53 protein-coding genes and 1 riboswitch (2 of these 54 cut by a window edge) are annotated in these 56262 nt (G+C 73.1%); of the genes, 20 read left to right on the forward strand and 33 right to left on the reverse strand.

Translation table 11 applies throughout. The features are described 5' to 3' along the window. Together alc and ACFO3J_RS05665 are read right to left on the reverse strand one after the other, a co-directional pair. On the reverse strand, window positions 1-473 hold the 5' portion of the coding sequence (gene alc / locus ACFO3J_RS05660; protein ID WP_386426694.1) for an allantoicase. It extends 751 nt beyond the left edge of the window; only the first 473 of its 1224 coding nucleotides appear in the window; its start codon is at window positions 471-473; the stop codon falls past the left edge of the window. A gap of 5 nt (window positions 474-478) precedes the next feature. Then, window positions 479-724 carry a hypothetical protein gene (locus ACFO3J_RS05665; RefSeq protein WP_386426696.1) on the reverse strand — a complete coding sequence of 82 codons (246 nt, stop codon included), beginning with the start codon at window positions 722-724 and terminating at the stop codon, window positions 479-481. Window positions 725-771: 47 nt separating this feature from the next. Further along, window positions 772-857, forward strand: a riboswitch (ZMP/ZTP riboswitch). Here ACFO3J_RS05665 and ACFO3J_RS05670 point away from each other — a divergent pair. Further along, window positions 830-2059 (forward strand): phosphoribosylaminoimidazolecarboxamide formyltransferase, encoded by a 1230-nt coding sequence (locus ACFO3J_RS05670; RefSeq protein ID WP_386426698.1) that lies wholly within the window; start codon window positions 830-832, stop codon window positions 2057-2059. (Overlaps the previous riboswitch by 28 nt.) A 44-nt stretch (window positions 2060-2103) precedes the next feature. On the opposite strand, the gene ACFO3J_RS05675 is transcribed toward ACFO3J_RS05670, so the two are convergent. Beyond that, window positions 2104-2901 (reverse strand): crotonase/enoyl-CoA hydratase family protein, encoded by a 798-nt coding sequence (locus ACFO3J_RS05675; protein WP_386426700.1) that lies wholly within the window; start codon window positions 2899-2901, stop codon window positions 2104-2106. Window positions 2902-3000: 99 nt separating this feature from the next. Continuing rightward, window positions 3001-3633: a helix-turn-helix domain-containing protein gene (locus ACFO3J_RS05680; protein WP_386426702.1), complete on the reverse strand. Its 633-nt coding sequence runs from the start codon at window positions 3631-3633 to the stop codon at window positions 3001-3003. 125 nt (window positions 3634-3758) lie between these two features. On the opposite strand from ACFO3J_RS05680, the gene ACFO3J_RS05685 reads away from it, so the two are divergent. From ACFO3J_RS05685 to ACFO3J_RS05695, 3 genes are all read left to right on the forward strand, one after another. After that, window positions 3759-4541 (forward strand): AzlC family ABC transporter permease, encoded by a 783-nt coding sequence (locus ACFO3J_RS05685; RefSeq protein ID WP_386426704.1) that lies wholly within the window; start codon window positions 3759-3761, stop codon window positions 4539-4541. Continuing rightward, complete coding sequence (locus ACFO3J_RS05690) at window positions 4538-4861, forward strand: AzlD domain-containing protein (RefSeq protein WP_386426706.1); 324 nt, start codon at window positions 4538-4540, stop codon at window positions 4859-4861. Before ACFO3J_RS05685 ends, ACFO3J_RS05690 begins: the two co-directional genes overlap by 4 nt. A 182-nt stretch (window positions 4862-5043) precedes the next feature. Further along, entirely contained in the window at window positions 5044-6132 is a 1089-nt protein-coding gene (locus ACFO3J_RS05695) for a phosphatidylinositol-specific phospholipase C domain-containing protein (RefSeq protein WP_386426708.1), read from the forward strand. A 167-nt stretch (window positions 6133-6299) separates the two neighbouring features. Here the strand turns inward: ACFO3J_RS05695 and ACFO3J_RS05700 are convergent, their stop codons facing one another. The 6 genes from ACFO3J_RS05700 to ACFO3J_RS05725 form a co-directional block, all read right to left on the reverse strand. Continuing rightward, entirely contained in the window at window positions 6300-7196 is an 897-nt protein-coding gene (locus ACFO3J_RS05700) for a L,D-transpeptidase family protein (protein WP_386426710.1), read from the reverse strand. Between the two features lie 165 nt (window positions 7197-7361). Next, on the reverse strand, window positions 7362-7943 hold the full coding sequence (locus ACFO3J_RS05705) for a TetR/AcrR family transcriptional regulator (protein WP_386426712.1): 582 nt from the start codon (window positions 7941-7943) through the stop codon (window positions 7362-7364). 74 nt (window positions 7944-8017) lie between these two features. Further along, window positions 8018-8380, reverse strand: coding sequence for a DUF1304 domain-containing protein (locus tag ACFO3J_RS05710; RefSeq protein WP_386426714.1), 363 nt, complete (start codon window positions 8378-8380; stop codon window positions 8018-8020). Between the two features lie 84 nt (window positions 8381-8464). Continuing rightward, window positions 8465-9211 carry an alpha/beta fold hydrolase gene (locus tag ACFO3J_RS05715; RefSeq protein WP_386426716.1) on the reverse strand — a complete coding sequence of 249 codons (747 nt, stop codon included), beginning with the start codon at window positions 9209-9211 and terminating at the stop codon, window positions 8465-8467. A gap of 695 nt (window positions 9212-9906) precedes the next feature. Next, window positions 9907-10671, reverse strand: a complete 765-nt coding sequence (locus ACFO3J_RS05720; protein WP_386426718.1) for an SRPBCC family protein — start codon at window positions 10669-10671, stop codon at window positions 9907-9909. A gap of 35 nt (window positions 10672-10706) precedes the next feature. Next, on the reverse strand, window positions 10707-11381 hold the full coding sequence (locus tag ACFO3J_RS05725; protein WP_386426720.1) for an ArsR/SmtB family transcription factor: 675 nt from the start codon (window positions 11379-11381) through the stop codon (window positions 10707-10709). Window positions 11382-11587: 206 nt separating this feature from the next. On the opposite strand from ACFO3J_RS05725, the gene ACFO3J_RS05730 reads away from it, so the two are divergent. Next, the gene (locus ACFO3J_RS05730; RefSeq protein WP_386426722.1) at window positions 11588-12325 is read left to right on the forward strand and encodes a class I SAM-dependent methyltransferase; all 738 of its coding nucleotides are present in this window, start codon (window positions 11588-11590) and stop codon (window positions 12323-12325) included. Here the strand turns inward: ACFO3J_RS05730 and ACFO3J_RS05735 are convergent. The 5 genes from ACFO3J_RS05735 to ACFO3J_RS05755 all read right to left on the reverse strand — a co-directional run bounded on the left by ACFO3J_RS05735 (window position 12288) and on the right by ACFO3J_RS05755 (window position 16282). Next, on the reverse strand, window positions 12288-12554 hold the full coding sequence (locus tag ACFO3J_RS05735) for a hypothetical protein (RefSeq protein ID WP_386426724.1): 267 nt from the start codon (window positions 12552-12554) through the stop codon (window positions 12288-12290). The two genes, ACFO3J_RS05730 and ACFO3J_RS05735, sit on opposite strands and share 38 nt — an antisense overlap. Window positions 12555-12586: 32 nt before the next feature. Continuing rightward, entirely contained in the window at window positions 12587-14071 is a 1485-nt protein-coding gene (locus tag ACFO3J_RS05740) for an MFS transporter (protein ID WP_386426726.1), read from the reverse strand. Continuing rightward, window positions 14064-14510 (reverse strand): MarR family winged helix-turn-helix transcriptional regulator, encoded by a 447-nt coding sequence (locus tag ACFO3J_RS05745; RefSeq protein ID WP_386426728.1) that lies wholly within the window; start codon window positions 14508-14510, stop codon window positions 14064-14066. Before ACFO3J_RS05745 ends, ACFO3J_RS05740 begins: the two co-directional genes overlap by 8 nt. A gap of 140 nt (window positions 14511-14650) precedes the next feature. After that, complete coding sequence (locus ACFO3J_RS05750) at window positions 14651-15397, reverse strand: Mut7-C RNAse domain-containing protein (protein ID WP_386426730.1); 747 nt, start codon at window positions 15395-15397, stop codon at window positions 14651-14653. 78 nt (window positions 15398-15475) lie between these two features. Next, window positions 15476-16282 (reverse strand): exodeoxyribonuclease III, encoded by an 807-nt coding sequence (locus ACFO3J_RS05755; RefSeq protein ID WP_386426732.1) that lies wholly within the window; start codon window positions 16280-16282, stop codon window positions 15476-15478. A gap of 76 nt (window positions 16283-16358) precedes the next feature. Here ACFO3J_RS05755 and ACFO3J_RS05760 point away from each other — a divergent pair, with 76 nt between their 5' ends. Next, on the forward strand, window positions 16359-16850 hold the full coding sequence (locus ACFO3J_RS05760) for a GNAT family N-acetyltransferase (RefSeq protein ID WP_386426734.1): 492 nt from the start codon (window positions 16359-16361) through the stop codon (window positions 16848-16850). Window positions 16851-16897: 47 nt separating this feature from the next. On the opposite strand, the gene ACFO3J_RS05765 is transcribed toward ACFO3J_RS05760, so the two are convergent. Both ACFO3J_RS05765 and ACFO3J_RS05770 read right to left on the reverse strand, forming a co-directional pair. Beyond that, window positions 16898-17143 (reverse strand): LapA family protein, encoded by a 246-nt coding sequence (locus ACFO3J_RS05765; RefSeq protein WP_386426736.1) that lies wholly within the window; start codon window positions 17141-17143, stop codon window positions 16898-16900. Window positions 17144-17340: 197 nt separating this feature from the next. Beyond that, complete coding sequence (locus ACFO3J_RS05770) at window positions 17341-18579, reverse strand: M14 family zinc carboxypeptidase (RefSeq protein ID WP_386426738.1); 1239 nt, start codon at window positions 18577-18579, stop codon at window positions 17341-17343. A 477-nt stretch (window positions 18580-19056) separates the two neighbouring features. Between ACFO3J_RS05770 and ACFO3J_RS05775 the strand changes: the two genes are divergently transcribed. Both ACFO3J_RS05775 and ACFO3J_RS05780 read left to right on the forward strand, forming a co-directional pair. Then, window positions 19057-19923: a response regulator transcription factor gene (locus tag ACFO3J_RS05775; RefSeq protein WP_386426740.1), complete on the forward strand. Its 867-nt coding sequence runs from the start codon at window positions 19057-19059 to the stop codon at window positions 19921-19923. Further along, the gene (locus ACFO3J_RS05780; RefSeq protein WP_386426928.1) at window positions 19913-21034 is read left to right on the forward strand and encodes a sensor histidine kinase; all 1122 of its coding nucleotides are present in this window, start codon (window positions 19913-19915) and stop codon (window positions 21032-21034) included. The genes ACFO3J_RS05775 and ACFO3J_RS05780 overlap by 11 nt, the downstream gene beginning before the upstream one ends. A 102-nt stretch (window positions 21035-21136) precedes the next feature. Here ACFO3J_RS05780 and ACFO3J_RS05785 read toward each other — a convergent pair whose 3' ends face one another. The 4 genes from ACFO3J_RS05785 to ACFO3J_RS05800 all read right to left on the reverse strand — a co-directional run bounded on the left by ACFO3J_RS05785 (window position 21137) and on the right by ACFO3J_RS05800 (window position 26418). Then, the gene (locus ACFO3J_RS05785) at window positions 21137-22060 is read right to left on the reverse strand and encodes a S66 peptidase family protein (RefSeq protein WP_386426742.1); all 924 of its coding nucleotides are present in this window, start codon (window positions 22058-22060) and stop codon (window positions 21137-21139) included. An 86-nt stretch (window positions 22061-22146) separates the two neighbouring features. After that, on the reverse strand, window positions 22147-24144 hold the full coding sequence (locus ACFO3J_RS05790) for a prolyl oligopeptidase family serine peptidase (RefSeq protein WP_386426744.1): 1998 nt from the start codon (window positions 24142-24144) through the stop codon (window positions 22147-22149). Next, complete coding sequence (locus tag ACFO3J_RS05795) at window positions 24141-25592, reverse strand: M20/M25/M40 family metallo-hydrolase (RefSeq protein ID WP_386426746.1); 1452 nt, start codon at window positions 25590-25592, stop codon at window positions 24141-24143. Before ACFO3J_RS05795 ends, ACFO3J_RS05790 begins: the two co-directional genes overlap by 4 nt. Continuing rightward, window positions 25585-26418 carry a M55 family metallopeptidase gene (locus tag ACFO3J_RS05800; RefSeq protein ID WP_386426748.1) on the reverse strand — a complete coding sequence of 278 codons (834 nt, stop codon included), beginning with the start codon at window positions 26416-26418 and terminating at the stop codon, window positions 25585-25587. Before ACFO3J_RS05800 ends, ACFO3J_RS05795 begins: the two co-directional genes overlap by 8 nt. Before the next feature lie 458 nt (window positions 26419-26876). Between ACFO3J_RS05800 and ACFO3J_RS05805 the strand changes: the two genes are divergently transcribed. After that, the gene (locus ACFO3J_RS05805; RefSeq protein WP_386426750.1) at window positions 26877-28580 is read left to right on the forward strand and encodes an MFS transporter; all 1704 of its coding nucleotides are present in this window, start codon (window positions 26877-26879) and stop codon (window positions 28578-28580) included. 18 nt (window positions 28581-28598) lie between these two features. Here ACFO3J_RS05805 and ACFO3J_RS05810 read toward each other — a convergent pair whose 3' ends face one another. Then, window positions 28599-31226, reverse strand: coding sequence for an MFS transporter (locus ACFO3J_RS05810; RefSeq protein WP_449343638.1), 2628 nt, complete (start codon window positions 31224-31226; stop codon window positions 28599-28601). A gap of 207 nt (window positions 31227-31433) precedes the next feature. Further along, window positions 31434-31886: an SRPBCC family protein gene (locus ACFO3J_RS05815; protein ID WP_386426754.1), complete on the reverse strand. Its 453-nt coding sequence runs from the start codon at window positions 31884-31886 to the stop codon at window positions 31434-31436. Between the two features lie 135 nt (window positions 31887-32021). Here ACFO3J_RS05815 and ACFO3J_RS05820 point away from each other — a divergent pair, with 135 nt between their 5' ends. Together ACFO3J_RS05820 and ACFO3J_RS05825 are read left to right on the forward strand one after the other, a co-directional pair. Then, a complete protein-coding gene (locus ACFO3J_RS05820; RefSeq protein ID WP_386426756.1) occupies window positions 32022-33107 on the forward strand; it encodes an Rv2578c family radical SAM protein in 1086 nt (361 codons plus the stop codon). Window positions 33108-33126: 19 nt separating this feature from the next. Further along, complete coding sequence (locus tag ACFO3J_RS05825) at window positions 33127-33678, forward strand: GNAT family N-acetyltransferase (RefSeq protein ID WP_386426758.1); 552 nt, start codon at window positions 33127-33129, stop codon at window positions 33676-33678. A 17-nt stretch (window positions 33679-33695) separates the two neighbouring features. Here ACFO3J_RS05825 and ACFO3J_RS05830 read toward each other — a convergent pair whose 3' ends face one another. Beyond that, entirely contained in the window at window positions 33696-34157 is a 462-nt protein-coding gene (locus ACFO3J_RS05830) for an adenylosuccinate lyase (protein WP_386426760.1), read from the reverse strand. A gap of 438 nt (window positions 34158-34595) precedes the next feature. Between ACFO3J_RS05830 and ACFO3J_RS05835 the strand changes: the two genes are divergently transcribed. The 8 genes from ACFO3J_RS05835 to pssA all read left to right on the forward strand — a co-directional run bounded on the left by ACFO3J_RS05835 (window position 34596) and on the right by pssA (window position 44450). Next, window positions 34596-36338: a 3-hydroxyacyl-CoA dehydrogenase family protein gene (locus ACFO3J_RS05835; protein WP_386426929.1), complete on the forward strand. Its 1743-nt coding sequence runs from the start codon at window positions 34596-34598 to the stop codon at window positions 36336-36338. A 106-nt stretch (window positions 36339-36444) separates the two neighbouring features. Then, a complete protein-coding gene (locus ACFO3J_RS05840) occupies window positions 36445-37236 on the forward strand; it encodes a TetR family transcriptional regulator (protein ID WP_386426762.1) in 792 nt (263 codons plus the stop codon). Window positions 37237-37633: 397 nt separating this feature from the next. Further along, a complete protein-coding gene (gene ccrA / locus ACFO3J_RS05845) occupies window positions 37634-38977 on the forward strand; it encodes a crotonyl-CoA carboxylase/reductase (protein WP_386426764.1) in 1344 nt (447 codons plus the stop codon). Continuing rightward, window positions 38974-40980 carry a protein meaA gene (locus ACFO3J_RS05850; protein WP_386426766.1) on the forward strand — a complete coding sequence of 669 codons (2007 nt, stop codon included), beginning with the start codon at window positions 38974-38976 and terminating at the stop codon, window positions 40978-40980. Before ccrA ends, ACFO3J_RS05850 begins: the two co-directional genes overlap by 4 nt. Window positions 40981-40982: 2 nt before the next feature. Continuing rightward, entirely contained in the window at window positions 40983-41513 is a 531-nt protein-coding gene (locus tag ACFO3J_RS05855) for a MaoC family dehydratase (RefSeq protein ID WP_386426930.1), read from the forward strand. A gap of 1 nt (window position 41514) precedes the next feature. Continuing rightward, complete coding sequence (locus ACFO3J_RS05860) at window positions 41515-42729, forward strand: acyl-CoA dehydrogenase family protein (protein WP_386426768.1); 1215 nt, start codon at window positions 41515-41517, stop codon at window positions 42727-42729. Window positions 42730-42931: 202 nt separating this feature from the next. Continuing rightward, window positions 42932-43579 carry a phosphatidylserine decarboxylase gene (locus tag ACFO3J_RS05865; RefSeq protein WP_386426770.1) on the forward strand — a complete coding sequence of 216 codons (648 nt, stop codon included), beginning with the start codon at window positions 42932-42934 and terminating at the stop codon, window positions 43577-43579. Continuing rightward, the gene (gene pssA / locus ACFO3J_RS05870) at window positions 43566-44450 is read left to right on the forward strand and encodes a CDP-diacylglycerol--serine O-phosphatidyltransferase (protein WP_386426772.1); all 885 of its coding nucleotides are present in this window, start codon (window positions 43566-43568) and stop codon (window positions 44448-44450) included. Before ACFO3J_RS05865 ends, pssA begins: the two co-directional genes overlap by 14 nt. Window positions 44451-44733: 283 nt before the next feature. Here pssA and ACFO3J_RS05875 read toward each other — a convergent pair whose 3' ends face one another. Then, complete coding sequence (locus ACFO3J_RS05875; RefSeq protein ID WP_386426774.1) at window positions 44734-45894, reverse strand: glycerate kinase; 1161 nt, start codon at window positions 45892-45894, stop codon at window positions 44734-44736. A 142-nt stretch (window positions 45895-46036) separates the two neighbouring features. On the opposite strand from ACFO3J_RS05875, the gene ACFO3J_RS05880 reads away from it, so the two are divergent. Further along, entirely contained in the window at window positions 46037-46576 is a 540-nt protein-coding gene (locus ACFO3J_RS05880) for an NUDIX domain-containing protein (protein ID WP_386426776.1), read from the forward strand. Between the two features lie 81 nt (window positions 46577-46657). Here the strand turns inward: ACFO3J_RS05880 and ACFO3J_RS05885 are convergent, their stop codons facing one another. From ACFO3J_RS05885 to ggt, 8 genes are all read right to left on the reverse strand, one after another. Then, complete coding sequence (locus tag ACFO3J_RS05885; protein WP_386426932.1) at window positions 46658-48112, reverse strand: phytoene desaturase family protein; 1455 nt, start codon at window positions 48110-48112, stop codon at window positions 46658-46660. An 11-nt stretch (window positions 48113-48123) separates the two neighbouring features. After that, entirely contained in the window at window positions 48124-49002 is an 879-nt protein-coding gene (locus ACFO3J_RS05890) for an inositol monophosphatase family protein (RefSeq protein ID WP_386426778.1), read from the reverse strand. Window positions 49003-49086: 84 nt separating this feature from the next. Further along, the gene (locus ACFO3J_RS05895; protein ID WP_386426780.1) at window positions 49087-50100 is read right to left on the reverse strand and encodes a TIGR03842 family LLM class F420-dependent oxidoreductase; all 1014 of its coding nucleotides are present in this window, start codon (window positions 50098-50100) and stop codon (window positions 49087-49089) included. 135 nt (window positions 50101-50235) lie between these two features. Next, window positions 50236-51642 carry a dihydropyrimidinase gene (gene hydA / locus ACFO3J_RS05900; protein WP_386426782.1) on the reverse strand — a complete coding sequence of 469 codons (1407 nt, stop codon included), beginning with the start codon at window positions 51640-51642 and terminating at the stop codon, window positions 50236-50238. Beyond that, the gene (locus tag ACFO3J_RS05905; RefSeq protein WP_386426784.1) at window positions 51639-52991 is read right to left on the reverse strand and encodes an aspartate aminotransferase family protein; all 1353 of its coding nucleotides are present in this window, start codon (window positions 52989-52991) and stop codon (window positions 51639-51641) included. Before ACFO3J_RS05905 ends, hydA begins: the two co-directional genes overlap by 4 nt. Before the next feature lie 5 nt (window positions 52992-52996). Then, window positions 52997-53839, reverse strand: a complete 843-nt coding sequence (locus tag ACFO3J_RS05910; RefSeq protein ID WP_386426786.1) for a nitrilase-related carbon-nitrogen hydrolase — start codon at window positions 53837-53839, stop codon at window positions 52997-52999. A 164-nt stretch (window positions 53840-54003) separates the two neighbouring features. Then, complete coding sequence (locus tag ACFO3J_RS05915; RefSeq protein WP_386426788.1) at window positions 54004-55731, reverse strand: hypothetical protein; 1728 nt, start codon at window positions 55729-55731, stop codon at window positions 54004-54006. A 529-nt stretch (window positions 55732-56260) separates the two neighbouring features. Beyond that, window positions 56261-56262: a 2-nt sliver of a gamma-glutamyltransferase gene (gene ggt / locus ACFO3J_RS05920; RefSeq protein ID WP_386426790.1), read on the reverse strand. Its footprint extends 1909 nt past the window's final position; only 2 of the gene's 1911 nt are visible here; its start codon lies off the right edge, out of view; the stop codon is cut by the window's right edge — 2 of its three bases fall inside, at window positions 56261-56262.

Here is a 56262-nt window from a genome sequence, read left to right on the forward strand (position 1 = left end):
ACGACGATCCCGCGCACGATCCCCGGCGCCCCGAGCCGTACCAGCGCCCAGTCGTGGTCGTCCGGATCGGGGTGCGGCGCCCGCTCGGACCGGCCGCGGCGGCGCCTGGTCTCCCAGCCGTCCATCACCTTGCCCTTGTGGCCGAAACGCTCGGGGTCGAACCCCGCGGGCCCGGGCAGCAGCAGATTCTCCCGCTCGGCGAAGAACTCGTCGTTGGCGGCGATCACCCCGGCGCCCAGCCGCCGGTCGGCCAGGTCCGCCAGCCCGGCGAAGGGCAAGGCGGCCTTGCGGTAGTCCGCGTAGGGATCGCCGCCAGCATAGGGCCGCGCGTCCCCGGTGAAACCGGTCAGCGCCGTGAAGGCGGTGGAGGTGGTGGCACCGGTGTCCGCCCTGCCGTCCGCGCCGGCAGCGCCGGCCGTTCCCTCCCGGACCGTGTCCCGCTCCTGCGGCGTCATCGCGTTGTCTCCCGTCACATTCCTCACCGTCTCCTTCTGTCGGCCGCCCCCACTCTCTCAGGAGGCCGCCGCGCCCGACCGGTGCTGGCGCGGGCTGACCCCGCGGGATGATCCTGGAAGTCCCGCGCCGGGATGCCGGTGAACACCGGCTGGAGCATGTAGCCGACCGACTCGGAGTCGAAGACCAGCGCGTCCGGCAGCAGCGCGGCCGGCTTCTCGGACGTGGTGGTCTTCCCGACACCGGAGGTCCCGTTGATCCGGACGATCATGGCGGCCGGCCTACCCGCGGGGCCGCGCGGGCGCGGCGGGTAGAGTCGCCGTTGGGCGCGACTGGCGAGGGTGGAGGACCACCGGGGAGCGGCCCAGCAGTCCGGATGAGCGTCGACCGCCTGGGCGCCTCACATCAGCGAGGCGGTACGGCTGTGGAGGCCCCGGTGGAACTGCGGTACGGACTCAATCCCCAGCAGGGCCGGGCGAGCGCCGAGCCCGTGACAGCGGGCGCGTGGCCGCTGCGGGCGCTGAACGGCGACCCGTCGTACATCAACCTGCTGGACGCGCTGAGCGGCTGGCGGCTGGTACGGGAGGCGTCGGCGGCGCTGGGGCGGCCGGTGGCGGCGTCCTTCAAGCATGTCTCCCCGGCCGGCGCGGCGCTGGCCGGACCCGTCGACGGCCCGACCGCGGCGTTCTACGGCTTCGACCCGGTGGAAGGCATCGCGAGCCCGCTGGCCAGCGCCTATGTCCGGGCCCGCGACGCCGATCCGAAGTCGTCGTACGGCGACTTCGCCGCCGTCTCGCACCCGGTCGACGCCGAACTCGCCGCGCTGCTGGCCCGCGTGGTGTGCGACGGCATCGTCGCCCCCGGTTACGAGCCCGGCACGATGGCCGCGCTGAGCGCCAAGAAGCGGGGCCGCTTCCTCGTCCTTGAGGCCGATCCGACCTATGTGCCGCCGGAGTTGGAGCGGCGGGAGATCTACGGCCTGCGGCTGACGCAGGCCCGCGACGAGGTGCCGCTGACCACGGAGCTGCTCGGCAATGTGGTGTGCGGGCAGGCGCCGGTGCCCGCCGCCGCTGCCGAGGATCTGCTGCTCGGGCTCGCCGTGGTGCGCGACACCCAGTCCAACGCGGTCTGTTACGTGCGGGACGGGGTCACGCTCGGCATCGGCGCGGGCCAGCAGTCGCGGGTCGACTGTACGCGGCTGGCGGGCGCGAAGGCGGCCGGATGGTGGTTGCGCCGCCATCCGGCGCTGCAGGCGATGGAGTTCGGCGCGGCGGTACGACGCCAGGAGCGCGTCAACTGGCAAGTCCGGATCGCCGAGGGCGACTTGACGCCCAACGAACGCCTCCGGCTCGCGGCGGCCCTCGACGTGCCCGCCCCCGAGCCGACCGACGAGGACCGGCGGGACTGGGCCGCGCGCCTCACAGGTGTCGCCTTCGCCTCGGACGGCGCGCTGCCCTTCCGCGACAACGTCGATCACGCGGCCCGCTACGGCGTGCGGTGGATCGCCGAGCCGGGCGGCTCCCTGCGCTCCGCCGAGGTCGCCGAGGCCTGCGAGGAGCACGGGATCACCCTGGTGCGAACCGGGCTGCGGCTCTTCCAGCACTGACCGGCGGCCGGGCCGAGCACCGGTGATCCGGCCCGGCCCCGGCGTCAGGTGCCGAAGGCGCCGTGCCGGCCCTCCCCGGCGGCGAACCGGGCCGCACCGGCTCCGGCCTCCCGCAGCGAGATCCGGCCATGGGCCAACTCGCCCGCCAGCGCCTCCTGTTCGGACCGGCCGTCCTGTTCCAGCAGGGAGAGCCGGTCCTGGCGCAGGCAGGTCTGCGGGAAGGCGGCCAGTTCGGCGGCGAGTGCCTCGGCGGCGGCGCGGGCGGTACCCCGGGGCACCACCCGGTTGACGAGACCGATGGCGAGCGCCTCGGCGGCGTCCACCGGCCGGCCGGTGAGCACCAGGTCCATCGCCCGGCCGGCGCCGATCAGCCGGGGAAGCCGTACAGTTCCGCCGTCGATCAGGGGCACACCCCAGCGGCGGCAGAAGACCCCCAGCACCGCGTCCTCCTCGGCCACCCGCAGATCGCACCACAGCGCCAGTTCCAGACCGCCCGCGACCGCGTGGCCGGAGATCGCGGCGATCACCGGCTTGCCCAGCCGCAGCCGGGTGGGCCCCATCGGGCCGTCGCCGTCCTCGGCCACCCGGTTGCCGCGGCCGGTCCCGATCGCCTTGAGGTCGGCGCCCGCGCAGAAGGTGCCGCCGTCGCCCCACAGCACCGCCGCGGCCGCTTCCCCGTCGGCGTCGAACTCCCGGAAGGCGTCGGCGAGCCGGACCGCCGTCGGACCGTCCACGGCGTTGCGCGCGGCGGGCCGGGACAGCACGACGGTGGTCACCGGTCCGGCGCGCTCGATCCGTACGGCGGACCGGTCGTCGGGCTCTCCGGTCGCGGTGCGTCCCATCATCGGTCTCCTGCCGTCGGAAGTCGGGAGTCGGGGCGGGGGCGGGGGCGGGGGCGGATCATCAGGCCTGGTATCGGGCGGGGCGCAGGTGGCGGCGCCTCAGCGGTGCTCCTGGATCAGCACCGCGGCCGTATCCGGCTCCAACGCCCGGAAGACGTGCGCGACATCGCCCGGGTAGGCCACGTAGTCCCCCGGGTTCAGCTCGACCGGTTCGTCGGCGACGCCGACCAGGGCCCGTCCGGCGCTCAGCACCACATGCTCGGTCACTCCCGGCATGTGCGGGTCCGAGTCGCGCGAGGTGCCCGGCTGGGCGGTGATCACGTAGAGGTCGCGGCGGGCGTTCGGCGGGCAGGAGGCGAGCAGCGTGGCGACGTAATCGGCGTGTTCGGCGGTGAAGGCCAGGCCCTCCCCGGCCCGGATGATCCGCACCTGGGGCCGGGGCGGGTCGACGAGCTGGGCGAACGGCACATCGAGGGTGACGCTCAGCGCCCACAGCGTCTCCACGCTCGGGTTGCCGGTGCCGGACTCCAGCTGGGAGAGCGTCGATTTGGCGATACCCGCACGGCGGGCGACCTCGGTGAGGGAGAGCCCCACCCGGCGCCGCTCGCGCCGCAGGGACGCGGCGATGGTCGCGAGCGGCGCGCCGGACTCGGCCGCTGCAGTACCGCCCGCTCCGGCGTCCGTTCCCGTGCCCGTGCCGCCTTCGCCGTGAGGACCCCCACTGTCCGCCATGGCCGTCGTCCCTTCGCCGTGTCCGCGCCGTGTGCCCGCCGTGTCCATGGTCGCAGCTGCGTTCGCTGAAGAAATCCTATCGTTCGACTTGACGAACCATCAGACCGTGCCGTTCAGTAGATCGGGTGAATCGTTCGATAAAGCGAACCCTGGACCAAGGCCTGGCGCGGGACATCGGGCTGGTGTGCGCCGCCGACGGGCTGGTCGGTGTGTCGTTCGGCGCCATCGCGGTGGGCCTCGGGCTGCCGCTGTGGCTGCCCGTGCTGCTGTCGGTGGTGGTGTTCGCCGGCGCCTCGCAGTTCATCTTCGTCGGGATCGTGGGCGCGGGCGGCAATCCGGTGGCGGCGGTGGCCGCCGGGCTGCTGGTCAACGCGCGCCATCTGCCGTTCGGTTTCGTGGTCGGCGACGTGGTCGGCGCCGGTCTGCCGCGCCGACTGGCCGGGAGCCATCTGATGGTGGACGAGACGGTGGCCTTCACACTGGCGCAGGACGGGCCGGGGCGTCGGCGGGCCGCCTACTGGGCGTGCGGGCTCGGGCTGTTCGCCTGCTGGAACCTCGGCGTGGTGGCGGGCGCGTTCGGCGGCCGGGCGATGGGCGACCCCGACACCTTCGGGCTGGACGCGGCCTTCCCCGCGGTCCTGCTCGCCCTCCTGCTGCCCTCCCTCGACAACACGGCCACCCGCAGGGCGGCTTCGGCCGGCGCCGCGATCGCGCTGGCCGCGACCCCCTTCCTCCCCGCTGGCCTTCCGGTCCTGCTCGCCCTGGCCGGCGTCGCCGTCGGCCTCCCCCGCCGCCGGCCGGCGGCAGCGGCCACCGGCGTCCCGGACCCGTCCGCCGCGGACCCCGGCGTCGCCGACCCCCCGACCGCGGCCCCCGCCGGCCACCCGACCGATCGGACCTCACCGTGACCTCCGCCACCGGCCTCGTTCTCGCCACCGCCGTCCTCGGCGCGGGCACCTTCGCCTTCCGCCTCGCCGGACCGGTGCTGCGCGCCCGCGTCACCCTCTCCCCCCGGGTGGAACGCCTCACGGCCGTCGCCGTGGTCGTCCTGCTCGGCGCCCTGGTCGCCACCTCCGCGCTCACCGAGGGGCACGGCTTCGCCGGCGTCGCCCGACCGGTGGGGGTGGCCGTCGGCGGTCTGTGCGCCTGGCGCCGGGCGCCCTTCGTCGCGGTGGTCGTCGCCGCCGCCGTCACCACCGCAGCTTTGCGCCTGCTCGGCGTCGACTGACCCAGCTTTTTATCGGAAAAGACGAGTTCAGCCCGGTCCCGCACCCCGGGAGTTCGGCGTGAATCGGAGCTGACAGCGGGATTCCAGATCGTGTTACGTGTCATGTCTCCGTCGATTCACACATGGCCGTCACCGTCCTGGACGGAGAGCCACCCCCCACTGGAGGAGACGTGACCGGTCCTATGACCCGTCGTCGAGTTACCCTTCGTCCGCGTACGGCCCTGCGTACCGCGCTGCTCGGTACCCTCACCGCGTGCCTGGCGTTCACCGCCGCCGGGCCCGGCGGCGCCGCTTCCGCCGCCGACACGAATTCCCTGCCGCTGTCCGGCGCCACCGTGTCCGGCCTGCACAACACCTATGACCCCGCCACCTTCCCGTACCTGGCGCAGGCGCTGGACACCGGCACCTCGATGATCGAACTGGACGTCTGGGACGACTTCATCACCTCGGAGTGGAAGGTCAGCCACTCCAATCCGCTCGGCAACAGCAACAACTGCGTCAACGCGTCCTCGGCCTCGCAGCTCTACAGCGGCGGTGCCAACAAGGACCTGGAGTCCTGCCTCGACGACGTGCGGGTCTGGCTCGGCGCGCACCCGGGACACGGCCCGCTGGTCATCAAGCTGGAGCTGAAGGCGGGCTTCCAGTCCACCTTCGGGATGAGCCCCGCCAAGCTCGACAGCTCGATCAGCGCCCACCTGGGCAGCCTGGTCTTCAAACCGAACGACCTGCTGAACAAGCCGGGCGGCGGCCAGTACGCCACCCTGGACGACGCCGCCAAGGCGGGCAACTGGCCGACCCGGCAGCAGCTGGCCGGCAAGGTGCTGCTCGAAGTCATCCCGGGCACGGTCGAGGAGGCCAACCCGACCGACACCCTGTGGACGGACAAGGAGTACGCGACCTACCTGCGCGACCTGCACACCCAGGGCAAGACCGCCCAGGCGAACATCTTCCCCTCGGTGCACAACGCCCAGGCCGGCGACCCGCGCACGCGCTACTCGGACGCCACGCTGCGCCCCTGGTTCGTCGCCTTCGACGGTGACGCCGCCACCTACCTCAACGGTTCGATCGACACCAGCTGGTACGACACCAATCACTACCTGCTGTTCATGACCGACTCGCAGAACGTGGCACCGGCCCTGGACGACGTCAACCCGGCGCCGGCCGACGCGGCGGCGCGGGTGGCCCTGCTGGCGAAGGCGCACGCCACGGTCGCCTCGAACGACTGGAAGGGCCTGCCGGACGTGCAGTCCCTGGTCGTCCCGCGCGGCTGACCGCACGCGGACGGACGAAGGAACGGCTGAGCGCCGGGTGTTCACGGTCGTCGTACGGGGCGACGACCGCGACCGCCCGGCGCTCGCGCGTCGGCGTCAGGCAGCCGGCGGCGGCGGCAGGTCGGACGGCGGTGGCGGCAGGTCGGACGGTCGGGCCGAGGCGGACCTCAGGTGGCGAGCGAGGTGTGGTCGCCCATGACGATCACCGGATGGTCGGCCGGCAGCAGGGTGCGCAGCAGTTCGACCATGCGGCTGGCGGGCACGCTCACACAGCCGTGGGTGGGGCCGCCGTGGTCCACATGCACCCAGATCCCGCCGCCGCGGGCCGCGCCGAGCGGCTGCGTGCCGTCGAGCGGCGACGTACCGGGGACGCGGTTGTAGTCGATGGCGATCACATAGTCGAACGCGTCGTCCAGGGTCTCGCCGTCGAAACCGACACCGCCGGCCTGGAACTCGGACGAGTGGTGGTACGGCAGCTTGGAGCCCGGGTCGGCGTCGAAACCGCCGGCGTCGTGCAGCGTGAACACCCCGATGGGGCTGTGCAGATCGCCGGCGTGGTGCGAACTGGTCCAGCCGTCCAGCGCGTTGTGCGCCGGCCAGGTGGCGCCGGGCCGCCAGCGGCCGTCGGTGGTGCGGGACCACAGGGTGACCTCGGCGTCGGGGGAGTTCTTCGCCTTCCCCGAGGCGACCAGCACTTGGTGGCTGGCGGCGGGGATCTCGGCCCGCGTCTTCGGGCCGAGCCCGGGTATGACGGTGGGCAACTGCTCGACCAGGGCCGGCGTGTCGGCCGGCGCGGCCTTCGCGGCGACGCCGGTCGGTACCGTGGCCGACGAAGAAGACGTAGAAGACGAAGAAGCCACCGCGCCGTGCCGTCCGTCGTCCGCGACCGCGGTCCCGCCGTGCCGGCCGACCACCAGATAGCTGGCGCCGACCACCACCAGGCCGACCGCTCCGGCAGTCGCCATCACCACCGGTCGCTTACGGCCACGACGAGGCCGCCGGTGCCGGTGCCGGCCTCGGGTGTCGTTTCCGCGCTCGAACGCGTCGGGGAAATGTTCGGTCATCGCGCCAATCGTCGCAAACCTTCGGCCCGGCGCCACCACCCAGCCCCCACATCCGTCCGTTTCGTCCCAGAGATCACTTTCGTACGGTGGTTCGAAAGACCCGGCCGCTGATCGGTGTTCGGGAGGACCGCCGATCGCCGCGTGGCGGACGCCGGACATGAGCCGTCAGCGCACCGTGCGGTGGACAGCGAGCAGCAGCCGCCAGACCTGCTCGGCGAAGTCCTCCGGAGCCAGGGGGACTTGGCCGTGAATCCAGTCGGCGAGCAGACCGGTGAAGGCGGCGGCGACGGCGGAGGCGGCGAGTTCGGGGCGGGGCGCGCCGGCCCTGACCCGCTCCGCGTACGAGCGTTCGCGCAACTCGCGGTGCAGCAGGGTGCCGAGCGGACCGCCGCCGCCATCGGGCAGCAGGGCGCGGTACAGCCCGGCCCGCCGGTGGACCGCGGTCAGGAAGTCGACGAGCGGCGCCGGCGGCATGTCGGGCGACGGCGAGCCGGTCCAGGCGTGCAGGGCGTCCACCCCGTCCCGTACGACATCGGCGCACGCGTCCACCGCCAGCGCCCGGAGCCCGTCGTAGTGGAGGTAGAAGGTCGCGCGGCCGACTCCGGCGCGGCGGGCCAGCGCCGAGAGGCTGACCTCGTCCAGCGGGCGCAGTTCGCACTCGGCGAGAAGCGCGGCCCGCAGCCGGGCCCGGGTCCGCCGGGTCCGGGGGTCGACCGCCGCCGGGGGATCGCCCGGCTCCCCGGTCACCGGGTCATCCGGTCTCGCCGCCCACGCCGCTCACGCCGCTCACGCCGCTCACGCCGCTCACGCACTCTCGCCGCTCACGCCGCGACGAGGACGGCGATCAGCGCCACAACCGCGGGCGCGCACTGCACATACAGGATCTTGCGCGACGCGGTCGCCGCGCCGTACGCGCCCGCCAGCACCACACAGCACAGGAAGAACACCTTCGCCTGGAAGCCCACCGAGTGGGCTGCGACCAGCCCCCATATCAGCCCGGCGGCCAGGAATCCGTTGTAGAGCCCCTGGTTGGCGGCGAGCGGCGCGGTGGTGCGGGCGCCGGCCGCGTCCAGGCCGTGCAGCGCGCGGCCGCGCGGGCCCTGCCAGAGGAACATCTCCAGGACCAGCACATAGAGATGGAAGGCGGCGACCGCCGCCACCAGGACGTTCGCCACGACGTTCACGTATCCCCCAGGAATCGGCCGGCTCCCCCGCTACTTCCTGGACAACTGTACAGGAAGTAGCAGGGGCGGCTCCCGTTCCTCCCCTCAGTCCTCCCGCAGCAGCGCGGCCAGCAGTTCCTCCGGCCGGCTGAGCGCCACCAGATGGCCGCCGGGCAGCTCCTCGACCTCGACGCCGGGCCCCAACCGGTCGCGTACCACCCGGCGTTGGAAGTCGAGCGGGAAGAAGCGGTCGTCCCGGCCCTGGAGGAAGCGGGTCGGTACGTCGGGCCACCGCGCCAGCGGCCAGGGCTGGGCGAAGATCCCGGCCGGCGGTCCGCCGGGCTCGGCCGCGAAGGCCTCGTCGGTGATCCCGGGCGGCACATCGTGGAAGAAGTCGGTCCGTACGTCGAACTCGGCGTCCGCGCCGCGACGCCCGATGGAGGCGGCGTGGGCGGCCCGCGCCTCGGCCTGCCCGGTGTTGCCCCACCACTCCCCGGCCGTCTCGCCGGGCCGCGGCACCATCGCGTTGACGAGTACCAGCCGGTCCACGGTCCGCCGGGCGCAGACCAGGGGCGCGGAGAAGCCGCCGAGCGACTGGGCGACGACGATCAGCGGGCCGGCGTCATCACCGCTGCCGGGAGCGGGACTTGTGCTCCCCGCGGCGTCGGCGTCCGGGACGGCCTCCCCGATGGCGTCCGTGATGGCGTCGGCGAACGCGTCCAGGTCCGCGGTCGGTTCACCGGGCAGGTCGAGGGTCACCACCTGGTGTCCGCGCGCCCGCAGGCCCGGCACGATCCGGTGCCAGTACCAGGCGGAGCCGTCCGCGCCGGGGACGAGTGCGTAGGTGGCCATGGTCATCACTCCCGTTGCTGCGTGTGCTCGGCGGCGCGGCGGCCCGCCTCGCCCATGCCGGTGAACGTACCGGTCGTGTCGTCGTCCGCCGGGGAGTACGCGGAGGGGAGTACGCGCAGGGGCCGGGCCTTTTGTGCGGCGCCACGCGATTCAGCGGCCCCGGGTCGGGCAGGGCCTCGGCGCGCGCCGCCCGCTCGCGGCAGCGGGAGTACTGCTCGCCGGGGAGGGCTTCGCACGGTGGTCCGGCGCAGTCCTGCCGCCCGGCCGCCCCGACCGGGAGCCGGGCCGGGCGGACGACGGTGCGGGGGCGGGGGCGGGGGCGGCCGGCAAGGGAGCGGCCGCCGACGCCGATCGGGTCCCCGGTCGTAGCGCCGGCGGGGCTGGCATACATCCGGTGGCGGGCGGCCTCACCGCGGCGGTCCGGGTCACGGGGACCGGCCCGCCGTGCGCGGCGAGTTCCGTCCCGGCGTGCCCGACCGCCACACACAGCGCCGCACTCATCGAGGCCAGCGCGAGCGCCCCCGCCACCAGCATTCCTCCGCGCTTCCGCCCGCGCCGCCGACTCCTGCGTCCCACTGCCCCGACCTCCGCAACGCCCGCTCCCGACCCACAGGAGACGGGCGCGGGCCCGCGCGATAACAGAAATTTCCGCCGAGGGGGGAGGGGAGAGGGGGCGGCGAAGGCGGCGGCGCGGCTCAGGCGGAGGCGGGAGCGGCGGGAGCCGCGGGCACCCCGTACACGCCGTCGAGCCAGTGCTTGATGTCGGCTTCGAGGCCGGCCGGGTCCGCGGCCGGGTCGAAGTCGTGCACGGTGACGCCGACGGTGGCGCCGAAGCGGTTGCGGCCGAAGAAGCGGTACATCGCGTGGTCGGTGCGCAGACCGATGAAGTACGGGTCGCGGTAGTCCAGTACGACATCCGTCGCGTGGGCGGCGCCGGGGAGCTGGACATGGACGGTGTGGCCCGCGGCGGCGCGGTCCGGCAGTCCGAGAGCGCGGGCGGCGGCGACCAGCGCGTCCGGGTCGCCCGCCGCGCCCGATCCGTCGGCGCCGGCGAAGACGGCGGGGCGGCCGGTGAAGTGCCGCAGATACTCGCGCAGGGTATGGAGGTAGAAGTCGGTGTGCTTGTCGGCGCCGTCGTACTGGTTGTCCCAGTCGTCGACGAAGATGCCGCTGTGCACGTACCGCACCCATGAACCGCCGCCCTCGCGGGGCTCGATGAGGTGGTCGAGCTGATTGAAGACCTGCCGCGGCCCCTCCTCCGGGCCCTCGCTGCGTCCGGTGAGGCGGTGCGGCGGGTCCCAGGCGGTGACGGTGCCGCCGAAGGGGGCGGCGCCGCCTTCGCGGGGCTCGTACTCCATGGGCCACAGCCAGCCCGCGGTCCCGCTGCTGACCGCTTCCCAGACCTGCTCGGGACTGGCCTCGACCTCGAATTCCCGGACGATCTCGAATGGCTTCGACATGGTGGTTCAGTGACTCCTCACGGGGATGACGCGGGTTACGGGAGTGGCGTGGGGCGGGACGGAACGGAGTCCGGCTCCTCGGCGTGCCGGTGGTCGGGCGCGCCCGCCTCGACCGCCGCGCTCGTCTCGGGTCTCACGGTGGGATGCAGGGCCACGACGATGCGGTGCGGCCGGCCGCCGGTGGCCTCCGGCTGGTGGTACTTGGCCACCAGTGCGGCGACCCCTCGGGTCAACTCCTCGACGAACGCGGCCCGTTCGCCCGCATTGGCGAAGCGCACCTCGCCGTCCAGCGCATAGGTGGCCACCCGCTGCCGGGCGCGGTCCGCGCCGGTGATCAGCATGCCGACGTCCCGGACCAGCCGGGCCGAGACCGCCAGCAGCCAGCGCGCCGAGAGCTGGTCCCGGAAGCGGGCCGGGTCGGGCTGCACCGCGGCCAGCGCGATCGGCGAGATCACATAGGAGGCCGCCGTCGCCCGCATCAGCCGCTCGGTGACATTGCCCTTCCGCCGCTCCCCGGACAGCTCGACCAGGCCGTGCTTCTCCAGCGCCCGCAGGTGGTAGTTCACCTTCTGCCGGGGCAGTCCGACCCGCGCGGCCAGCATCGTCGCCGAGGCCGGCCCGGCGGCCAGTTCGGCCAGCAGCCGGGCCCGTATCGGATCCAGGGAGACCGCGGCGGCCTCCGCGTCCTCGATCACGCTCACGTCCAACATGGCTCCAGCCTTCCACCGAACACTTTTCTTGTCCAGAGCGAATCTCTTGTCGGTCCGCTGTCGGTTCGTGTCGGTTCGCGAGCCGCGCGGCAGCGGTGCCACAGGGGCCGGGGGGAAACAGCGGTAGTGCGAAAAGCCCGGGCGCCGGGGGCGCGGCGCGTGCCAGGATGCTCGGCATGCCCGGTCGCGCGTTGAGCTTCGGAATGATGGCGGAAGCGTACGAAAGGTTCCGGCCGGGGTATCCCGCGGAGCTGTACGACAAGGTGACGGAGTACGCGGGCCGTCCGGTGCGGACCGCGCTGGAGATCGGCGCCGGGACAGGCAAGGCGACCCGCCTGTTCGCCCGGCCGGGGATCACGGTCACGGCGACCGAGCCCGACGTCGCCATGCTCGCCGAGCTGCGCAAGCATGTGCCGGCGGGCGTCAGGACGGTGCGGGCCGCGTTCGAGGAGATACGACCGGGCCGGACATACGGGCTGGTCTACGCGGCGGCGGCGCTGCACTGGACGGAGCCGGAGGGTCGGTGGTCACGTATGGCCGCGCTGCTGGAGCCGGACGGCGTGTTCGCCTCGTGCGGCGGGCCGGTCCGGCTGGCCGACCCGGCCGTGGCGGAAGCCGTACGCGCGGCGCGGGCACCGTTCCTGGACAGCGACGAGATACCGTCCCCGGACGGAACGCCTCCGGGGTACGCCATGCAGTGGCCGGGTACGGAGCTCCAGCGATCCGAGTGGTTCACCGACGTGCAGCAGTCCGTGATCGAGCGGCGCTTGACGATGAGCGCCGGCGACTACATCGGCCATCTCTCCACGATCTCGGCCTATCTCGTACTGCCCGCCGCGCGGCGGGAGCAGATCCTCGACCGGATCGCGCGGATTCTGCCCGGGACGGTCGGGATCGCCGCCGACATCATCGTCCATCTCGCGCGTCGGCGCGGCGGGTCCTGAGGGTGTGCGCCGACTCCACAGCCGTGGTGACCTCGCCGCGCCGGGCGAGGAGGTCGTTCAGCAGCGTGTGGTGCGGCGCCGCGTCGGTGTCGCCGGGCCGCAGCCGCAGTGCCACGTGGCTGACGGGGACGCCCGCGCCGCGAGCCGCGCCGATCGCGCGGACGGCGTGTGCATCCTGCCCCGCACCGCCCTCCTGGCGATGGACCTCCGGCCCAGCCGCCTCGCCCATATGCCCGCCGGCTACCTGCCGCAGCCTTTCGTTCAGCTGCGGTGGTCCGGGGATGCCGAGGTGCTCGCGCCGCTCCCGCCGCTCCCCCGGCCGAGCGTGCGGTCGAAGACGGTCAGGAGGAGGTAGAGCGCGCCGGCGCCGAGCATGATCCAGGCGAGCTGGTGCATGCCGCCGGTGTCCGCGCGCTGCCCGAAGGAGGCGGCCGCCGTGGAGGAGGCGACCATCGAGCCGAGGTAGGCGAAGGTGCGCAGCAGGCCGGCCGAGGAGGCGGTGCGCTCGGGATCGGCCTGGAAGTAGACGGAGTTCTGCAGGGCGAGGCTGTTCAGTCCCTGCGGGACGCCGAAGATGAGGGCGACGAGCATCAGCATCCACACCGGGCTGTCCCCGCTGAGCGTCAGCATCACCGCGCAGGCGGCGACCTGCCCCAGCCCGCCGACGATCAGCTTGCCGCGCACGCTCTTGCGCCGCCCGGAGAGGATCGAGACACCGATGGCCACCAGGAACATCGGGATCTGCACCAGCCCCGCGTGGAAGGGCGAGAGCCCGAAGCCCTCCTCCGTCCACTGGGTGAAGCCGTAGAGGAAGGCGTAGGAGACGACATAGGCGACCAGCGCGCGCCCGTAGGTGACCAGCAGTGGCGTGTTGCCGCCCAGCACCCGCAGGTCGATGAAGGGGATGGCGGCCCGCAGCTCCCGCGCGCCGAAGGCGGCGCCCATGGCGGCGGCGATCACCAGCAGATACCCGTCGCGCGGGCGCGGGTTCATCAAGAACAGCAGCAGCGAGACGAGCAGCACGGCGAACAGCGCCATGCCGGGCAGGTCGAGCCGGGCGGTGAGCCGCCCGCGCTGCCGGGACTCCCCCGTACCGGCCTCCTCGGGCAAGGACTCCTCGGGCCCAGCCTCCTTGGGCCCAGCCTCCTTGGGCAGCCGGAGCAGTCCCAGCAGCACGGCCGCGACGGCCAGCGGCACATTCAGCGCGAAGGTGGCGCGCCAGCCGCCCAGTCCGATCAGCAGACCGCCCAGCAGCGGGCCGATCACGGCGATGGTCTGGTTGGTGACCGCCAGCGCGGTCAGCACCCCGCCGGGACTGTCCCGCCCGGTGCGCCTGGCCTCGCTGCGCAGCAGCGCCATCGCCGCGGGATACCCGGCGCAGGTGCCGAACCCGAGCAGCACCCGCGAGGCGATCAGCACCCCCAGGTTCGGCGCCAGGGTGCCGACGACACCGGCGACCCCGACCAGGCTCGTACTGACGAGGAAGAGCCTGCGCGGCCCGAAGATGTCGATGAGCCGGCCCACGACGGGCTGCCCGAGAGCGGTGGCCAGATAGAGGGCCGAGACCAGCCAGGCGGTCTGGGAGGGCGGCGCGCCCAGCGCGTCGCCGATGGGGACGAGCGTGACGGCGATGATCGTCGAGTTGACCGGGTTCAGGATCGAGCCGAGCATCATCGGCGGCAGCAGCCGCCGGTCGAAGCCCGCCGCCGCCGTCCTGGGCGGCCCCTCGGTTATCTGATCAGTCATGCGTGAGGCGCTCCAGTACGGCCATGGCGGCGATCACGGCCCGCCGTTCCTCTTCCGTGCACTTCTCCTGCAACTCACCGGCGAGCCATTCCTGCCGCGCCTGCCGCCCCTCCTCCACCCGCCGGTGCCCCTCCGCGGTCAGCGCGATCAGCAGACGGCGCCCGTCATCGGGGTCGGGCCGGCGTTCCACCAGCCCCAGGGCGGTCAGCGACGCGACCGTCGAGGTCATCGACTGGTGGCGCACTCCCTCGGCCGAGGCCAGCTCGCTGGCGGTGACGCCCTGCCTGCCGGACAGCCGGGCCAGGACGGACGCCTGCCCCAGGGTGATGTCCTCGGCCTCGGCGGCGTTCAGGATGCGGCGCCGCAGGCGGCTGATCACGGCGCGGACCTCGCGCGAGGCCTGGACCGCCGATGGCGACAGACGCGGACTCTCGTTCATCCGGTCCACGGTAGAACCCGCAGCTCGGATTGTACAGTTTCACCTGCACAGTTTGTCTGTACAGTCTGTCCGCGCAGGCGACCTGTACAGTTTGTCCCGGTTGGGTTTTCTGTGCTTGTGGCACTTCCTGCCCGTACGGCTCAGGCCGGGCGGTGCCGGCCCAGCGGGCCGTATGCGCGCATCGCCTCGTCGACCACGGCCTCCAGACGGGCGTGGTGGGCGCCCCGCCAGTACGCGCGGCCACAGACGGTGCACTGGGCGAAGACGTCATAGGTCTTCCGGGTGCCGGCTTCGAGCCGATCGCGCAGGGAGTCCTTGTCGGCGGCCGTGAGCCGGCCGTTGCAGGCCACGCAGCGGGTCCAGGGGGCGAGTTCGGGGGTGAACCGCTCCAGGACGTCGGTGAGCTGGAGCGCCGGGCGGTCGCTGTAGACGTAGGCGCCCGCCCAGAGTTCGCGGCGCCGCAGGAGACCGCGGTCGCGGGAGAGCAGCACCCGGCGCTCGGCGGCGGAGAGCGCGGCCAGGGCGGGGTCGCCGATGTCCTCGTTCGCGTAGGCGGTGTCGACACCCAGCAGGCGCAACCTGCGGGCCAGCGTGCCCAGATGGACGTCGAGCAGGAAGCGCAGGGGGGCGCCCGGGACGTGTTGGGGACGGGCGACGGCATCGACCGTCACATCGTCGCCCTCGGCCGGGACGTACCCGCGCCCGACCTCCCGCCCGCCCACGGCGAGTCCGCCCACTTCGGTGAGCGGGATGCCCAGGGATTCCACCACGTGCCCGAGCGACGAGGAGCCGTCGGTGACCACCTCGGTCGACGCGCCCCGTCGCTCCGCCGCGACGAAGAGCCGGAGTCCGGCGGGCACACGTACGGTGATGCGCGGTCGGTTCACCGGCTCAGCATGCCATCGGGCCGGGCCCGCGACCAGGCGGTTTCAGCTGTCCTTGGGCGGTCGCGGTGCGACCCGCCGTCAGATGTCGTAGGTGACCGTCACCGGCGCGTGGTCGGACCAGCGCAGGTCGTAGGAGGCGGCGCGTTCGACCAAGGCGGCGGTGGCGGTACGGGCCAGGCCGGGCGTGGCCACGTGGTAGTCGATGCGCCAGCCGCTGTCGTTGTCGAAGGCCTTGCCGCGGTAGGACCACCAGGAGTACGGGCCCGGGACGTCGGGGTGGAGTTGGCGGACCACGTCCGTCCAGGGGGTGAGGACCCGGTCGAGCCAGGCGCGTTCCTCGGGCAGGAAGCCGGCCGACTTCTGGTTGGCCCGCCAGTTCTTCAGGTCGGCCTCCTGGTGGGCGATGTTCCAGTCGCCGCAGACCAGGGCGTGGGTGCCGCCCGCGGCGGCCTTCGCGTGCAGGTCGGTGAGGTGGTCGTGGAACGCGTCCATGAAGCGGATCTTCTCGTCCTGCCGCGCCGTGCCGACGTCGCCCGAGGGCAGATAGAGGCTGCCGACGATGAGGCCGGGGCCCGCCTCCGGCAGGTCGATCTCCAGATAGCGGCCGGACGCGTCGAACTCCGCCGACCCGAAGCCGACCCGGACCCCGGCGGGCGCCTGACGGCTGAAGACGGAGACACCGGCCCGGCCCTTGGCGGTCGCCGGGGCGTGGTAGGCGTGCCAGCCCCGGGGATCACGCAGCTCCACCGGGAGCTGGTCGGGCTCGGCGCGTACTTCCTGCAGGCAGATGACGTCGGAGGCGGTGGACTCCAGCCAGGCCAGGAAGCCCTTCTTGGCGGCGGCCCGCACTCCGTTGACGTTCACAGTGGTGATGGTGATGGACACGCCCTGGACCCTACCTGGGCGGTGCGGCGCCCTACCCGATCACCGTACACACGTACGAATATCGTACGATGTCGGCGTGGAGATCAGAAGGACGCGCTACGACGCCCCCGACGCGGTGAAGCTCAACGACCTGGTGCAGCAGGAGTACGTCCGGCGCTACGGGGACGGCGATGTCTCCCCGATGGACGCGGCGCACTTCGAGCCGCCGCGGGGTCTGTATCTACTGGTCTACGACCCGGACGGCACCCCGGTGGCCAGCGGCGGCTGGCGGGCGCAGGACGCGTCACCGGAAGGCTTCGCGGACGGCGACGCCGAGATCAAGCGGATGTTCGTGGTGCCGCAGGCGCGGGGCCGCGGGCTGGCGCGGGCGCTGCTGGCCGAACTGGAGGCCACCGCTGCGGCGGCCGGACGGACCCGGATGGTGCTGGAGACCGGCCTGAGGCAGCCCGAGGCGATAGCGCTCTACGGGTCCTGCGGCTATCTGTCGGTACCGAAGTTCGGCTTCTACCGGCATGACGAGCTGAGCCTGTGCATGGGCAAGGGGCTCACGGCCGACCTCCGGATCTAGGGCCTGTCGTTCGGATCTCGCGGTGCCGGGACGGGCGGGGCCGGGTTTCAGCGCCGGCGGCGCCGGGCGCTGAACCGCAGGCACAGACCGGTCAGCAGACCGATGCCGAAGGCGATGAGCAGGGCCGCCCACAGGCGCATGGTCACTTCGGGGATGATCAGGCGGATCCTGACCATCCGGGTGTTCTCGAAGATGAAGATGGCGGCGAGCGCGATGAGCACCAGAGCGGCGATCCTGGTCGGCGTCATCAGCTCGCGGAAGGATCGGCCGCCGACCGACTTGTCGGAACTCATCGCGTTCACCTGCTCCCGGCTGAGCGGTAACCCCTTGCGATCATCATCGGCGCACAAGCGGCGCGGTGGGCCGCCGACTGCTCCGAACGGGTGAGACGCGGCCGGGCGCGGCAGGCCCCGGGACCGCCGCCGGGCGCCCTCGCCCAGGGGCGGCGCGGCCGTCGCGGCCGGGGCGCGGTCCGGTCCCGCGGCGGCGCTTACGCGCGCAGTTCCTCGTAGACCGCGATCACGCTGCGTGCCTGCTGCTCGACCTGATCGGCGACGGGCACCCAGCGGGGGCGGTAGGCCCGTTCGTACGCCTCGCACCAGTCGTCCACCAGCCGGGCGACGGACGGCTGGTCGGTGATCCGGCGCAGCATCGCGGCGGCGCGCAGCGGGATGCGCTGGGCGTAGACCTCGATACTGGTGACGCGGGCGGTGGTCATCGGGGGGAGCGGGGCGGCGTCGGGCGGACGGACCGCCGGGTCCCACTCGGCGGCCAACCGGGGCCCGATGGCGATCAGTTCACGGACGGTACGCAGCAGCGGGCCTTCGGAGCGCAGCAGTTGGGGGTCGATCCGTCGCAGCACCCGTGCCACCACCGGCAGATCGCGGCGCAGCGCAGCGCCGGCCCTGCGCAGAGCGCGGTCGGGAGCCGGATGCGGGGTGGTGTCGGCGCTGCGGTCGCAGGCCCACATGGGGACCTCCACGATCGCGGTCACTCCGTCGTAGCGCTGGGCGTGCGCCCAGGTGGAGTGCGCGCCGTCGCCGGCCGCCGGATCGGAGGTCGGCGGCATCACATAGACCCCGGGCCCCGGGCTCGGCCACTGGAAGGCGTCGGAGGAACCGCTCTCCAGCGGGATGTCCAGCTCCGCCGCCGACTTGCCGATCCGCTCCGGAACCCCCGGTACGTCACTGGTGAGCTGGACGAAGCTGCCGCCGACATCGATGCTGTGCAGCGAGCACTGGAGCACCGGGCGCAGCCCGTCCAGCACGCCGACCAGCGCCCGTGTCTCGGGAAGCGCCGCCTCGGCCACCGCGCCGTCGGCGGGCAGCCATTCCGGCTGTTCGGCCGCGCACGGCCGGAAGAAGTACTCGTAGTGACCGCGGAGTGTGTAAGGCCCGGGCAGCCAGGGCTCGTTGAGCGCCGCGCCGTCCGGGTCGATGCAGAGCAGGAAGTGCCAGGCGCTGCCGTCGTCCTCGCCGCGTTCGCACTTGACGGCGATCTGCTCGGCCAGCCTCAGCACGGTGGCGCCCCCGACCGCCGCCTCATTGGCGTGCGGACCGGCCACCACCAGAACGTTGCGTGGTCCCCGGCCGACCGTCAGCATCAGCAGCGGCCGGCCCGCCCGGGATCTGCCGACCGCGCCCAAGCGGCAGATCCGCGGGAATCTCAGCGTCAGCGCGCTGGCACCCTCGGTTACTTCAGCCGTCGTCGGATATCGCTCTCTCGTCACCGCAAATCCCCCCGGGCGCCGGAGCACGTCATGGCTGCGGCCGCCTTACGACCTCGAGTCGATCCCGTCAGTAGGTCACGGGCCCGCGAGGGTGTCAACGGTGCTACGTCCCCCTTTCGCCCCTGGTGTCCCCGCCGCCCCCGGGGTCCTCCGGCGGACCGGGCGGTGTACGGCGATTGGGCGAGGCCCGCCGACGGCGGGCGCCGCAGTCCCGCTACGCAACCGGGCGCCGCGCGGACACCGGGGCCCGGTGCCGCGATGCGGCGGTCGCACGCCGCCCGATGGTGTTCTTGGCCACTGCGGCGGACCGGTCCGGCCCGGCGGCGGGGAGGCGGCCGGGAGCGGCGCCGGCCCGGTGCCGGCGGGCATCCGGGCGGAGTGCGGGCGGGCCGCCGATCCTTACGGAATGCGGACGGCGGACGGCCGGCGAGCCGCGGGCCATGGTGACTGTCAGTGGCGGGTGACAGACTCGACCGCATGAGCAGCGCACCCGTTTCCGTGCCGACCGGGGATCTTCCGCCCGCGCGGCGACGCATCCTCGTGGTCGACGACGATCCGACCGTCGCCGAGGTCGTCGCCGGCTATCTCGACCGGGCGGGCTTCGACGTGGAGCGGGTCGCGGACGGACCGACCGCGGTGCGGCGCGCGGCGCTGCTGCGGCCGGACCTGGTGGTGCTGGATCTGATGCTGCCGGGCATGGACGGCCTGGAGGTCTGCCGACGGATCAGGGAGGACGGCCCGCTTCCGGTGGTGATGCTCACCGCCCGCGGTGACGAGGACGACCGCATCCTCGGTCTCGAGGTGGGCGCGGACGACTACGTCACCAAGCCGTTCAGCCCGCGCGAGCTGGTGCTGCGGGTGGAGTCGGTGCTGCGCCGGGCGGGCAGCACCCCGGCGGCCGGGCCCTGGCTGCGGTCCGGCTCGCTGGCCCTCGACCCGGCGGCGCGCCGCGCGCTGCACGGCGGGGAGGAGCTGCCGCTGACGATCAGGGAGTTCGACCTGCTGGCGTTCTTCCTGCGGCACCCGGGGCGGGTGCTCGGCAGGGAGGAGCTGATGCGGCGGGTGTGGGGCTGGGAGTTCGGCGATCTGTCGACGGTGACCGTGCATGTGCGGCGGCTGCGGGAGAAGGTCGAGGACGATCCGGCCAGACCCCGGCTGATCAGCACGGTGTGGGGTGTGGGCTACCGCTTCGACCCGGAGGAGGGCGCGGGAGAGAGCTCCGGGGACGGCGTGGGGGACGGCGCCGCGCAGGGGGAGGCGGCGCCCGCCGCCGGTGTCTCCGCGGACGGGGGTGGACGCGGTGGACACAGCGAGCACGGTGAGCACGGTGATGATGGTGCGTGATCTGCTCGTCATCGCGGCCTACGCCGCTGTCGGCGCCGCGGCGGCCGGGCTGCTGGGCGCCGTCGTGCTGCGGCTGCTGCGGCACCGCTCGGTCACCTTGTCCCTGGCGGTGGTGGCCGGGGTCACGGTCGCGGCGATGCTGGCCGGCACCTTGTCGGTGGCGTGGGCGATGTTCCTGTCCGAGCACGATCTGGGGGTGGTGACGACGGTCTGCGCCATAGCCGGGGTGGTCTCGCTGGGCGTCACCCTGCTGCTGGGGCGGCAGGTGGTGGCGGGCAGCCGGGCGCTGGCCGAGGCGGCCCGGGCGTTCGGGGACGGCGACGCCTTCGCCGCGCCCGCGGGCGCCCCGACGGCCGAACTGGCCGACCTGGGCCGCCAGTTGGCGGCCACCAGTGCCAAGCTGGCCACCTCGCGGGAGCGCGAGCGCGCGCTGGAGGCCTCCCGCCGTGAACTCGTGGCGTGGATATCGCACGACCTGCGCACCCCGCTGGCCGGGCTGCGGGCGATGACGGAGGCGCTGGAGGACGGCATCGCGCCCGATCCGGCCCGCTACCACCAGCAGATCCGGGTCGAGGTGGACCGGCTCAGCGACATGGTCGGCGACCTCTTCGAGCTCTCCCGCATCCAGGCCGGAGTGCTCGCCCTGTCCCCCATGCGGATGTCCGTCTACGACCTGGTGGGCGACGCGATCGCCGGCGCCGGTCTGCTGGCCGCCGAGCACGGGGTGCGGCTGGTCGGCGACGGTGTGGAGCCGATACCGGTGGAGGTCGACGGGCGGGAGATGACCCGGGTGCTGGCCAATCTGCTCACCAACGCGATCCACCGCACCCCCGCCGACGGCACGGTCGCGGTCTCGGCGCGCCGGGACACCGAGTCCGACTCGGTGGTGCTCTCGGTCACCGACGGCTGCGGGGGCATCCCGCCCGACGACCTGCCCCGGGTCTTCGACACCGGCTGGCGTGGCACGGGCGCCCGGACCCCGCCGGCCGGCGCGGGTCTCGGGCTGGCCATCGTGCGCGGCATCGTCGAGGCCCATCACGGCCGCGCCGCCGTCCGCAACGTCCCCGGCGGCTGCCGCTTCGAGGTGGTGCTCCCGGCCGCCCCGAGCTGACGGCCGCCCGGGCCGGGGCCGGTGGCCGCTTCGGACGCCACGATCGGTGACCCGAGCCCGGCCACCAGGGCGTGGCCCCCGCCCCTGCGCCCCGTTCGGCGGTCAGACCAGCGCCGGCAGCTCCAGGGTGAGGGTGGCGGCGTCCGCGTCCAGGACGGCGGACAGGCCCAGCGGCAGCGTCAGCGTGGAGGCGCAGTGGCCGAAGCCGAACTCCTCCACGACGGGCACGCCGAGGCCGCCGAGCCGGTCCAGCATCAGGGCCCGCACTTCGTCATAAGGGCCGCAGTCCTGCCAGGAGCCCAGCACGATGCCGGCCACGCCGTCCAGCCAGCCGGAGCGCAGCAGCTGGGTCAGGATGCGGTCCAGCCGGTATGCCTCCTCGCCGATGTCCTCCAGCAGCAGGATGCCGCCGGCCGCGGACGGCCGGGCCCCGGGTGTGCCCAGGCCGGCGGCCAGCAGGCTCACGCAGCCGCCGAGGGTCACGCCTTCCGCCCTGCCGGGCACCAGGGTGCGGGCGGTCGGCGAGCCCAGCGCCTGTTCCTGCTCCGGGGCGAAGAGGGTGCGCCGCAAGCGGTCCCGGCTGGGCTCGTCCTTGAGGAACACCTCGGTGGCGGCCATCGGCCCGTGCAGCGTGGCCAGGCCCAGCCGGGTGGCGAACGCCTCGTGCAGCGCGGTGATGTCGCTGTAGCCGATGAAGGCCTTCGGTGCCGCGTCCCGCATCGCCGACCAGTCCAGCAGGTCCACCATCCGCTGCACGCCGTAGCCGCCCCGGGCGCACAGGACGGCCGCGAGCGTCGGGTCGCACCAGGCCCGGGTGAGATCGGCGGCCCGGTCCTGGTCGGTGCCCGCGAGATAGCCCGAGGAGTGCTCGTCCAGGACGTGCGGCGCCACCACGGGTTCGAGTTCCCAGCCCCGGAGGATCTCCAGGCCGGCGTCGAGCCGTTCGCGCGGGACGGGGCCGCTGGGCGCGACGATCCCGATCCGGTCACCGGGCACCAGCCGCCGGGGGCGGACCAGCCCCGGCACGGGCGCCGGCCCGGACCGACGCGCGCCGCCAGTTCCGCCACTGCCCCCGCTCGTGTCAGCCCGCGTATCGGGGCTCGTATCGGGGCTCATGTGGACAGCTCCAGCGGTGGGACGCCTGCCGGGGTGAAGCCGAACACCTGGCCGTAGAGGGAGAGTTCGGCCTCCAGGGCGGTCACCAGGGTCTCCAGCCGGCGGAAGCCGTGACCTTCGCCCGCGAAGGAGAGATAGGCGTGCGGGATGCCGCGCCCGGCCACCTCGGCCAGGAACCTTTCGCACTGCGCCGGCGGGCAGATGACGTCGTCCAGGCCCTGGAGCAGCAGGAAGGGCGCCGTGACCCGGTCCGCGTGGCTGACCGGTGAGCGGTCCCGGTAGCGGTCGGGCACCTCGTCCACCGGCCCGACCAGGGACTCCAGGTACTGGGACTCGAAGTCGTGGGTCTCGCCGCCGTTCTTCGACCAGCCGGTGAGGTCGAGGATCGGATAGCTCACCGCGCCGCAGGCGTAGGTGCTCGTGGTGGTGAGAGCGGCCGCACTGGTCCAGCCGCCGGCGCTGCCGCCGCGGACGGCCAGCCGGGCCGGGTCGGCCGCGCCCTCGGCGACGAGTCCTTCGGCGACCGCCGCGCAGTCCTCGACGTCCACCACGCCCCACTGCTCGCGAAGCCGCTCGCGGTAGGCGCGTCCGTAGCCGGTGGAACCGCCGTAGTTGACCTCGGCGACGCCGATGCCACGCGAGGTGAAGTAGGCGATCTCCAGGTCGAGCACCATCGCGGCCCGGCTGGTGGGACCGCCGTGCGCCCACACCACGTAGGGGACCGGGCCCTCGGCGGAGTGGTCCGGGTGCCGGGGCGGATAGATGTGGGCGTGCACCTCCCGGCCGCCGGGTCCGTCGAAGACGCGGTGGGCGGCCTCGGGGAGGTAGGCCGGGTCCACGGTGTCGTGGTGGGCGGCGCCGATCACCCGGGCGTGGCCGGTCGACATGTCCAGCTCCACGATCTCGTACGAGGTGCGGGCGCCGGCCGCGATGCCGATGACGCGGCTGCCGGTGGCGGCCAGGGCCGGGGCCCATTCGGTCCAGCGGCCGGGCGGGTCGGTGAGCCGGCCGGTGACCGGGTCGAGCAGCCCGAGCCGCTGGGCGCCGACTCCGTGCAGTACGGCGACCAGGCCGTGGTCGAGCGGCGTGAACCAGCGGTAGCCGAGTTTCCACAGCGGCCCGGCGAACTCCTCCTCGCGGCGCAGCAGGTTGACCGCCTCGCCGGTCGAGGTGTCCACCCGGTGCAGATTCCACCAGCCGGAACGGTCGGTGGCGGCCAGCAGGGTGCCGTCGGCGGCCCAGTCGGCCTGGGCGACCGACTCCTTGGGCCCGCCGATCAGGGTACGGGCGGCGCCGAACACCCCGGAGGCGTCGTCGAGGTCGGCGATCCGCAGCTCGGTGCCGTCCCATGGCATCCGCGGATGGTCCCAGGCCAGCCAGACCGCCTGCCGGCCGTCCGGGGAGAGCCGCGGCCCGGTGACGAAGCGATGGGTGGCGGCGACCAGTTCGCGTACCGCGCCGCGATCGTCGGCCGCGGCGCCGTCGAGCGGCACGGCGGCCGGCACCCGTCGGACGTCGGTGGGCAGTTCGCCGGTGAACTCCTCCAGCACACCCCAGACCTCGCCCCGTCCGGGATGCAGGGTGAGGTCCGCCCAGCGCAGCCCGTCACCGACCAGGGAGACGGGGGTCAGTGGCTCGGGCGGTTGCTCCGGCCGGTCGGGGCGGAAGGCGTAGAGTCGCTGGTCGCCGTGGTGGACGAAGACGATCAGCGGCGCGCCGTCGACGACCGCGCCGGCCCATGGGGTGCCGCCGTACTCGATGACGCGGCTTCGCACGTTCCAGGGGGCGGGCAGCGGGCACTCCTCGGTGCCGTCGGCCTTGCGGCGGATCAGCGCCCGGCGGCCGGCTTCGGCGGGCCGCGGCGCGGTCCACCACACCTCGTCACCGACCACACCGACGGACTCCGGCTGTCCGCCGTGCGCGGCGGCGGTCGCGGCGTCCACCGGCGAGGGCCAGGTGCCGTAGGCGGGACTCTGTGCGGTGGGGATGGTCATGCCCCGGCCTCCTCGCCGCGCGCGCCCGATGTGACGGGGGAATCCGCCGTGCCCGGCGAGCCGGGCGTGCCCGGGGCAGCCGCGGTGCCCGCGCCCCGCATGAAGCGGTCCAGCACCCGCACCCCGAAGTGCAGTGCGTCCACCGGCACCCTTTCGTCCACGCCGTGGAACAGCGCCTGGTAGTCGAAGCCGGGCGGCAGCTTCAGCGGTGAGAATCCGTAGCCGGTGATGCCCAGCCGGGAGAACTGCTTGGCGTCGGTGCCGCCGGACATGCAGAACGGCACCACGTGCCCCTGCGGGTCGAAGTGCTCCAGCGCCTCCCGCATGGCCGCGTAGACGGGCGCGTCCACCGGCGCGGTGAGGGGCACCTCGTGGTGGTAGTACTCCCAGGAGACGTCCGGGCCGGTGAGCCGGTCGATGGTGCTGGTGAACTCCTCCTGGCCGCCGGGCACGATCCGCCCGTCGACGAAGGCGGTGGCGGCCCCGGGGATGACATTCACCTTGTAACCGGCCTGCAGCATCGTCGGATTGGCGCTGTTGCGGACCGTGGGCCGGACCAGTGCGGCGGCCGGGCCGAGCCGGTCGAGCAGCGTGTCCACGTCGTCCAGGTCGGCGGGCAGGCCGTGCAGGGCCGCGAGCTCGACGAGCGCGGCCCGTACGGTGTCGGTGATCCGGACCGGCCAGCGGTGCTCGCCGATCCGGGCGACGGCCGCGGCGAGACGACTGACCGCGTTCTCCTCGTTGACCTTGGAGCCGTGGCCGGCCCGGCCGTTCGCGGTGAGCTTCATCCAGGCGGTGCCGCGCTCACCGGCCGCCACCGGATAGATCCGCAGGCCGCCACCGGCGTGGAAGGTGTAGGCGCCGGACTCACTGATCGCCTCGGTGCAGCCCTCGAACAGGTCGGCGTGCTCCTTGACCAGATAACCGGCGCCGTAGGCGGCGCTGTCCTCCTCGTCGGCGGTGAAGGCGAGCACGATGTCGCGCGCGGGCCGCCGCCCGGTGCGGGCCCAGCCGCGGACGGTGGCGAGCACCATCGAGACGGTGTTCTTCATGTCGATGGCGCCGCGGCCCCAGATCACCCCGTCGATGATCTCGCCGGAGAAGGGCGGCACGCTCCAGTCGGCGGGTTCGGCGGGCACCACGTCGAGGTGGCCGTGGACCAGCAGGGCGTCGGCGGTCGGGTCGGTGCCGGCGATGCGCGCCACCGTGTTGGCCCGGCCCGGGGCGGACTCCAGCACCCGCGCCTCGATCCCGGCGCCGGCCAGCTGCTCGGCCATGTACTCCGCGGCCTGCCGCTCCCTGCCGTCGCCGCCGCCCCGGTTGGTGGTGTCGATCCGGATCAGGTCGGAGGTGAAGCACACGGCTTCGTCCAGCGCCTGGGCGTCGACTCCGGCCGATGGATCCACCGGCCGGCCGGCCCGCGTCCCGGACTGCTGCTGCTCACCCATACTGTTCCTCCACGGCCTGCGAGACGAGCGTGGTGACGGCCTTGAAGGCCCTGATGCCCTCGTACATGTTCGGCAGGGTGTAGGCGACCCGCCGCTGCCCGGAGTGCTCCACCCCGGGCACCACGGTCGCGGCGCCGGCCAGGTGCGCCGCGTCGAACTCCAACTCCACCGTGAAGGGCCCCGCCTGCACGGGTTCGTGCCGCACGGCGAGCGCGGTGGCCTCCTTCGCGGCGGTACGGATGTGGGCGGCGGTACGGGCCGGCGGGCGGCAGACCGCCGCGTACCGCGACACGTAGTCCTTGACCGCGACGGTGCGGGCCCTCGGCGCGTAGCCCGCGGCGTCGAGCCCGGTGCGGTCGTCGCCGGTGACGAGGACGACGGGGACGCCGTACTCGGCGACCACCAGCGCGTTGAGCCGGCCCTCGCTGGCGGGCTCGCCGTTGACCCACACGCCGGTGATGGAGTTGGCGAGGTAGGTGTGGGCGAGCACCCCTTCGGTGCCGGCGCCGGTGTGGTAGCCCACGAAGGCGATGCCGTCGACATCGCCGTGCTGCACGCCCTCGACCATGGACAGGTCCTTGTGCCGGCCGGTGAGCATCTCGGCGCGCTCGTCCAGCTTCTCCAGCAGCAGGTTGCGCATGGACCAGTGCGCCTCGTTGATCAGCACCTCGTCGGCGCCGCCGTCGAAGAAGCCCTGCACGGCGGCATTGACGTCCGAGGTGAACATATGGCGGCAGCGCTGCCACTGCTCGCTGCCGGGCAGCACGTCGGCCGGCCAGGTCACCCCGGTCGCGCCTTCCATGTCCGCGGAGATCAGGATCTTCATGCCCAGCACGTTACGCGGCGGCGGGACGCCGCTGCCAGGTTCGATCGCCGGCCTGTGGATAACTTCAGTGGTCCAGACCTTGGAAGATCGGCCCGTACCGCGCGCGGACCACCCTGCCACCGGCCCCTGATGCGTATGCTGTCCCCCGTGAACTCCCCTGCGGCCAGCGGCTGTTCACCCAGCGATCACCCCGGGGGACCGGCTCGGCGCCCCCGCCCCGGGCGCGCGGTCGCCCCTAGCCAGGGCCCGGCCTGGTGGCGGCGCCGCCACGCCGCGTACCGAAGGCGGCACGAGACCAGGCAAAGCAGAAAAGCACGCGCACGCCCGCGCATAAGCAACCGAACCGGCCGTGCTAGCGTCCAAACCCTCTGTTCGAACTCTGCCCCGGAGCAGTGGTTCGATCCCGCCGGACGGGACCCGGCCGGGAAGTTCCAGCCCCCGCTACCGGAAGAGGCCATGTGACCACCTGGCAGCCCGCGCGCTTCGCCGTCGTCCGTGGTCCGTGGGATGTGATCAAACGGGTGGACCCGCGCCACCCCGTTCTCCTCGCCACCGCCGCCGCCGGAGTGCTGCATCTGCTGTGGGCGCTCTATCTGGCCAAGGACTCCGGTGACATGGCCGCGCAATACGCCTGGACGAATTTCATACGGGCACATCCATCGGCCTCGTACAATCTGTCCTGGTACGGCGGAATGCACCCCGCGTCCTACAGCATTCTGTCGCCTTATGTCATGGCGGCGCTCGGCGTGCGGACCACCGCGGTGCTGGCCGGCACCCTGTCGACGACGCTGACCGCGGCGCTGCTGCTGCGCGCCGGGGTGAAGCGTCCGCTGCTGCCGGTGCTGTGGACCGTGTTCGCTCTTTGGTGTGATGTCGTGTCAGGGCGGGTGACCTTCGCGCTCGGCATGCTGTTCGCCTTGGTGGCGACCGTACTGCTGTTCCCGGCCGAAGGGGCCGTCCGCGCCCACTCCACCCGGCTGGCGCTGGCGACTGCACTGGCGGCGCTGGCCACCATGTGCAGTCCGGTGGCCGGGCTGTTCCTGCTGGTCGTCGCGGCGGCGCTGTTCCTCACCAAGCGCCGGAAGGACGCCTACATCCTGGGGGCCGCCCCGCCCTTGGTGGTGGGTGCGACCTCGCTGCTGTTCCCCTTCTACGGAGTGCAGCCCTTCAAGTGGTATCTCGCGATCATCCCGCTGGGCGTCTCGCTGGCGATCGTGAAGCTGGTGCCGAAGTCGTGGCGGTCCATCCACCTGGGCACGTCGGTGTACGCGGTGGGTGTGGTGCTGACCTGGCTCATCCCGTCACCGATCGGCAGCAATGTGGAGCGGCTGGCGCTGCTGTTCGGCGGCACCGTGCTGCTGATAGTGGCGATGGGCACCACCTGGGGCACCCGCCGGACCCTCGCGGTGTGGCTGGCGTTCGCCGGGGTGGCGACCTGGCAGATCGTCAAGCCGATCGTCGACGAGGTGACGACCACCGCGGTGGCCTCCACGGTCAAGCACGCCGCGCCGCTGATCTCCGAGCTGCGCGAGGTGCGGGCCGACCGCGGCCGGGTCGAGGTGGTGCCGCTGGCCTCGCACTGGGAGGCCTCGGGCCTCTCGCCGTACGTCAATCTGGCCCGCGGCTGGAACCGGCAGGCCGATGTGGAGCGCAATCCGCTGTTCTACGACGGCAAGCTCACCCCCGCGGAGTATCTGGCCTGGCTGCACCGCTGGAGCGTCAACTACGTCGTGCTGCCCTCCGACCAGCCGGACAGCGCCGCGGTCGCCGAGGCGAAGATAGTGGCGGCCGGGCAGAGTTGGCTGCACCCGATCTGGCACGACGCGAACTGGCGGGTGTTCGAGGTCACCGGCTCCGAGCCGCTGGCCGATCCGCCGGCGGTGGTGGACGAGGCCGGACCAGCCGAGCTGACCGTGTCGATGCCCGGACCCGGTTCGGTCCTGCTGCGCATCCCGTGGTCCCCGGTGCTGGGCATCGAGGGCGCCACCGACAACAAGCACGGCTGTCTGACCTCCGACGGCGACTGGACCCGGCTGTACGCGCCACGGGCCGGCAAGTACCGGATCGGCGGCAGCTACGCGCTGATCCGCGGTACGCAGTGCGACAAGGAAGAGGTCAAGGACGAGGACGGCGGCCAGCCGGTCGTCGCCGGGTCCGGCTGACCGCTGCGCGTCCCCCGCTCAGTCCTCGTGACCGAGCTGGATGTCCCGTTCGGTACGGCCCCCGCCGGCCACCTGGAGCACGGTGGCCACCGGCGGGTAGCCGGCCGCGATCACCGTGTACTCGCCCGCCGCCAGGTCCACGAAGCGGAAGTGCCCGTCCGAACCGGTGGTCACCGAGTCCACCACATTGCCCGCCGCGTCCAGCAGGGTGACCCGGGCGTCCTCCACCAGGCGGCCGCCGGGAGCCCGTACGACGCCGCGCAGCACCGCGCCGCCGGCCAGTTCCACATCCTGGCGGGTCTCGCGCGACGCCTGCACCGACACCGGGAGCGCCGCAGGCCGGAAGGCGGGCGCGCTGGCCGCCAGCGTGTACTCGCCCGCGACGAGTTCGGTCAGTGTGTACAGGCCCTCGCGCCCGCTGCGGGCACTGGCCACCACATCGCCGCGCACATCGGTGAGGGTCACCACCGCGTCCCGGACCGGGGTGCCGTCGGCGGTGCGGACCGCCCCCGCCAGCCGTCCGGCGCCGCCCAGCACCACATCGAGTTCCACCGGATGCTCGCCCACCGTGACGCTGACGGCTTGCGGCTGGTGGCCGCCGGCCGCCGCGATCAGCACATAGCTGCCGCCGCCGGGGGTGCTGAGCGCGTACCGCCCGTCCTCGCCGGTGGCGCCGCGGCCGACCTGCCGGCCGGAGACGTCGATCAGGGTGAGGGCGGCGCGGCCGACCGATGTGCCGTCGGAGTGCTGGACGGTGCCGCACACCGGGACCCCGCCGAAGTGCGGGCGGCGGGGGGCGGGCACCGCCTCGGGCCCGGCGAAGCCGCTGAGATCGTTCAGCACACCGCCCCCGCTGGTGCGCTCGGGTCCGTAGGAGGAGTCGAACGCGGGGTCGAACGCCGTCGGGGCGGCGGGGCCTTGCTGAGTCACCAGGGGTTTCTCCTTGAGCAGGAAAGCGAACAGGAAGCCGAGGACGAGCACCGGCACGAGATAGAGGAAGATCCGCGGCATGGCGTCGGCGTAGGCCTGGACATAGCCCGCGCGGACGGGTCCCGGCAGGGTGCGGACCAGTTGGGGGGTCACCGACTGCGGGTCGGGCAGCCGGATGCCGTGCGGCAGCTCGGTGGCCAGCCGCTTCGTCAGCCGATCGGCGAACAGGGTGCCGAAGACGGCCGCGCCCACCGAGCCGCCGATCTGCCGGAAGTAGTTGTTGGCGCTGGTGGCCGCGCCGATGTCGGAGGGCCGCACCGAGTTCTGCACCGCCAGCACCAGGACCGGCAGGACCATGCCGATGCCCAGGCCGAGCACCGCCATGTAGACGCTGTACTCGGGCCGTGAGGTGTTCGCGTCCAGCAGCGACAGCAGATACATGCCGACCGCCGACAGCGCTCCGCCGACGACGGGGAAGACCTTGTAGCGGCCGGTGCGGCTGATCAGGGAGCCGCCGACGATGGAGGCCAGTACGACGCCGAGCATCATCGGGAGCATCAGCAGCCCGGAGCCGGTGGCGCTGGCGCCCTCCACCATCTGCAGGAAGGTCGGCAGATAGCTGGCCGCGCCGAACAGCCCGACCCCGACGACGGCGCCGATCAGCCCCGAGGTGACGAAGACCCCGTCGCGGAACAGGCGGAGCGGGATGACCGGCTCGGCGGCGAAGCGCTCGACGACCACGAAGAGCAGCCCGCACACCAGCGTGCCCGCGCCCAGGGCGAGGATCTCCCGGGACCGCCAGCCGTAGGTGGAGCCGCCCCAGGTGGTGAGCAGCACCAGGCACGTCGATCCGGCGGCCAGCAGCAGGGCACCGAGCACATCGAGCCTGGGCCGGGTCCGCGGGGTGGGGAGTTTGAGGACCGCGGTGATGACGGCGAGGGTGACCAGGCCGAAGGGGATGTTGATGGAGAAGCACCAGCGCCAGGAGGCGTGGTCGGTGAAGAAGCCGCCGAGCAGCGGTCCCGCGACCGAGGCAACACCGAAAGCGGCACCGATCAGGCCCATGTACCGGCCGCGCTGCCGGGGCGGCACGATGTCGGCGATGATCGCCTGCACACCGATCATCAGCCCGCCGCCCCCGATGCCCTGGACGGCGCGGAAGGCGATCAGCTCGTCCATCGTGCGGGACCAGGCGGCCAGCGCGGAGCCGACCACGAAGGTCAGGATGGCGAACTGGAAGACGATCTTGCGGCCGAACAGGTCGCCGAGTTTGCCGTAGATCGGCAGGCCGATGGTGGAGGCCAGCAGATAGGCGGTGACCACCCAGGACATCTTGTCCAGGCCGTGCAGTTCGCCGACGATCTTCGGCAGCGCGGTGGCGACGATCATCTGGTCGAGTGCCGCCAGCAGCAGGGCGAGCATCAGGCCGAGGAAGACCAGTCGGAGGCGACGCGGGGTCAGCTCCCCCGCCGAGCCGCCCACCGCGTCACCCGCCGGGCCGCCCACCGCGTCACTCACGGCGTCATCCGCCGCGTCGCCCGCCGGGTCCGCCGCCGGCCGCCCCACCGCGTCCGGCGGCAGGACCCCGCCGCCCCCGGCGTCCTCGGGCCCGGGGCTCTCCGCGCGCCCCGGCTCCGCCGCGCCTTCCGGCCGCGGCGAAGCCTGCTCGGCCCGCGCCGCCACGCCCGCCGTCCGCTCGATCAGCGTGCCACTCACCGCTGCCCGCTCCCCTCGTCCCGCCGCTCTCGCCACCGTGTCCCGCATGAGGCGACAACGATGGATGAGGGCGGCGATTCTCAGGAAGTAGGCAAAACCACCCGTATCAGTGAACAAAGCCGAAGCCGAAGCCGGAGCCGGAACCGGAACCGAAGCCGGGCGGTCGGCCGCCGCGTCACGAAGCGGCGGCCGGCCGGCCAGCCGCCGTCACGCGGCCGGCTGCTCCACCTGCTGCGCGAGTGAGGCGAGCACCTCGTCGTAGATCCGGCCGAGCCCCTTGGGCGCGAAGGTGCGCTCGAAGAAGCCGCCGACGCCGCCCGCGCCCTGCCAGGTGGTGCCGACCACGACCTTGCTGCGGCCCTCGCCCGCCGGGGTGACGACCCAGGTGGTGACCAGCGTGGAGTTGCGGTCGGTCTCGACGAGCTGCCCGGGGGTGGGGGCGGTGACGTCGAACAGGCAGTCCCGGACCCGCTTGCTGGTGGCCTGGAGCTTCCAGTGCACGAGGGTGCCGGCGCCCTTGCCGCCCTCCCGGACCTCGTACTCGCTGAACTGCCCAGGGAGCACCCGGCCGCGGGTCCCGGCGTAGTCGGCCAGCGCGTCGTACACCCGCTCCGGCTCCGCTTCGACGATGCGCTCCGTGGTGGCCTCGACCAGCGCCATGACTTCTCCTCGGTTCGGTTCCTCGTACGCGCCGCGTGGTGCGTGTCGCGTGTCGCAAAGCCAACCACACTCGCTTTTCGAATTTATGTTCTATTGTGGACGAGGAGACGGGGCCGACGACCGAAGGAGGGCGCGATGCGCTGGGACCAGCTGGACCGCAACGACTCCGAGGGCGCGCTGTTCGGTTCGGACGCGGTGACCACCCGCACCTTCGACACCCCCGGCTTCCGCGGCATCACCTTCCACGAGATACGCGCCCGCTCGATCCTCAACCGGGTGCCGGGCGCCTCCCGGATGCCGTTCGAATGGACGATCAATCCGTACCGGGGCTGCAGCCACGCGTGCGTCTACTGCTTCGCCCGCAAGACGCACAGCTATCTCGACCTCGACACCGGGCACGACTTCGACTCGCAGATCGTGGTGAAGGTCAACGCGGCCGAGCTGCTGCGCCGCGAACTCGCCGCACCGCGCTGGAAGGGCGAGCACGTCGCGATGGGCACCAATGTGGACTGCTACCAGCGGGCCGAGGGCCGCTACCGGCTGATGCCGGGCATCCTGGAAGCGCTGCGCGACCGGGCCAACCCGTTCTCGATCCTCACCAAGGGCTCGCTGATCCTGCGCGACCTCGAACTGATCCGGCAGGCCGCGACCGTCACCGACGTGTCCATCGCGCTGTCCATCGGTTTCGTGGACGGCGAGCTGTGGCGCACGGTGGAGCCGGGCACGCCGTCCCCGGACACACGGCTGGCCGTGTGCCGCACCTTCGCCGCGAACGGCATATCCCCGGCCGTCCTGATGGCCCCGGTGCTGCCCTTCCTGAGCGACTCCCCCGAGCAGCTGCGGGCGACGGTACGGGCGATCGCGGCGGCCGGCGCCGGCTCGATCACCCCGCTGGTGCTGCACCTGCGGCCGGGGGCCCGTGAGTGGTACATGGCCTGGCTGGCCCGGCACCACCCGCATCTCGTCCGGCGCTACGAGACGATGTACGCGGGCGGTTCCTACGCGCCGAAGTGGTATCAGCGGCAGGTCACCCGCCAGGTGCACGAGTTCGCCGCCGAGTTCGGCTGCGGCCCGTCCCGGGCGGGCGGACCGCGCCGTCTGACGCGACCGGACGGGGCGGAGCAGCCGGCGGACGAAGCGACGGACGAGGCGACGGACGAGGTCCGGAGCGGCGGCGGCGACGCCCCGGCGGGCGGGGACGTCCAGCTCACCCTGCTGTGACCTCTCCTAGAGTCGGCGCATGGTGCGCGTACGGCTGATGACCGACGACGATGTGCCGGCCGTCTCCGCGATCCGGGTCGCGGGCTGGCGGGCGGCTTACGCGGGGCTGGTCCCGCGGAGCTATCTGGACGCGATGGACGCGGCCGAGGACACGGCCGCCCGGCGCAGGTCGCTCGCGGCGGGCGGCGGCCGGGTACGCAATCTGGTGGCCGTGGAAGCGGCGGCGGCCGGGGGCGGCGGTGGCAGTGGCGGTGACGGCGGATCGGTGGTGGGCTGGGCGGCCTTCGGCCCGTATCGCGGGCAGCCGGGGACCGGCGCGGACGGTGAGCTGTACGCGCTGTATGTACGGCCCGACCGGATCGGCACCGGCGCCGGCCGGGCGCTGACCGCCGAGGTCGTCCGGCACGCGGCCGAAGCCGGCCGGCGCCGCCTGCTGTTGTGGGTGCTCGCCGACAACCACCGGGCCCGGCGCTTCTACGGGCGGGCCGGCTTCACCGCCGACGGTCTGGAGATGACCGAGGTCTACGACGGTGTCCCGCTGCGCGAACTGCGCTACGCCCGGGCCCTGTAGCCGGACGCACGAGGCGCCTACCGCTCGGCGGGAGCTTCCCCCCGGCCCGGTCCGGGGCCGTCCGCGGCGCCCGCCCCCAGGATTTCCAGGCCCTCCGCACAGGCCCGCGCGACGCGTTCGTGGGCCGGGCCCGGCTGGGCGCGCAGCCGCGCCAGGGTTTCGCTGAGCGCCGGTACGGCTTCGGGCGCGCGCAGCTCGACGAGCAGGCCGATGGCGGGCAGGGCGTACGCGACCCGCAGCGGGTTGGTGGCGAGCGCGGCCGCCGCCCGCCCGGTGCGCGGGTCGCCGAGCCGCAGCAGGGCCTTCGCGGCCTGGTGGGCCCGGGCCTCGTCGCGGTAGTTGAGCAGCAGCGCGAGGGTTTCGAACGCCCGCCGGTCCCCCGCCTCCGCGAGTTCGACGGCGGCGGCCTCCCGTACCTCCAGCGGGTGACCGGGGGCGCTGAGCACTTGGGCCAGACGGTCGCGTGACGCGGAATCCATCGGCTCACTGTAGGGGGGCGGCCGTGCTGACCCGGCTCGGCGCTCCGCTCATCTGCTCGGGTTCGCCATCAGACGCGCAAGGGGCTGGCGGTGAAGTTACCCACCGGTTACCCTCGAAGGGCCGGGTGTCCGGCGGTCGGTGACGCGACCGCGGCCACCGTGATCGGCGCGTCGGTTCGGCATCGCGGGCAGGCCCCCGGGACAGGGGCCCGCCGCATTGGCGCGGGCGCGCGGGGCCAGGTCCCGTGCGGGGCCCGCGACTCCTTCCCCTCTCCCACCGCCGAGGCGCTCGCCGCCCGCGGTTCCCGACGCCCCTGGAGTCACGCGATGGACCGTCCCTCCGCAGCCGCATCCCCGCTCGCCGGCCTCGACGGCCGAGCCGGCACCACCCCCTCCCGTCCTCCCTTTTCCCTGCTGGCCGTCGTGGGCCTGGGCACCATGGGGACCGGAATCGCCGAAGTGCTGACCCGCGGCGGGTACGAGGTGATCGGGATCGACCTCGATGCCGCCGCCGCCCGCCGCGCGGTGGCCGGGCTGGAGAACTCCACCGCCCGGGCCGTCGCGCGCGGCCGGATGTCCGCCGCCGAACGGGCCGGCGCGCTGGCCAGGTTCCGTACCTTTCCCGCGCTGGACGCCGCCGCCGAGGCCGATCTGGTGATCGAGGTGGTGGACGAGCGCTGGGCGGCCAAGCGCGAGGTGTTCACCGCGCTGGACCGGATCGCCCGACCGGGCGCGATCCTGGCCACCGGCACCAACGCGCTGTCGGTGACCCGGCTGGCGGCCGGCACCGGCCGCGCCGACCGGGTGCTGGGCCTGCACTTCTTCGCGCCGGCGCCGGCCATGAAGCTGGTGGAGGTGGTCTCCACTGTGTTGACCTCGCCGGAGGCCACCGCGGCCGTCGTCTCGCTGGTCCGCGCCCTGGGCAAGGAGCCGGTGCCGGTCGGCGACCGGCCGGGCTTCATCGCGGACGGGCTGCTGTTCGGCTACCTCAACCAGGCCGCGGCGATGTACGAGGCGGGGTACGCCAGCCGGGAGGACATCGACGCCGCGATGCGGCTGGGGTGCGGCCTGCCGATGGGGCCGCTGGCACTGCTGGACCTGATCGGCGTCGACACCGCGACCACCGTGCTGGAGGCGATGTACGAGGCGACACGCGACCGGCTGCACGCGCCCGCCCCGGTGCTGAGGCAGCTGACCGCGGCCGGACTGCTGGGCCGCAAGTCGGGGCGCGGCTTCTACGCGTACGAGGGCCCGGGCAGTTCGGCGGTGCTGCCCGACGACCGGACACCCGGCCCGGCGGCGCACCCGCGGTCCGCCGCCGGGCGGACCGTGCGGCGGGTCGGGGTGGCCGGTTCGGGGACGATGGCGGCCGGCATCGCCGAGGTCTTCGCGAAGGCCGGCTTCGGTGTGGCGCTGGTGGCCAGGAGCCGGGAGAAGGCCGAGCTGGCGGCGGCCGGGACGGCGGCGTCGCTGGACCGCTCGGTGGCCAGGGGGCGGCTGACCGTGGAGCAGCGGGACGAGGCGGTGGCGCGGGTCGCGCCGAGCGGCTCGTACGACTCGCTGGCGGACGCCGATCTGGTGGTGGAGGCGGTGGCCGAGGACCTGTCGGTCAAGCAGCGGCTCTTCCGGACGCTCGACACGGTGTGCAAGCCCGGCGCCGTGCTGGCCACCACCACCTCCTCGCTGCCGGTGGTGGCCGTCGCCCGCGCCACCGGCCGTCCGCAGGACGTGCTGGGACTGCACTTCTTCAACCCGGCGCCGGCCATGCGACTGGTCGAGGTGGTCAGGACGGTCCTGACCGCGCCGGATGTGCTGACCACCGCGCACCGGGTGTGCGGGGCGCTGGGCAAGCACCCGGTGGACTGCGGGGACCGGGCGGGCTTCATCGTCAACGCCCTGCTCTTCCCGTATCTGAACAACGCGGTGAAAATGGTCCAGGACCATTACGCGAGCGTGGACGACATCGACACGGCGATGAAGCTCGGCGGCGGCTATCCGATGGGCCCTTTCGAGTTGCTGGACGTGGTGGGCCTGGACGTCTCGCTGGCCATCGAGCGGGCGCTGCACCGGGAGTTCCGCGACCCGGGCCTCGCCCCGGCGCCCCTGCTGGAGCACCTGGTGTCGGCGGGCTGCCTGGGCCGCAAGACCGGTCGCGGTTTCCGCGAGTACGCCCGCGGCTGAGGCGCCGCCCGGCCGGCGCGGAGAGCACCGGCCGGCGCGTCCGGCGGCCGGTGGAGGTTTTCCCCCGACCGCCGGACGGGGCGCTCCGGCGTGTTACGTTCCCCACATGCCCCAGTCCGTGAAGTCCGATGTTCCCGAGACCGCGAGCGGCCGGAAGGCCGCCGCGCAGCGCCACCGGGTGCGGCAGGATCTCGCGTCGGCGGCGATGCGCCTGTTCGCGACGCAGGGGTACGAGGAGACGACCGTCGACGAGATCGCCGCGGCGGCCGGCGTGGCCCGGCGGACCTTCTTCCGGCACTTCCGCTCCAAGGAAGAGGCGATCTTCCCGGACCACGACGACACGCTGGTCAGGGTGCAGGCGGTGCTGGACTCGGCGGACCCGCGCGAGCACCCGCTGGACACGGTGTGCCGGGGCATCACCGAGGTGCTGCGGATGTACGCGCAGGTGCCGGAGATCTCGGTGGAGCGCTATCGGCTGACCCGCGAGGTGCCGACGCTGCGCGAGCGGGAGATCGCCTCGGTGGCCCGCTACGAGCGGCTGTTCACCCGCTATCTGCTGGGCCATTTCGACGAGGGCGCGCACCGCGACGGCGACGACGATCCGCTGCTGGCCGAGGTGGCCGCGTCAGCGGTGGTGGCGGCGCACAACCATGTGCTGCGACGCTGGCTGCGCGCGGGCGGCAAGGGCGATGTGGAGACGCAGCTCGATCATGCCTTCGAAGTCATCAAGACCACCTTCGGCACCGGGATCGGCGCCGGCCGGATACCCGTCAGGGGTGCGGCCGAGCCGACGTCGGTGGTCTCCCGGCACGGCGAGGTGGTGGTCGCGGTGGCCCGTACCGACGCCTCCCCGGCGGAGATCCTGCGCAGCATCGAGGAAGCGCTGCGCAAGGCCTGACCCCCACACATCACGTCCACCGCGCGGCGGTGGCACCCCAGCGGCCGTCCGGTGCGATCCGGGCGGCCGCTGGCGCTCGTCTGCGGACACCCGGCGACACATGAGAAAAAATCATGGCACCCAGTGTCTTTACGACTGGCACGCGGTGCCATACCGTGAAGCCACCTCCCAGCGGCACCCGGGAGAGCGACCGGCCGCCTGTCCCGACGGCCCGAAGCCTGCGTCACCAGGCAGCACCGCAGCGGCGCGGCAGCGCGATACCGCGGCACCGCGCGGCGTCCGCACCGCCCGACCGAACACGCACCTGATCGCCGGACCGACGACGGCACCCCTTCCCCCATCGACCCCCGCGTTCCCGCGAGCACCGCGAGGGAGCGTTCCGCCGGAGGCGAGTCATATGAAGGAAATCCTGGACGCGATCCTCGCGCCGGACAGTTCGGCCGCCGATGTCGCGGCTGCGAGACTGCCCGAGGCGTACCGCGCCGTCACCGTCCGCAAGGACGAAGCCGAGATGTTCGCCGGGCTCGCCAGCCGGGACAAGGACCCGCGCGCCTCGCTGCATCTGGAGGAGGTGCCGGTGCCCGAACTCGGCCCCGGCGAGGCCCTGGTGGCCGTGATGGCCAGCTCCGTCAACTACAACTCGGTGTGGACCTCGATCTTCGAGCCGGTGCCCACCTTCGCCTTCCTGGAGCGCTACGGGCGCACCTCGCCACTCGGCAAGCGGCACGATCTGCCGTACCACGTCATCGGTTCCGACCTGTCCGGCGTGGTGCTGCGCACCGGGCCCGGGGTCAACCGGTGGAAGCCGGGCGACCGGGTCGTCGCGCACTGCCTGAGCGTGGAGCTGGAGTCCGCCGACGGGCACAACGACACCATGCTCGACCCGGAGCAGCGGATCTGGGGCTTCGAGACGAACTTCGGCGGTCTGGCCGAGATAGCCCTGGTGAAGTCCAACCAGCTGATGCCCAAGCCGGAGCATCTCACCTGGGAGGAGGCCGCCGCCCCCGGCCTGGTCAACTCCACCGCCTACCGCCAGCTCGTCTCACGCAACGGCGCCGGGATGAAGCAGGGCGACAATGTCCTGGTCTGGGGCGCCAGCGGCGGACTCGGCTCGTACGCCACCCAGTTCGCGCTGGCCGGCGGCGCGACCCCGGTCTGTGTGGTGTCCAGCCCGCACAAGGCCGAGATCTGCCGGAAGATGGGCGCGGAGGCGATCATCGACCGCGAAGCGGAGGGCTTCCGCTTCTGGCGGGACGAGCACCGCCAGGACCCGCGCGAGTGGAAGCGCTTCGGGGCGCGCATCCGCGAACTGACCGGCGGCGAGGACGTGGACATCGTCTTCGAGCACCCGGGCCGCGAGACCTTCGGCGCCTCGGTGTACGTCACCCGCAAGGGCGGCACGATCGTCACCTGCGCCTCCACCAGCGGTTACACCCACGAGTACGACAACCGCTATCTGTGGATGAGCCTCAAGCGGATCGTCGGCTCGCACTTCGCCAACTACCGCGAGGCGTGGGAGGCCAACCGCCTGGTCGCCAAGGGCCGTATCCACCCCACCCTGTCCCGTACCTACGCGCTGGCGGACACCGGCCAGGCCGCGTACGACGTGCACCGCAACCTCCATCAGGGCAAGGTCGGCGTCCTCGCGCTGGCCCCGGCCGAGGGCCTGGGCGTGACGGACCCCGAACTGCGGGCGAGGCACCTGCCGGCGATCAACCGCTTCCGGGGGGCGGCGTCGTGACGCCCCGCGGACAAGGCGGGAAGGACCGGCCCTGGCTGATGCGGACCTACGCCGGCCACTCGTCCGCCGAGGCGTCCAACCAGCTCTACCGGAGCAATCTGGCGAAGGGCCAGACCGGCCTGTCCGTCGCGTTCGACCTGCCGACGCAGACCGGTTACGACCCGGACCACGCGCTGGCGCTGGGCGAGGTGGGCCGGGTCGGCGTGCCGATAGCCCATCTCGGGGACGTACGGCGGCTGTTCCAGGACATCCCGCTGGAGCGGACGAACACCTCGATGACGATCAACGCCACCGCGATGTGGCTGCTGGCGCTGTACCAGGTGGTGGCTGAGGAGCAGGGCGCCGACCTCACCGCGCTCCAGGGCACCACGCAGAACGACATCGTCAAGGAGTACCTCTCCCGGGGGACGCATGTCTTCCCGCCGGGCCCGTCGCTGCGGCTGACCACCGACATGATCACGTACACCGTGCACCACATGCCCCGCTGGAACCCGATCAACATCTGCAGCTACCACCTCCAGGAGGCGGGGGCCACCCCGGTCCAGGAGATCGCCTACGCCATGTCCACCGCGATCGCCGTACTGGACGCGGTGTTCGCGTCCGGGCAGGTGCCCGAGGAGCGGCGCGGTGACGTGGTCGGGCGGATCTCCTTCTTCGTGAACGCCGGGGTGCGCTTCATCGAGGAGATGTGCAAGATGCGCGCCTTCGGGCAGATCTGGGACACCGTGACGCGTGAGCGGTACGGCGTCCGGGACCGGCGGCAGCGGCGTTTCCGCTACGGCGTCCAGGTCAACTCGCTCGGCCTGACCGAGGCGCAGCCGGAGAACAACGTGCAGCGCATCGTGCTGGAGATGCTCGCCGTCACCCTGTCCAAGGACGCCCGTGCCCGGGCGGTGCAACTCCCGGCCTGGAACGAGGCGTTGGGCCTGCCCCGGCCGTGGGACCAGCAGTGGAGCCTGCGGATGCAGCAGGTGCTGGCGCACGAGAGCGACCTGCTGGAGTACGAGGACGTCTTCGCCGGCAGCCATGTGGTCGAGGCGAAGGTCGCCGAACTGGTGGCGGCGGCGAACGCCGAGATGGAGCAGGTCCGGGAGCGGGGCGGCGTGCTGGCCGCGGTCGAATCCGGCTATCTGAAGGGCCGGTTGGTGTCCGCGCACGCCGAGCGGCGGGCCCGGATCGAGTCCGGCGCGGACAGGGTCGTCGGCGTGAACTGCTACGAGTCCACCGAGCCCAGTCCGCTGACCGCCGATCCGGACACCGCGATCATGACGGTGGACCCGGCCGCCGAGGCCCGGGTGGTGGCCGCGCTGCGCGACTGGCGGGCGGACCGGGACGCACAGCGGTGCCTGACGGCGCTGTCCGCGCTGCGCTCCGCGGCGGCCGGCACCGGGAATCTGATGGCGCCGACCCTGGAGTGCGCCCGGGCGGGCGTCACCACCGGTGAGTGGTCCTCCGCGCTGCGTGACGTCTTCGGGGAGTTCAGGGCCCCGACCGGGGTGAGCGGCGCCCCGGTGGCGGTGACCGCCGAGCCGGGCGGTGAACTGGCCGCGGTACGGCGCAAGGTGGCCGGCACCGCGGCCGAACTGGGCTGCGCCCGCCTGCGGTTGCTGGTCGGCAAGCCGGGGCTCGACGGGCACTCCAACGGCGCCGAGCAGATCGCGGTACGCGCCAGGGACGCCGGCTTCGAGGTGGTCTACCAGGGGATCAGGCTGACGCCGGAGCAGATCGTCTCGGCGGCGGTCGCCGAGGACGTGCACTGCGTGGGGCTGTCGATCCTGTCCGGTTCGCACGCGGCGCTGGTGCCCGAAGTGCTGGCACGGTTGCGGCAGGCCGGCGCGGGGGACGTCCCGGTGGTGGTCGGCGGGATCATCCCGGCGGCCGACGCCAGGGAGCTGCGGGCCGCCGGGGTGGCGGCGGTCTTCACCCCCAGGGACTTCGGTATCACCGGGATCATCGGCCGGATCGTCGACGAGATCCGGCTCGCGAACAAGCTGGAGGTATGACTGTGCGGTTCGGGCGCACCTTTGAGGAATTCGAGATCGGTGCCGTGTACAAACACTGGCCGGGAAAGACGGTCACCGAATACGACGACCATCTTTTCTGTCTGCTCACCATGAACCACCACCCGCTCCATCTGGACGCCAACTACGCCGAGAAGTCGACGGACTTCGGCCGTAACGTCGTGGTGGGCAACTACGTCTACTCCCTGCTGCTCGGCATGTCGGTGCCGGACGTGTCCGGCAAGGCGATCGCCAATCTGGAGGTGGAGTCGCTGCGGCATGTGGCACCGACCTTCCACGGCGACACGATCTACGGCGAGACCACCGTGCTGGACAAACGGCCCTCGGCCTCGAAGGACGACCGCGGCATCGTCCAGGTCGAGACGAGGGGCTACACCCAGGACGGCACGCTGGTGTGCGTCTTCCGCCGCAAGGTGATGGTGCCGACCGCCGTCTACGTCGAGCGGCGCGGCGGCGAACAGCCCGGCCGGCCGCAGCCGGCCCCCACCGGCCCGGACTCCCGAGGAGGGAACTGACATGGCCGACCGGCTCGCCCAGACCGACGGCCTGACCGACATCCAGCGGGAGATCCTGGCCACCGTCCGCTCCTTCGTGGACAAGGAGATCCTGCCGCACGCCACCGAACTGGAACACCGCGACGAGTACCCGTCCGCGATCGTCGAGGGACTGAGGGAACTCGGCCTGTTCGGGCTGACGATTCCCGAGGAGTACGGCGGGCTCGGTGAGTCGCTGCTGACCTACGCGCTGACCGTGGAGGAGATCTCCCGCGGCTGGATGAGCGTCTCCGGCATCGTCAACACGCATTTCATCGTCGCGTACATGATCAAGCAGCACGGCACCCGGGAACAGAAGGAGTACTTCCTGCCGCGGATGGCCACGGGCGAGGTACGTGGCGCGTTCTCGATGTCGGAGCCGGGAACGGGTTCGGATGTCGGCGCGATCCGCACCAGGGCCGTACGGGAGGGCGACACCTACCTCCTCAACGGCCAGAAGATGTGGCTGACCAACGGCGGCTCGGCCAACCTCGTCGCGGTGCTGTGCCGGACCGACGAGGGGCAGCCGGCCGATGCCCCGCCGCACAGGTCGATGACCACCTTCCTGATCGAGAAGGACCCCGGCTTCGGGCCCAACACCAAGGTCCCCGGACTGACCGTGCCGGGCAAGATCGAGAAGATGGGCTACAAGGGGGTCGACACCACCGAGCTGGTGCTGGAGGACGTACGGGTCCCGGCCGACCGGGTGCTGGGCGGGCGGAGCGGCGCGGGGTTTTACCAGATGATGGACGGCGTGGAGGTGGGCCGGGTCAATGTTGCCGCCCGGGGCTGCGGGGTGGCCCGCCGCGCCTTCGAGCTGGGCATCACCTACGCACAGCAGCGGCACACCTTCGGCAAGCCGATCGCCGAGCACCAGGCCATCCAGTTCAAGTTGGCCGAAATGGCCACCAAGGTGGAGGCGGCGCACCTGATGATGGTCAGCGCGGCCCGCAAGAAGGACTCCGGCCTGCGCAACGACCTGGAGGCCGGAATGGCCAAATACCTGGCCGCGGAGTTCTGCAAGGAGGTCGTGGAGGACTCCTTCCGCATCCACGGCGGCTACGGCTTCTCCAAGGAGTACGAGATCGAGCGGCTGTACCGGGAGGCCCCGATGCTGCTGATCGGCGAGGGAACCGCCGAGATCCAGAAAATGATCATCGGGCGGCGGCTGTTGGAGGAGTACCGGATCCATGACTGACTCTCGTCAATTGTCCGCCTTTGCGGTAATTTACCCCCCATAACGCGTCATTGAAGGTCACCCTGTGTCACCGGCGGTGCCGCAGGAACCAGCCATCGACTCGCCCTCCAGCTTGCCGAGTTGCCCGTGTCAGCCGGTAGCATCGAACAAAGCCGCCGTCCCCTGAAGCAATTCGCGGCATCCTCCGCTACGAAGGTCTTCCATGCCCCACAGCCATTCCTCTGCACCACGCGGCCGGGTCCGCCTCGCGCGCGGAGCGTCGCCGTGGCTCCTCCCGACCGTGGCCACCGCGGCGGTCAGTCTCTCCCGTGCCCGCCGCTCCGGACGCTGGGCGACCGTGGCCGTTCCCGCCACCGCGCTCGCGGCCGGCATGCTGTGGTTCTTCCGCGACCCGGAGCGGGAGATCACCGAGGGCCGTGTGATCTCCCCGGCGGACGGTGTGGTGCAGAGCATCATGCCGTGGAAGGACGGGCGCACCCGCGTCGCGATCTTCATGAGCCCGCTGAACGTCCATGTGAACCGGGCCCCGCTCGCGGGCACGGTCACCTCGGTCGAGCACATCCCCGGTGGGTACGTACCGGCGTTCAACAAGGAGAGCGAGCACAACGAGCGGGTGATCTGGCACTTCGACACCGAACTCGGTGACATCGAGGTGGTGCAGATCGCCGGCGCGGTGGCGCGCCGGATCGTCCCGTACGTGCCGCGCGGCTGCAAGGTCGAGCAGGGGGACCGGATCGGGCTGATCCGCTTCGGTTCACGGGTGGACATCTACCTCCCCGAGGGCGTCGAGCCCTCGGTCGAGGTCGGGCAGACCACCACGGCTGGGGTGACTCGCCTTGACCGTGGTTGATCCCGAGACGCAGTCCTCGGCACCCACCGGGAGCACCGTCGCCGGGCCGTCCTCCTGGGTGAGCGAGCTGGAGGAGGAAGTCGGCGACCTGCCGCTGTCCACCCGGCTGTCCATCGCGGACGCGCTGACCCTGGGCAACGCGATCTGCGGCTTCATGGCCGTCTACTTCACCACCACCGGCGTGCTCGTACCGCATCTGATGGGGACGAGCGACGGCGCGATGTCCAAGCACAGCGCGGCCGGCGCGGTGACGCTGATGCTGCTGGCGTCGGTCTTCGACCTCTTCGACGGGCTGGTGGCGCGCAAGCTGCGCAGCTCCGCGATGGGGGCGGAGCTGGACAACCTCTCCGACCTGATCAGCTTCGGCCTCGCGCCCGCCTACTTCGTGATCGTCTGGGGCATCGTCTCGGACGACGCGCACGGCAAGGTCGCGGCGCTGGCCGCGGTCATGGTGGTCCTGGCGGTGGTGCTGCGGCTGGCCCGCTTCTCCTGCACGACGCTGCGGGACGGGGTCTTCCAGGGCATGCCCAGCCCCTTCGGGGCGATGACGGTCGTCTCGCTGGTACTGCTGGAGCTGCCCTTCATCCCCACGGTCCTCGGCGTCGTCGGGGTCGCCTGGCTGATGGTGAGCCGGGTCGAATACCCCAAGCCCCGGGGCCGTCTGGCGCTGATCACCTTCTGCTGGACCCTGGTCAGCATGGGCTGCCTGATCGCCTGGACGCTCAACGTCCCCGGCGGCCACGGCCTCCTCCAGGCCGGCGCGGCCCTCCAGTGCTGCGCCGCGGCGGTCATCCCCTGCTTCGCCACCACCCGCCGCGTCAACACCTTCCGCGCCAACCGGCGCGAGGCCCGCACCCAGGCCGCGCGCTAGCCCACCCCAAGGCCCCCGGAACCCGGTCAATCCGGGCCCCGGGGGCCTTTTGGCTTCCCGCCGAGGTCCTCCGGGGGCGCGGGAGGCGGCCGCGCTGCCCCCCGTCCACCGCAACGGCGGGCAGCGGGAACAGCGCGAATCGGCGGCGCCGAACAACCGCACACGGGCGACCCCCGGGAGGGAGAGCCCCCGGGCACCGGCACCCGAGGCGGAGGAACCGCCGGGCGCCGGCCCTCCCCGGGTAGCGGGCCCGCCGGGGTGGGCGCCTCCGCCGGTCAAAGACCTACGGCGCGCGGAGCAGGAAATCGTGCGCCAGCGCCGCGGCCGCCCGCTCCAGCAGCGGCCCCGCCTCCGCCATGCAGCGCTCGGGGTCCGGCTCGATCGCGGTGAGGGCGTACGCGCGGCGGATGCCGGCCGCGCCCAGCGCCGCGGGCGGCAGGGAGAGGCGGCCGCAGACGGCGACCACTTCGAGGCCGCGGGCGCGGGCCGCCTGGGCGACGCCCACCGGCGCCTTGCCGTGCAGGGTCTGCTCGTCGAGGGAACCCTCGCCGGTGATGACCAGGTCGGCCCGGCCCAGCGCCTCCTCGAAGCCCAGCACCTCCAGCAGGACGTCGATACCGGCCCGGAACGTCGCCCCGAGCCCGACCAGCGCGCCGAAGCCGATACCGCCGGCCGCACCCGCCCCCGGCGCCCGCGCCGCCGCGGTGGCGACCGGGGTCACCTCGGCCAGCACCTCCGCGTACCGGCCGAGCGCCACGTCCAGCAGGGCCACGTCCTCGGGCGAGGCGCCCTTCTGCGGACCGTAGACCGTCGCGGCGCCCGTCGGGCCGAGCAGCGGGTTGTCGACATCGCTGGCGAGGACGATCTCGGTCTTGGCCAGCCGCGCGTCGAGATCGGTGAGGTCCGCCGTGGCCAGCGTGGCCAGCGGTCCCCCGCCGGGTGCGACCGGTACCCCGTCGCCGTCCAGCAGCCGCGCGCCGAGCGCGCTGAGCATGCCGGCCCCGCCGTCGTTGGTGGCGCTGCCGCCGACCCCGAGCACGATCGTGCGGGCGCCCGCGTCCAGCGCGGCCCGCAGCAGCTCACCGGTGCCGTAGGTGGTCGCCGCCAGCGGCGCGAACACCCCCGGCGGCAGGTGCCGCAGCCCGGAGGCCTCGGCCATCTCCACCACCGCGGTGTCCCCGCGCAGCGCGTACGCCGCCCGCACCGTTTCGCCCAGCGGCCCGGTGACCCGCACCTCCCGCCGCTCGAACCCGGCGGCGACCGCCGCGTCGACGGTGCCGTCACCGCCGTCGGCGACCGGCACCGACTCGACGGTCAGCGAGGCCACGACCCTGCGCAGCCCGGCCTCGACATGGACGGCCACCTCGGCCGCGGTCAGCGAGCCCTTGAACTTGTCCGCGGCGATCAGCACCCGCGCCGTTGATTGACTTGCAGCGTCGGACACGTGGTGACTCCCCAGCCGGAAACGGAACGTCGCGCCGCTTCGGACCCTATCCCGGCCCGGTGCCGACCGCCCACGGGAGCCACCCCGCGTGGCCGTACATCTGCGGCCACCCGGGCGAGGCCCCGACCCGTAGGTTGGCCTCATGAGCCTCGATTTCGCCACCTACCTCGCCGGTCTGCCCAGGATTCTGGCCGGCGCGAACACCCTCTTCCGTTCCGCCGACGGCCGGCTGCTGCTGGTCGAGCCGAACTACCGGGACGACGGCACCTGGACACTGCCCGGCGGGACGATCGAATCCGACGAGGGCGAGACCCCCCGGCAGGCGGCCCGCCGCGAGACCGTGGAGGAGATCGGCCTGGACATCGCGCCGGGCGCGCTGCTCGCGGTGGACTGGGTGTCCAGGCCGGGCCGGCCGCCGCTGACCAGCTATCTCTACGACGGCGGGGTGCTCGACGAGGCGCAGCTCGGCGCGATCAGGCTGCAGGAGGAGGAGCTGGACTCCTGGCAGCTCACCCCGGTGGAGGATCTCGACCGCTATCTCACCCCGGGCGCGGCCCGCCGGGTCCGGGCCGCGCTGGGCGCGCTGGCGACCGGCGCCGGGCCGGCCGAGCTGGTCAACGGCCACCCGGCGGAGCAGGTCGAGCGGGAGACCCGGGAGAAGCCGGGGACGCCGCGGAGCTGACGCCGGACGGGCGGCGCCGGCGCCGCGGGCCTCACCGGCCGGGGCGTCGGCACCCCCGGAGGAGCGGGCCGGCACCGCCCCTCAGCGCGACGAAGACGCGGTCTGCCGGTCCGCCTTCGCGGTCCGGGCGGCCGAGCGGCGCAGATGCCGCAGCACCGCCTTCGCCGCGTTGTGGCCGCTCATTCCGTGCACGCCCGGGCCCGGCGGGGTCGCCGAGGAGCACAGGAAGACGCCGGGGCGGCGGGTGGCGTACGGGATGGCGGCCAGTCGGGGGCGCAGCACCGTCTGCAGGCCGGCGAAGGCGCCGCAGGCGATGTCACCGCCGACGTAATTGGCGTTGCGGGCGGCGAGAGCGGCCGGGCCGGTGACCGCCCGAGCCAGGACCAGATCGCGGAAGCCGGGGGCGAAGCGTTCGATCTGGCGCTCCATCGCGTCGGTGGCGTCGCCGTGCCAGTCGTGCGGGACGTGCGCGTAGGCCCAGAAGACATGCTTGCCCGCCGGCGCCCGGGACGGATCGACCACGGTGGGCTGCGAGGTGATCAGGAACGGCGTCTGCGGGGCGCGGCCGGTGACCGCGCGGCTCAGCGCGTCGCCGATCTCGGTGTAGCTCGGCCCGAGGTGCACGGTGCCGGCCCGGCGTGCCTGCGGCGCGGTCCACGGCACCGGCCCGTCCAGCGCGTAGTCGATCTTGAAGACGGAGGGACCGTAGCGGTAGCCGCGGTACGCGTCGCCGAGCGAGGCGATCCGGGCCAGCGCGGTGGGCGAGGTGTCGAAGACGTACGCCCGGGCCGGCGGCAGTTCGTCCAGCTTGCGGACGGTGAATCCGGTGCGGATCTCGCCGCCGAGTTCGGTCAGCAGCCCGGCCAGCGCGTCGGAGATCGCCTGTGAGCCGCCGCGGGCCACCGGCCAGCCGCGCTCGTGCGCGGCCAGCGCGAACATCATCGCCATCGCGCCGGTGAACGGCTCGGTCAGCCGGGAGATCGCGTGCCCGGCGAGCCCCGCGATCAGCGCCCGGGCCTTGGGGTCGCGAAAGCGCAGCGCCAGCGCGGCGGCCGGCGGGGTGCCGGTGAGCCCGAAGCGCACGAAGCGGTACGGGTCGCGGGGCAGCCCGGCCCACGGGGGCCGGAAGAAGTCCTCGGCGATGGCGTCCCAGTGGCCCGCGTAGGGGGCCAGCAGCCGCCGGTAGGTGCCGGCGTCGCGGGGGCCGAGCGAGGCGGCGGTCTCCCCCACCGTCCGGCCGAGCACCGCCGCGGTGCCGTCCGGGAAGGGATGGGCCATCGGCACCTCGGGATGCAGCCACTCCAGCCCGTGCCGGGCCAGCGGCAGCGCGCCGAAGGCGGGCGAGCCGACGCCGAAGGGGTGCACCGCCGAACAGGGGTCGTGCCGGAAGCCCGGCAGGGTCAGCTCCTCGGTGCGGGCGCCGCCGCCCACCGTGCCGGCGGCTTCGTAGAGCTGTACGGACAGTCCGGCGCGGGCGAGTTCGACGGCGGCGGTCAGCCCGTTGGGACCGGCGCCGACCACGACCGCGTCGACCACGACCGCCCGGCTCACCGCCCGACCGCCTCGGAGTCCGGGGCCAGGATGCCGATGATGCGTCTCGCGGTGGCCTCGTCACGGGCGACGGTGAAGGGCAGGGTGTTGCCGCCGGCCACCTGGAAGGGCAGGCCGGCCGCGGTCAGGCTCGTTCCGCCCGCCTCGGCGACCAGCAGCAGTCCGGCGGCGTGGTCCCAGGGCGCCTCCCAGAAGAACGCCACCGCGTCGGACAGCCCGCGGGCCACCTCCAGATAGCCGAGTCCAGCGCTCGTCAGGCAGGGGACGCAGTCGGCGCCGGAGGCCATCAGCCTTTCCAGCGCGGTGCGTTCGCCATCGGTGCGGAACACCGGGTTGGAGATCCACACCCGCAGCGGTTCACGTACCACCGCGGTGCGCAGCCGCTTTCCGCCGAGGTACGCGCCCTGTCCGCGGCGGGCGGTGGCGAACAGGTCGAGCTGCGGGGCGTACGTCCAGGAGGCGAGCGGCTGCCCGGCGCGGACCAGGGTGACCAGCGTCGAGAAGCCGGTATCGCCGCGGACGAAGGCGGAGGTGCCGTCCACCGGATCGATCACCCAGACCGGGTCGTCGCCGTGCAGCCGGTCCAGCAGCCCCGGGTCGGCGCTGACCGCTTCCTCGGCGACCACGACGGAGCCGGGGAGCAGGGCCGACAGCTCCTCGGTGAGACGCTCCTCCGACCGGCGGTCGGCGGTGGTGACCAGGTCGTGCGGGCCGTTCTTCTCGACGATCTCGGCGGCGGCCAGGCGCCGCCAGCGTGGCACGACCTCGGCCGCCACGACCGCCTTGATGGTGTCCTCGACCGCGGCGACCAGCGCGTCCGTGACGCCCTCCGCCTCCGCTGTTCCACCGGTGACCGAACCGACCTCGTTGCCCATGACGCCATCCAATCAGACCCCGGGGCACCGCGGCCCCGGCCCCTCGCGCGGGTGCGCCCCCGCCCCGGGGGAACGCGGGGGGATTCAGCGCATCGCCGGAATGATGTGCTCCCCGTAGGCGTCGATCACCGCCTCCTTCGCGTCGTGCATGGCGTAGATCGCGAACTGGTCGACTCCCAGGTCGCGCAGCGCGGCCAGCTTGTCCAAGTGGGCCTGCGGGGGCCCGATCAGGCAGAAGCGGTCCACGATGTCGTCGGGGACGAAGGCGGCGTCGGGGTTGCCGGCGCGGCCGTGGTGGGAGTAGTCGTAACCCTGCCGCTGCTTGATGTAGGCGGTCAACTCCTCGGGCACCAGGGCGGAGTGCTCGCCGTAGCGGCCCACGAGGTCGGCCACGTGGTTGCCGACCATGCCGCCGAACCAGCGGCACTGCTCGCGGGCATGGGCGAGTGTCTCCGGGGCGTCGTCGGCGGTGATGTAGGCGGGCGCGGCGACGCAGATGGTGACCGACGCCGGGTCGCGGCCGGCCTGCTCGGCGGCCTGGCGCACAGCTTTGACGAGTTGCTCGGTGAGGAAGACGTCGGCGAGTTGGAGGATGAAGCCGTCGGCCTTCTCGCCGGCCAGTTTGAGCGCCTTGGGGCCGTAGGCGGCCATCCAGACCGGGAGCCGGCCGTCGGTGACCCAGGGCAGCCGCAGCGCGGTGCCGTCCACGTCGGCCTCGCGGCCCTCGGCGAGGTCGCGGATGGTGGTGATGGCCGCTTCCAGCCGGGCCAGGGTGTTGGGCGGGCGGCCGGCCACCCGCATCGCGGAGTCGCCGCGGCCGATGCCGCAGATGGTGCGGTTGCCGTACATCGAGTTGAGGGTGGCGAAGGTGGAGGCGGTCACCTCCCAGGTGCGGGTGCCCGGGTTGGTGACCATGGTGCCGACGGTGAGCCGGTCGGTGTGGTCGAGGATGCGGCTGTGGATGACGAAGGGTTCCTGCCACAGCACGGCGGAGTCGAAGGTCCAGCCGTGGGTGAAGCCGTTGCGTTCGGCGCGGCGCATCAGGCCGACGACGGTCGAGGCGGGCGGGTCTGTCTGCAGCACGAGGCCGAAGTCCATGACACCACTCCTTAGCGGGGCTCGCGGAGCACTACGGGGCTGATGGGTCGGTGGGTGACGGGTCGGGGAGTCGGGGCTGGCTTGCCGGGGGCCGGGGGCCGGGGCGGTGGTGGGGCGGTGGTGGGGCGGGCGGCCTCAGCCGAGGTACTGGCAGATGCCGCGGGGTGTGTACCGGCCGTGGCCGGCCCGGCCGACGTAGGAGCGGTCCTGGATGACGGGGACGCCGCGGGACAGCACCGTCTCGACCCGGCCGGTGATCCGCCGGCCCTCGTAGGCGCTGTAGTCCACGTTCATGTGATGGGTGCCGGCGGAGATCACCTGCTCGGCGTGCGGGTCGTAGACCACCACGTCGGCGTCGGCGCCGGGTGCGATGGTGCCCTTGCGCGGGTAGAGCCCGAACATCCGGGCGGGGGCGGCGCAGGCGATGTCGATCCAGCGGCGGCGGCTGATCCGGCCCTCCACGACGGCCTGGTGCAGCAGGTCCATCCGGTTCTCCACGCCCGGCAGGCCGTTGGGGATCCTGGAGAAGTCGCCCTGGCCCATGTCCTTCTGCCCGCTGAAGCAGAACGGGCAGTGGTCGGTGGACACCACCTGAAGGTCGTCGGTGCGCAGGCCCTGCCACAGCGCGGCCTGGTGCTCGCGGGGCCGCAGCGGCGTACTGCACACGTACTTGGCGCCCTCGAAGCCGGGCTCCGCCAGATTGTCGGTGGACAGGAACAGATACTGCGGACACGTCTCGCCGAACACCGGCAGGCCCTGGTCGCGGGCGGCGGCCAGTTCGGCGACCGCCTGCTGGGCGGAGACATGCACGACGTAGAGCGGGGAGCCGGCCACCCGGGACAGCTGGATGGCGCGGTGGGTGGCCTCGGCCTCCAGCAGGGCGTGGCGGACCTCGCCGTGGTAGCGGGGGTCGGTCTTCCCGGCGGCCAGTGCCTGCTGGACCAGGACGTCGATGGCGATGCCGTTCTCGGCGTGCATCATCACCAGGCCGCCGTTGCCGGACGCGCGCTGCATCGCCCGCAGTATCTTGCCGTCGTCGCTGTAGAAGACGCCGGGGTAGGCCATGAACATCTTGAAGCTGGTCACGCCCTCCTCGACCAGGACGTCCATCTCCTTGAGCGTCTCGTCGTTCACATCGGAGACGATCATGTGGAAGGCGTAGTCGATGGCGCACTGGGCGTCGGCCTTGTCGAGCCAGGCGTCGAGTCCGGAGCGCAGGCTGCGGCCGATGTCCTGGATGGCGAAGTCCACGATGGTGGTGGTGCCGCCCCAGGCCGCGGCGCGGGTGCCGGTCTCGAAGGTGTCCGAGGCGGTGGTGCCGCCGAACGGCATCTCCATGTGGGTGTGGCCGTCGACGCCGCCCGGGATGACGTATTTGCCGGTGGCGTCGATGACGTGGTTGTCGGTCCAGCTCTCGGCGGCCGACGAGCCGTGGGCGGCGATCGCGGCGATCCGGCCGGCCTCGATGAGGACGTCGGCGTGCGTCTCGTCGGCCGCGGTGACGACGAGACCGCCGCGGATCACGGTGCGGGGGGCGGTCACAGGACGCTCCCTCCTTCCGGGACGGACTGGGCTTCCAGCGCGGACTGCACCTGCTTGAGGGCCATTTCGAGGGCGGCGGCGCCCTCTTCGGCCTCGGCGACGGTGAGCGAGAGCGGCGGCGCGATCCGCAGCGCGTTGCCCGCCCGGCCGCCCTTGCCGATCAGCACGCCCTGTTCACGGGCGGCTTCCTGCACCAGGCCCGCCGCGCTGCCCGAGGGGGTGTCGGTGCCCGGGTCGACGAGTTCGATCCCGAGCATCAGGCCGCGGCCGCGCACCTCGCGGACCATGCTCAGCCCGGCGCCGATCGCCTCCAGCCGGGACCTGAGCAGGCCGCCGACGCGGCGGGCGTTGCCCGGCAGGTCGTGGTCGATCAGATAGGTGAGGTTGGCCAGCGCGCCCGCCGCAGTGACCGGACTGCCGCCGAAGGTCGAGATGGAGTTGGCGTTCATGCTGTTCATCACCTCGGCGCGGGCCACCACCCCGCCCATCGACAGGCCGTTGCCGATGCCCTTGGCGAAGGTGAGGACGTCCGGCGGTCCGGCCTGGCCGTGCGCCTGCCAGCCCCAGAAGTTGTCACCGGTGCGGCCCCAGCCGGTCTGCACCTCGTCGGTGATCCACAGGATGCCGTGCCGGTCGAGGACGCGCTTGAAGGCGGCGAGCAGTCCGTCCGGCCCGGAGGTGAAGCCGCCGACGCCCTGCACCGGTTCGGCGATGAAGGCGGCCACCGTGCCATTGGCCTGGCCGAGCATGTCCTCCAGGTCCTCGACGCAGGCGGCGGTGAACGCGGCGTCGCTCAGATACGCGTACGGCCCGCGGGTGCGCACCCCGCCGTGCACGTACAGCGTCTGGAGCGGGGAGAGGCTGGTCGGGGACCAGGCGGAGTTGCCGGTGATGCCGATCGAGGTGAAGGAACGGCCGTGGTAACTGTTGCGCAGCGCCAGGATCTGGTTGGAGCGGCGGTAGTTGGTGGCCAGCAGCAGCGCGGTGTCGTTGGCCTCGGTGCCGGAGGTGGTGAAGAACACCCGGGCGTCCGGGATGCCGGACAACCGGGCGATCCGCTCGGCGAGTTCGACCGCGTGGTGGCTGAGGTAGAGGGTCGAGGAGTGCAGCAGTTTCCCGGCCTGCTCGCTGACCGCGGCGGTCACCTCGGGCAGCGCGTGCGCGGTCATGGTGGTGAGGATGCCGCCGAAGAAGTCCAGATAGCGGGTGCCCTCGGCGTCCCAGACGTGCCGGCCCTCGCCGTGGGTCAGCTCGATGGGCGAGGTGTAGTACGTGGCGAGCCAGTCCGGGAGGACGGCCCGGTGCCGCAGATGCAGGTCGGCGTGGGTGTGCTCGGTCGAAGTCGCCATCGCGCTCATGCCCCTGTCAGGTCGCCGTAGGCCTCCGGCCTGCGGTCGCGGTAGAACGCCCAGGTCTGGCGGACCTCTTCGATCAGGTCGAAGTCGAGGTCGCGGACCAGGAGTTCCTCCTCCTTGTCGGAGGCCGCGCCGTCCACCAGCTGGCCGCGCGGATCGACGAAGTAGCTGGTGCCGTAGAAGTCGTTGTCGCCGTAGGGTTCGCGGCCGACCCGGTTGATCGCGGCGATGAAGTACTCGTTGGCGACGGCGGCGGCCGGCTGTTCCAGCTGCCACAGGTACGCGGACAGGCCGCGGCTGGTGGCGGAAGGGTTGTAGACCAGCTGGGCGCCGGCCAGGCCGAGGGCGCGCCAGCCCTCGGGGAAGTGGCGGTCGTAGCAGATGTAGACGCCGATCCGGCCCACCGCGGTGTCGAAGACCGGCCAGCCGAGGTTGCCGGGCTTGAAGTAGTACTTCTCCCAGAAGCCTTCGACCTGCGGGATGTGGTGTTTGCGGTATTTGCCGAGGTAGCTGCCGTCGGCGTCGATGACGGCGGCGGTGTTGTAGTAGACGCCGGGCTGCTCCGTCTCGAAGACGGGCACGACGATCACCAGGCCGGTCTCCCGGGCCAGCGCCCGCATCCGCTGGACGGTCGGTCCGTCGGGGACGGCCTCGGCCCAGCGGTAGTGCTCGGCCTGCTGGACCTGGCAGAAGTAGGGGGCGTTGAACACCTCCTGGAAACCGATCACCCGGGCGCCCTGGGCCGCGGCGTTCCGGGCGTGTTCCTCATGCTTGGCGATCATCGACTCGGTGTCGCCGGTCCAGGTGGCCTGGACGAGCGCGGCACGCACGACATTGCTCATGAGCAGCTCCTCTGACGTGACGTCACGTCGGTTCTACGCACGTAGATCCCGCCGTGGGGAAGAACGTAGAAGCGCGGAGACCACCATGGCAAGAGCGCCGGCGTTACCGGCCCAAGACGTTTCGGTTTCCGGCCGCCGCGACCCGTTCGGCGGTGTGGGCGGGGTCAGTGATCGGGCAGGGCGGCTCGGCGCAGGGCCGCCACGATGTCGCGGCGGCGGGACTTGGAGACGCGTTCGGCGGCGGTGAGCAGTGCGGGGGTGAGCGCGGGGACGGTACGGGCGACGTCCACGGCGTCCTCCGGGGTGTGGGCGCGGATGAGGGTCTCCAGCAGTTCGCCGGCCTCGGTGGTGCGGGCGTTGTCCTCAAGTGCGGCGGCGACCAGGGCGATGTCGGCGGCCGGGCGGGCCGCGACCTGGCGCAGCAGGGTGCGGCTGTCGTCGGTACGGCCGTCGGCGGCGAGGGAGGCAGCGGCGGCGGCCAGCGGGGCGGGCGGCAGGGCGGCGATCTCCCAGAGCAGGGTGGCCACGTCGGCGGCCAGCCCGGTGCGCTCCAATTCCTTGACCAGGTAGGGCAGTCGCTCGGGCGGACCTTCGGCGGCCTCGCACAGCACGAGGTAGGCGGCGCCGCTCTGCCCGGAGCGCCGCAACTCCCCCAGCCGCGCGGCCCCCGCCTGGGCCTCGGCGGCCCAGCGCGGGTCCACCACCCGGACCGGTGGCGCCTCCCGCATCTCGGGGGCGCCCGCGAACCGGGCCCCGCGCGGGGCCTTTCCGGCGGGCGTCGCGGGCGCGGGCACTACCGCCGCCTCAGCCGCGGTGGCCGGTGCCCCGGCGAAGCGGGCGCCGCGCGGCTTGGCGGCCCCGCCGGGCAGCGGGATCACCTCCGGCTCGGCGAGGGGCAGGGCGGGCGCTCCGGCGAAGCGGGCGCCCCGGGGGGCGGACACCGAGGGCTCAGCGGGCTGCGGGTTCTGCGGGGCTTGGGGGGCCCGCGGGGCGAACCGGGCGCGGCGGGAGGCGGGCACGTTCGGCGGCAGGGCCGGCGCGTTGTCCGGGCGCGGGGCGCCCGGTGCCTGCGGGTACGGGTGCGGGTCCGCTGCTTCCTTCCAGGACGCGGGCCCCTCGTACGGCGCCGCCGCCGGCGGGTCCGCGTCCGCTCCGGCTCCCCAGAAGGGGGCCCGGGCCGGCCGCCGCACCGGGTCGGCCCGCACCTCGGGCCGTATCCGATTCTCCGGCGGCGGCCAGGCGGCGGAGGCGCCCGCGTCCGGCCCCGCCGGGGCGGCGGTTCTGCGGGCCCAGAAGTCCTGGCCCCTTTCCTGGCTGCGGTCCCTTTGGTCCTGGCCGCGGTCCTGGCCGCGGTCCTGGCCCGCCTCCGCCACGTCCGTACGGCCGGTGAGGGCCGCCAGCCGGGCGCCGATTTCCGCTAACCGGGCGGCGGCGCGTTCGCGGTCGTCCCGGGACCAGGCCAGTGTGTTGGCGAGCCGGGCGGTGGTCGCCCCCGGGGCGGTGGCGGCGGCCTGGTCGAGCGCCCGGGCGGCCTCGCGTTCGCGCATCAGGGCCAGGTCGTGGGTGCGGGCGGCGGCGTCGAAACGGGCCCGCAGGGCGCGTTCGGCGCCGGGCGCGGCGTCCCAGGCGGCGACCGCGGCCCGGTGCAGGGCCTGGGCGCGGGCCGCTTCCGCGGGGTCGGGCGCGCCGCCGTGACCCACGGCCAGGTCGTGCAGCAGGGCCCGTACGACATCCCACGGCGGCACCTCGGCCCCACTGCTGTACGCCTGCACAGCGCCCGGCTCCCGCTCCGCGAACACCCCGTACCACCCGGGGCGTTCACCGAGCGCCGCGACCAGCGAGCGGAAGTAGTACGCGAAGTCCGTCGTCGCCCGAGCCAGTTCCGTTGTCACCACGTCCTCCGCCGCCACCTCTCCCGTTCCGCCCCGCATTGCACACCCGGCGCGTTACGGCCCTGCTACAGCCGGTTTTCATCTGCCGACGGCATTCCGGGGGCAAACATGCCGGTTTCCCCACCGGGCCGGCCGCCGAGGCACCGCCGGCCCCCTCCCGGGGCCCGGCTCCACGGGGGGAGCGCCCGGCGGCGAGCGCCGCGCTGAGCCGACGGTGGGGGCTACGCGGACGCCCACGGCCGGGCAACCGGGCGCCGCACGGCTGGATCTCCCGGCGGTAGCCGGGGAAGGGGGGATAGCGCGGGCCGGGCCAACTCCCAGGGCCCGGGCCTGTGCGGGCCGATCTCGCCGGTGGCGGCGCGGCCCGCCGGGCCGGGCCCGGCGTCCGAACCGGAACGGCCGGGCAGCGCCCCGTCGGGGGCACCCGGCCGTCAGGACCCCGGAGGTCGCGGCCGCCGCACGGAGGGGAACGGGCGAGCCGCCCGTTCCCCTCCCAGCTCCGACGGACGGCGGATCGTCCAGGGGGCGGTC

Origin of the sequence: Streptomyces polygonati, from assembly GCF_042650325.1 — a bacterium.
GTDB lineage: Bacteria > Actinomycetota > Actinomycetes > Streptomycetales > Streptomycetaceae > Actinacidiphila > Actinacidiphila polygonati.

Excerpts from the sequence above, each read along its gene's own strand:
- ACFO3J_RS05665 (WP_386426696.1), bottom strand. The coding sequence starts at position 724 with ATGATCGTCCGGATCAACGGGACCTCCGGTGTCGGGAAGACCACCACG.
- ACFO3J_RS05670 (WP_386426698.1), top strand. The coding sequence starts at position 830 with ATGAGCGTCGACCGCCTGGGCGCCTCACATCAGCGAGGCGGTACGGCT.
- ACFO3J_RS05675 (WP_386426700.1), bottom strand. The coding sequence starts at position 2,901 with ATGGGACGCACCGCGACCGGAGAGCCCGACGACCGGTCCGCCGTACGG.
- ACFO3J_RS05680 (WP_386426702.1), bottom strand. The coding sequence starts at position 3,633 with ATGGCGGACAGTGGGGGTCCTCACGGCGAAGGCGGCACGGGCACGGGA.
- ACFO3J_RS05695 (WP_386426708.1), top strand. The coding sequence starts at position 5,044 with ATGACCCGTCGTCGAGTTACCCTTCGTCCGCGTACGGCCCTGCGTACC.
- ACFO3J_RS05700 (WP_386426710.1), bottom strand. The coding sequence starts at position 7,196 with ATGACCGAACATTTCCCCGACGCGTTCGAGCGCGGAAACGACACCCGA.
- ACFO3J_RS05715 (WP_386426716.1), bottom strand. The coding sequence starts at position 9,211 with ATGGCCACCTACGCACTCGTCCCCGGCGCGGACGGCTCCGCCTGGTAC.
- ACFO3J_RS05720 (WP_386426718.1), bottom strand. The coding sequence starts at position 10,671 with ATGTCGAAGCCATTCGAGATCGTCCGGGAATTCGAGGTCGAGGCCAGT.
- ACFO3J_RS05725 (WP_386426720.1), bottom strand. The coding sequence starts at position 11,381 with ATGTTGGACGTGAGCGTGATCGAGGACGCGGAGGCCGCCGCGGTCTCC.
- ACFO3J_RS05730 (WP_386426722.1), top strand. The coding sequence starts at position 11,588 with ATGGCGGAAGCGTACGAAAGGTTCCGGCCGGGGTATCCCGCGGAGCTG.
- ACFO3J_RS05735 (WP_386426724.1), bottom strand. The coding sequence starts at position 12,554 with ATGGGCGAGGCGGCTGGGCCGGAGGTCCATCGCCAGGAGGGCGGTGCG.
- ACFO3J_RS05740 (WP_386426726.1), bottom strand. The coding sequence starts at position 14,071 with ATGACTGATCAGATAACCGAGGGGCCGCCCAGGACGGCGGCGGCGGGC.
- ACFO3J_RS05745 (WP_386426728.1), bottom strand. The coding sequence starts at position 14,510 with ATGAACGAGAGTCCGCGTCTGTCGCCATCGGCGGTCCAGGCCTCGCGC.
- ACFO3J_RS05765 (WP_386426736.1), bottom strand. The coding sequence starts at position 17,143 with ATGAGTTCCGACAAGTCGGTCGGCGGCCGATCCTTCCGCGAGCTGATG.
- ACFO3J_RS05775 (WP_386426740.1), top strand. The coding sequence starts at position 19,057 with ATGAGCAGCGCACCCGTTTCCGTGCCGACCGGGGATCTTCCGCCCGCG.
- ACFO3J_RS05780 (WP_386426928.1), top strand. The coding sequence starts at position 19,913 with ATGGTGCGTGATCTGCTCGTCATCGCGGCCTACGCCGCTGTCGGCGCC.
- ACFO3J_RS05790 (WP_386426744.1), bottom strand. The coding sequence starts at position 24,144 with ATGACCATCCCCACCGCACAGAGTCCCGCCTACGGCACCTGGCCCTCG.
- ACFO3J_RS05795 (WP_386426746.1), bottom strand. The coding sequence starts at position 25,592 with ATGGGTGAGCAGCAGCAGTCCGGGACGCGGGCCGGCCGGCCGGTGGAT.
- ACFO3J_RS05800 (WP_386426748.1), bottom strand. The coding sequence starts at position 26,418 with ATGAAGATCCTGATCTCCGCGGACATGGAAGGCGCGACCGGGGTGACC.
- ACFO3J_RS05815 (WP_386426754.1), bottom strand. The coding sequence starts at position 31,886 with ATGGCGCTGGTCGAGGCCACCACGGAGCGCATCGTCGAAGCGGAGCCG.
- ACFO3J_RS05820 (WP_386426756.1), top strand. The coding sequence starts at position 32,022 with ATGCGCTGGGACCAGCTGGACCGCAACGACTCCGAGGGCGCGCTGTTC.
- ACFO3J_RS05825 (WP_386426758.1), top strand. The coding sequence starts at position 33,127 with ATGGTGCGCGTACGGCTGATGACCGACGACGATGTGCCGGCCGTCTCC.
- ACFO3J_RS05830 (WP_386426760.1), bottom strand. The coding sequence starts at position 34,157 with ATGGATTCCGCGTCACGCGACCGTCTGGCCCAAGTGCTCAGCGCCCCC.
- ACFO3J_RS05835 (WP_386426929.1), top strand. The coding sequence starts at position 34,596 with ATGGGGACCGGAATCGCCGAAGTGCTGACCCGCGGCGGGTACGAGGTG.
- ACFO3J_RS05840 (WP_386426762.1), top strand. The coding sequence starts at position 36,445 with ATGCCCCAGTCCGTGAAGTCCGATGTTCCCGAGACCGCGAGCGGCCGG.
- ccrA (WP_386426764.1), top strand. The coding sequence starts at position 37,634 with ATGAAGGAAATCCTGGACGCGATCCTCGCGCCGGACAGTTCGGCCGCC.
- ACFO3J_RS05860 (WP_386426768.1), top strand. The coding sequence starts at position 41,515 with ATGGCCGACCGGCTCGCCCAGACCGACGGCCTGACCGACATCCAGCGG.
- ACFO3J_RS05865 (WP_386426770.1), top strand. The coding sequence starts at position 42,932 with ATGCCCCACAGCCATTCCTCTGCACCACGCGGCCGGGTCCGCCTCGCG.
- ACFO3J_RS05880 (WP_386426776.1), top strand. The coding sequence starts at position 46,037 with ATGAGCCTCGATTTCGCCACCTACCTCGCCGGTCTGCCCAGGATTCTG.
- ACFO3J_RS05890 (WP_386426778.1), bottom strand. The coding sequence starts at position 49,002 with ATGGGCAACGAGGTCGGTTCGGTCACCGGTGGAACAGCGGAGGCGGAG.
- ACFO3J_RS05895 (WP_386426780.1), bottom strand. The coding sequence starts at position 50,100 with ATGGACTTCGGCCTCGTGCTGCAGACAGACCCGCCCGCCTCGACCGTC.
- ACFO3J_RS05905 (WP_386426784.1), bottom strand. The coding sequence starts at position 52,991 with ATGGCGACTTCGACCGAGCACACCCACGCCGACCTGCATCTGCGGCAC.
- ACFO3J_RS05910 (WP_386426786.1), bottom strand. The coding sequence starts at position 53,839 with ATGAGCAATGTCGTGCGTGCCGCGCTCGTCCAGGCCACCTGGACCGGC.